Below are 55,981 nucleotides of genomic sequence, written 5' to 3' on the forward strand. Positions count from 1 at the left end.
AATATTTACCCAGACCCGATCTCCCGGAGAGAGGAGTTGCAAGGTCTTGCTGTACCACGCACCTCCGCCACCAGAAATGAAACCGAACTCCACGGCATCAGCCCATGAGCGCGAGACGGAATCGCCGAACGAACAATAAAACTCTCCGTTCCAGGGCTCGCCGTGCCCTTCACTCGTCGATACGGCGTTCACCTGAGTCTGAACAGGATCGAGTAACCAGGACCGACTCAGCAATTGCTGATCACCCACCTGGAAAACTTGGAAGCAAAGCACGTTGATCGCAATATCCCGCTTGCTGAGGTATTCAACGATTCGCTCGCTGCTGGCGTCCAACTCCGTGGCGACGATGATCAGTTGATGGCTTTTATTCAGATCATCATCATCGAGCACACGACCAAAGCGCGCGAGAAAATCTGCATACAAGCTGCTCCCAGGTCGGAACCGTTGGTAAATCGCCGCGATTTCGTTCTCATGCAGGCTTTCAACCCAAACGGCATAGTCGAGGGCCTGAGCAACGACTTCACGGGGTGTGCGATCTCTTTTGAGCTCAATCAGCACCAGACTTCCATCAGGGGCAATGGCCAGAAGGTCAATGCGACCGCCCATTCCGGTGGATTCTTGCCTGCCTATCAGCATCCATTCCTCAGAGAGGATGCTGGGAGAGCTGATGATCATTTCTTCAAGGAGCTGCTCGCTGGCCAATCGGCTTTGGCGAAGCTTGTTCGGTACAAGACCGACGGTCCAGACGTCCGTTTTGATAGGCAAGTTTTGAGTCCTTTGGGATTTGCGTAACCGAGCGATGAATGGTGATTGCTACCTTGATGACCAGTCAAGACAAGGGAGCGAGCTGCACACCCCAAATTAATGGCAGAACAGCATCACTAATAATGCTTTACTAATTTCTACAGAGTAACGTGCCATTTGCTAGATCTAACAACAATGAGGGGCTTAAGCCTGCTCAGATCCTGAGATTAGATACATGGGTCAAGGAGACCAGCATGTCAGAAGTCAGAAATATCAAGGATCAAAAGCTTCTGTACCACCTTACCTCGGCTGAAAACCTCGACGGGATACTTAGGGAAGGCCTGAAACCTCGGGCTGATCTCACCACATTTACTGACCTAGCCGACAGCGAGATTCTGAAAAAACGCCAAGCCCTTGAGCTTGATCGCTATGTGCCCTTTCACTGGTTTGCTGCAAATCCATTTGACGGAAGCGTGCAGTTCAACAGACCGAAATCAACATTTGTACTGATCTCGGTTTACCGATCACATGCCAAAAAAATGGTTGGAAAATCATTCCTCGCCACCCACTGGCGAATGATGAATTCAGCTACTTGACTACGACCAAGGCTTCGAAGCCATCAACTGGGAGGTCATGGGCACCCGAGATTACCAAGACCACCACTGCAAAAGTATCTGCATGGCAGAGTGCCTCTCGCCCGGCATCGTTCCGCCGAATGATTTTTCAATACTTTTTGTTCCGAATTCTGATGTCGAGGCGCTTTGCACGGAAAAAATGCGGGAGGCCGGTGTTAATGTACGCCTCACCGTGAATCCCGGAATGTTTCGCAAATGATCTACAGCAGACTGAATCCAGAGAAAGCTCTGATTTGGCGTATTGTCCATCGGGAGAACCTGCCTTGGATTCTGGACAACGGTCTGCACTGTGCGAATTCGGGCGTTCAGTCACCGCAGTACGTAAACATCGGCAACGTTGACTTGATCGACAAACGCCGAGCTCGGCACGTTCCCATAGCTCCGGGAGGGGTATTGGCTGACTACGTGCCCTTTTATTTCACGCCCTTCTCTGTGATGATGAAAAACATCCACTCGGGGCGGAGTGTTCAGCAGCGCAGCAATGATGAGATCGTGATCCTGGTCTCCAGCCTGTACCGCATTGAGCAGATGGACCTTCCGTTCGTCTACACGACAGCCCATGCCTACCCTGATTGGACAGACTACTACAGCGACCTGGAGAATCTCGGCCAGATCGATTGGTCTATCATTCAACGACGCGACTTCAAGCGCGATCCTGACGACCCTCGTAAGATGGAGCGGTATCAGGCCGAAGCGCTGATCCATAACCATCTCCCCATTACAGGACTCCTTGGCATCATGTGCTACACCGATGCAATGAAAAACCGCATAGAGCAGGACGTGGCCGTAAGGGGCTTGGCGTTACCTGTTCATGCGCGTCCGGGATGGTTTTTCCAATGATCCGTTTTACCCAAGGCAACCTTTTGGAAGCCAAAACCGAAGCTCTGGTCAACACGGTGAATACCGTGGGCGTGATGGGTAAAGGTATCGCGCTGATGTTCAAAGAGCGCTTCACGGAGAATTACCGCCTGTACTCGGCGGCCTGCAAGGCTGGCGAAGTGGAGACGGGCAAGGTTCACGTGACGGCGGTCAACGAACTGGAAGGGCCACGCTGGATCGTGAACTTCCCGACCAAACGGCACTGGCGATCACCTTCGCAGATGGTGTGGATCACTGAAGGCCTGCACGACCTGCGTCGCTTCCTGATCGAAAACGATGTGAAGTCCGTGGCCGTTCCACCGCTAGGGGCCGGCAACGGTGGTTTGAAGTGGCCCGAGGTTCGCGAGCAGATTGTTGAAGTCTTGAGTGATCTGGATGTCGATGTGCTGGTGTTCGAGCCGTCCAACCAGTATTTGAACGTTGCTAAGCGTAGCGGTGTGGAGAAGCTCACGCCTGCGCGTGCATTGATTGCCGAACTGGTTCGTCGCTACTGGGTTCTGGGTATGGAATGCAGCCTGCTTGAGATTCAGAAGCTTGCCTGGTTTCTTGAGCGCGCTATCGAAAAGCTGCCGAACACCGAGAACCCTCTGAATCTTCAGTTTGTTGCTCATAAATACGGGCCGTACGCCAACCGGCTGGAGCATCTGCTTAATAACCTGGATGGAAGCTATCTGCATTGCGACAAACGTATCAGTGATGCGGGTATCAGCGACGTGATCTGGTTCGATGAAGGGCGCAAAGCGTTCCTACAGACTTATCTCCAGACAGAAGCCAAGGAATACGCCCAGGCTTTGGAACGCACCGCCGAGTTGATCGATGGTTTTGAGTCGCCTTTCGGCATGGAGTTATTGGCGACAGTTGATTGGTTGCTGAGCCAGGAGGGGGTCACCCCGACTGTACCTGCGATTCGCGAGGCGATGAAGCGCTGGAACGGCGGAGCGGGTGCTGCGGCTCGCAAAAGCAGGTTGTTTGATGATCACGCGCTTGGGATCGCGTTAAAGCGGTTGACCACCAGCAGTTTCAGGCCGGAGATGGCGACCTGTTAGGGCCGCGTATATCTCATCTGGACAATCTGAGCGCTCGTCGTTTAGGGGCAATCGGGAGACGCAAAGGTCTTGCCAAGCAAGACCTTTTTTATGCCTGGCGGGCAGCCAACGCCCCGCCCTACCTCATCTCAACAACATCCAAAGCCCGGTTCGCCAACAACTCACTCAGCTCAATCAACTGCAAGATCCCCAACGCGACATGTCGTCGCGAGCCTTCCAGATCGAACGCGAGATCGCTGATCATCGCATTGGCCGAAGCCAGGCTTTCGCTCAGGTTCGCGAGCAGGCACTCCATATCCACATCAGGTGCGACGGTAAATAAGGCGTCGGGCTTGTCGGACGTTTCATCATCGATTTTCTTGTTGCGAGCAGACTGAGCGCGAGACTCATGTCCCTCTGTAGCTGGGGAGTTCGGTGTAATTTTTGCCATGACTTAGGTTCCTGTAAGTGACGCTGCAACCACCTCGCGACTAAACGAGAGGGCGGCAGCTGTACGCAGGTTAGTCGACCGGTGAACCTAAGAATCCCGGCGCGCCCGGGGGCGCCCTGCGCACAGCCACCATCATTACAGGAACAGCAAAGCCTGTCCGACGGGGACTTGGTACGCCTTAGGTTGAGACGGGCGACTAAACCCGATCACTGATGAGCAGTGACAGGACCCAAGCTACCGACCAACCCCAAGCCGCACAAGCCGGCCGATTCTGGCGTAGTCGTAGGCAAAGGCGCAAGGCTGCGTCGGCTGCATCTTGGAATTGTGCCGGGCTGGTGATTCGTCTGTAGCCTGCTGATCCATTTGGCTGGATAACCCGCTATCGCGAACAGGCTCGCTCCCACGGCGGAACTTGTATGAATATGTCGCTGCTGGCGACATGACGACAGAACGTGTCGCTGAAATCCAGAAATGGCGACACGTCATCCATATCTGCCGGTATAGCGGAGCGACGCTGCGATTGCGGCAAATTGTGCAAGGGGTACTTGCACAATTTACTGTTGGCGCTCCTGGCAAGCCCCCCGAATCTAGGATCTTGTACGCCTTAGGCTGAGACGAGCAACTAAATCCGATCACTGTTGGCAGCGACAGGACCCAAGCTACTGCCCCTCCCAAAAAACGCACAAGGCGACGCAGTTGTAAGCAATGGCGCAAGACAGCGTCAGCCCCTTCCAGATCCCACGAGCCTGATAAACCCCCTCGGCTGAGTCGCCTCCATTCAGCATTCGGCCTGCCCCCGACAACGCAGTGCCAATTAAAGAAACGCCCTACACGCGCTGCTTCTTTTCCTGACTTATTTCCTTTGCCACCCCCGGCAAAGTCTCGCGTCTACCCTGCGCCGCGAGATGCCTGCATGCCCTTCTACGAGAAAATCCTTGCCCAGGGCAACGTCATTGGCTCGCTGGTAATGGCGGCCATGGACTCGGACCAACCCGATGTCGAACGGGTGCTGAAGGATTTCCGCCAGTGCCTGAGCGACTACGACACCTGGGCGGAAGATTTCTGGGCCGGCCGGACGCTGGGCATCAAGCAGGCGTTCAAGGTGGGCGACGAGGTCGCGCTGGCGCCTGCAAGAACCGGCGGCAAGCAGGTCAGTTCTCTGGTGGCGCGGTGTCCGGCGCAGGGCCCGTTGACGCTGGTGCATATGTTCCAGGCCTCGCGTTTCGTGCCGATCGGCGACACGCCGGTGATGCTGGAGCCAATCCTTGGCGGCGAGCCGGGGAAGGAAACGTTTGGCGAGGCGGTGCGTCACGACATCGGCCCCAGCGGCATCTTGGAAATACCTGAATGCGACCGCGGCCGGCGGTACCGCATTACCTTTTTTCCTGATCTGACGACCGTTCACGTCAAGGCGCTGTACGCGTCCTACCAGCAGGTGATTGTCGAGCTCGAAGGCTGGCTGAAAGCCGAGTGGAACGAGTTTCAACCACTGTGGAAGGAATTTTCCGAAAGCAGTTTCCTCAAGCGCGTCGACGTATTGCAGCAGGCTCAGTTGCGCGGTTTTGAAAACGCTCTGCATGGGCTATGGGACGACATCAAGCAGGTCTTCGATCTGTTGGCGGACCTGCAGGCCAATAGCGAAAAGTTGCTGGAGTACCTCACCGAGCTCGAGCTTGAGCAGCTGCTGAAAGCCCCGGCAGAGGCGATAGCCAAAGCCTTGATGATCTTGAGCGACGAGCCGTTGCTCTTGGTCTACACGGCGGCCTTCACCAGTTGGCTGCGGATGTTGCCGCCGCAGTACATGGCTGAAGTCATGGGCGAAATACGCGCCGCCATTCTGATCAACTTTCTGTTGGCGCGTTTTACTGGCGGCCTGGGTCTGGGTCTGCGCCTGACCGGCAAAGTGTTGCGCCATGTCCGCTCGGAACGCGCCCGCGAGTGGTTGCAGGCATCCAGCCAGCGATTGGGCCAACTCGGCGGCGGCAGCCTCGACAAACATGCCGATGTACTGAAACCGCTGGTGATCGGTGGCCGAGGGCCGTCGGTGGGGCCGGCGCCCGTCACGCCGTTGCAGATCACCACGGGGTCGGTGCCGCTGTCGGTCAGACGTCCGGTCCCGATCGTGCGGGAAAAATCCCAGCCTGCTTCACGACTGAGCAAGTACGAACCCCACGACGACGCCCCGACCCCCTCGAAAAACCCCAACGGCGACCCCGCCGACAGCGCCGCCCAGACCCGCACCGACGGCTGCCCGGTGTCGATGGTCACTGGCGAGGAACTGCTGACCCTGGAGGACGGCACCCTCGACGGGCGCTTGCCGTTCGTCTTCACCCGTCTCTATCGCACCAGCGCCGCCGAGCTGGACATCGGCCTCGGCCGTGGCTGGAGCCATGGCCTGGCCCATCGCTTGGTGATCGAGGGCGAGCAGGTGACCTGGATCGACCAGGAAAACCGCCGCACCACCTTTCCTCGCCCCAGCCTGCGGCGCCCGGCGATCCACAACAGCCTGGCCCGCGCGGCGATCTACCTGAGCCGCGAGCCGGACGAACTGATCATCGCCCAGCCCGGCGAAGACGCCCCTTTCCTGCACTTTCGCGACGGTCATCTGACGGCGCTGAGCGATCGGTACGACAACCGCCTGACCGTCCAGCGCAACATCTACGGCGACATCAGCCGCCTGGACAACGGCGCCCGGCGCGGCCTGCGGTTGCGCTATGAGCATCGCCACCTGGTCGCCATCGACTATCAGAGCTTTGACCCGCAACAGCATCCGGACGAAGCCTGGCGCACCGAACAGACGCTGGTGACCTACCGCTACGACGGCCGTTTCCGACTGATCGAGGCGACCAATGCCGCCGGCGAAAGCGAGCGCTACGACTACGACGACCAGCACGTCATCCTCCAGCGGCAACTGGCCGGCGGCGCGAGTTTCTACTGGGAATGGCAAGGCCTCGGCCCGGCGGCGCGCTGCGTGCGGCACTGGGCGTCGTTCGCGCAGATGGACAGCCACTACAGCTGGGGCGAGGACGGCAGCGTCACGGTCCGGCATCTGGACGGCAGCCAGGAAGTGTACGTCCACGACGATCGCGCACGGTTGGTGCGCCAGGTCGATCCCGTTGGCGGCGAACAGCTCAAGGCTTATGACGAGCAGGGTCGGCTGACCGCCGAGCAGGATCCGCTGGGCGCGGTCACCGAATACCGCTACGACGAAGCCGGACGGCTGGTGGCGCTGATTCCGCCTGAAGGCGAGCCGACGTCCTACGAATACCGCAACGGTTTCCTGCACGCCCGACAGCGCGGCAAAGCCGTGTGGACCTACCGGCGCAATGCCCAAGGCGATGTGATCGAGGCCTTCGACCCGGATCGTCACAGCACCCGGTACGCCTATGACGCCCAGGGGCAACTGCTCTCGATCCGCTATCCGGACGGCGGCACCCATCATTTTGTCCGCAATAGCCAGGGCCAGCTGACTGAAGAAACCCTGCCCGACGACAGCCAGCGGAGTTTTTCCTACGATACGTTGGGGCGTCTGCTGACCCGCAAGGACGAACATGGTGCGATCACCCATTACCAGTGGGATGCCGTCGGCCGCTTGCTGCAAACCACCCTGCCCACCGGCGCCACTCGCGCCTGGAGCTACAACGCCTACGGCAAGGTCACCGCCGAACGCGACGAACTGGGGCGCATCACCCGCTACGAATACGCCGACGACCTGCACCTGATCAGCCGGCGGCTCAATCCCGATGGCAGCGAACTGAAGTATCGCTACGACTCGGCGCGGCTGCTGCTCACCGAAATCGAGAACGAATCCGGCGAAAAATATCAGCTGGCCTACACGCCCAACGGATTGATCCGACAGGAAACCGGCTTCGACGGCCAGCGCACCGGCTACGCCTACGACCTCAACGGCCACCTGCTGGAAAAGACCGAGTTCGGTGCCGATGGCAGCCAGCGGCTCACCGCTTATCAGCGCGACAGCGCTGGCCGCCTGTTGCGCAAGACCTTGCCCGACGGCAAACCGGTCGAGTACCGCTACGACGCCCTCGGCCGGCTGGTCAGCGTCGACGACGGCCACTGGCCGCTGGCCTACGAATACGACAACCAGGACCGCCTCGTCGCCGAACACCAGGGCTGGGCCACCCTGCACTATCGCTACGACGAGGCCGGCCGGCTGACCTACTGCCGCCTGCCCGACCGCAGCACCCTCAATTACCGCCACCTCTATGGCGGCGCGCTGCTGGCCATCGACCTCAACGGCCAGTGCCTGACCGAACACCGCTTCACCGGCACCCGCGAGCGCCAGCGCCAGCAAGGCCTGCTGCTCAGCGACTACAGCTACGACGAACAGGGCCGCCTCAAAGCCCAGACCGTGTGGCAGACCCAGCAGAAACAACTGTTCTGGCGCGACTATTCCTACAGCGCCAACGGCAACCTCGCCACGCTGTCCGACACCCGAAACCGACGCGCCTACCACTACGACCCGCAAGATCGCCTGCTGCGTATCGACTACGCCCACAGCCAGCCCCCCGAGCACTTTTCCCACGATCCGGCCGGCAACCTGCTGCTGCACGACCGCCCCGGCCCGACCACGCTCAAGGGCAACCGCCTGCTGATGGAGGGCGACCGCCACTACGACTACGACGCCTACGGCAACCTGGTCCGCGAACGCCGCGGCAAAGCCCAGTGCCTGGTCACCGAATACCGCTACGACAGCCAGCACCGCCTCATCGGCCTCACCACCTCGGAAGGCAACGATACGTCCTACCGCTACGACGCCTTCGGCCGACGCATTGAAAAGACTGTGGACGGCCAGACCACCGAATTCATCTGGCAAGGCGACCAGCTCATCGCCGAAAGCAGCGACCACCATTATCAAAGCTACGTCTACGAGCCTGGCACCTTCCGCCCCCTCGCCCTGCTCGAAGGCCAAGGCCCAAAAAACGCCACGCCGTTCTACTACCACAACGACCACCTCGGCACACCGCAGGAACTGACCAGCCACCAAGGCGAAATCGTCTGGGCGGCGCGCTACACCGGCTATGGCAAACTCACCAAACTGGCCCACGGCCCCGGCAAACAACTGACCCAACCGCTGCGTTTCCAAGGCCAATACCACGATTTGGAAAGCGGCCTGCACTACAACCGGCACCGGTACTACAATCCGGACACGGGGCGGTATCTCACGCCTGACCCGAGCAAGTTGGCGGGAGGGCTCAATGGGTACCGGTACACCCTGAACCCGACGGGGTGGGTGGATCCGTTGGGGTTGGAAGGTTGCCCGGGGGATGGGTGTAAAAAGCCGGCGGTTGGCGAGCAGGATCCGGCGGCTAAGGTTGGAGTGGATGAGGGTGAGCCATCACCTCCGGCACCACCAAAACCAGACAAATGGAGTCGTGACCCAAAAAGTATTCAAGATGAAATGACACTAGAGCACGCAAAAAAAGGCGGAGGAGATCGGATCATGACAGGTCTAAAGGACCCGAACTTCAAAGGAATGGAAAAGTGGGAGCTGAAAACAAAGTCCTATAACGGAAACGACTCCGTAGTTCATTACGTCCGGGATCCTAGCACAGGCAAACTAATGGATTTCAAGTTCACTAACCATAGTCACGACAATATAAAACCTTGGGGGAACGACCCATCGGTACCACCCGGAGACATTAAAAAATGAAAGCCAAGTGTAAAATAGACAACTTATACAATAGCCTGCTTTCATTGGAGACGCTAGCACGCCTAAAACAATATATCTCTCGCCCTGATGGCGAGCTGAATTTGGAAAAAGACAAAGAATACGTCGTCTACGGCATAGAATTCTGGGACAACTGCCCTTGGCTATATATATGCCGCGACAACTACGAGAAATACCCAGTCCCCGTTGCCGCGGATTTTTTTGAGATCACTGACAAACGTCTCTCAAGCCACTGGCAGCTTAACTTCAAAGAAGCTAGCAATAGCGAAAATCAGACTCAACTGGTTTTTCCTGAATGGGCTATTGATGAATTTTTCTACGAAAACCTTATCTCAGGCGATGATCACGCTGAGGCCGTTTTCAAAAGATATAGAAAAATTTTGGACGCAGAATAGCTAGGACCGCGTGTTGGTGAGTATTTTAGGCAGGCAGCCCCATAACATAAAAATACAACTTGAAAGGAACGGCAATTAACGTTGACAACACGTAGTCCGAGTTCCTCTAGGAAAGATAACAAATGAAAGTAAAAATAAATTCGGTAAGGAAAACCGTCAGCCATTTGCATGTTACCTTTTCGACAGCTATTGGTACTGGAGCGGCTACCTGGAAAGACGGGATACCCGCAGCAGGAGAGGAATGGGAAGTCGAACTAGAGATTAAAGATGAGTTCGTGTATGGCGAAAATGCCAAAGACGCTAATGAATCTTATTCTTTATCAATGAAAAAGGAAGTGATCAACCTTAATGCTCAGCTGATTTCAATTGCCGAGGATGGAACAGCCATAATTGATATAAACGGAACAAAAGTTATGATTGATTTGATTGGCTGCCCTTCAAACCCACCCCGATTCATACATTTCAGTTTCAGAGGCTTGAACCTATATCCCGCCCACTTATGAAAATTTTGCCTAGCCCTCACTGCGAACCACTCGTAGGCTTGGAGCAACTTTAGTTACTGCCCTAACTATAGTTGCAAAGCCGACTTGGCAAGATATAAATACCGCTTAACTGTAAAAGTGCGCTTACCGGCACCAGCGCCAGATCAGTTAAATTGATTCCAGCTCACACACCGCCATCGCGAGCAAGCTCGCTCCCACAAGGGAGCACCTAAATCCAGATGCCTACTCCAAGCCGATCATCGCGTTCGACTGTGCAAAAACGGAACCCAATCCCAACGCGCCCCTCAATCCCAGAGAGACCACGTATCACTCGGAGCGCCCAGCCATGAACCACCCCACCCTGACCTTCGCCCAACTCCACCTCGGCGATCGCTTCACCCAACCCGCCGATCACCGCCTGTTCACCAAACTCACCGAAAACACCGCCCGTGAGCACAGCGTGCATTCGATCAATCTGAAAGAGGAAGGCTTCGGCTACACCGAAGACCCCATCGAAACGTTGTCCGGGGATGCCCCGGTCGAGTACGTCCCGGTCGGCGGGCCGCTGCGTGCTGGGGGCTAGCGCTTATAAAAAATCATAAACACCGTGCCATGAGCCATTGCTCTTTGCCCCAAGCCTCGAAGCGCTCCAGCACTTCCCAGCCCTGCCTGGCGTAATAGTCCCGTTGGCTGTGGGTGTGTAGGAACAAGGTGGTATAGCCTGCCTCTTTCGCATGGCTACAGATGCCGTCGATCAACTGCGCCGCAAGCCCTCTGCGGCGGGCATTCGGGCTGGTGAATACGCAAGCAAGCCAAGGGCCGAGATCGGGGCGCTCAGGTAGATCGTCTCCCGCCAGCGAGGCGCCGCCCAACAACTGGTCGTGTTCCAAGGCGATCAGGCATTTCCAGCGGCCATCGCGTTGCCCCGCTGCAAACTCTTCCTGCCAACTGGCGAGCGACTGCTGCGCAAATTCGTAGTTGAACTCTCGATAAAGCCACTCGGCCATCAGGTTGCATTTATCCATGTGGTTGATGAGCCAATCCACTCGCAGCATTTCAGCAGTCCTTTTGTAGTCGGTTTTCCAGCGCAAACACCCGCGCAGATGCCTACCCGCGCGCATTCCCAGTAAATACCCACCTGCAACGCCTCAACCTATCGTAATCTCGCATCTGCACAAGCCCTGCCCCGAATCCGGCCGAGATCCCATTTCAAATGCCTTCCATTTATCAACTCAAACCCGCCTTCCAGAATTTGCTTCGCCCCACCGTCCAACGTCTTTACAACAAGGGTGTCACCGCCAACCAGGTCACGCTCCTGGCGGGTGCTGTGTCGGTGTTGGTGGGGGCGGTGATTGCGTGGTTCGCCAGTCATCCGTGGGTTTTTATCCTCGTGCCGGTCTGGATGTTCTTGCGCATGGCCTTGAACGCGGTGGATGGCATGCTGGCGCGGGAGTTTGGCCAGCAATCGAATCTGGGCGCGTACCTCAATGAGCTATGCGATATCATCGCCGACGCTGCCTTGATCCTGCCTTTTGCCTTGTTTGCCGATACCAGCCTGCTGCTCGTGTTGTTGGTCACGCTGTTGGCGTTGTTCAGCGAATACGCCGGCGTGCTGGGGGCGATGGTCGGGGCTTCGCGGCGTTATGACGGGCCGATGGGCAAGAGTGATCGCGCCTTTGTGTTCGGCGTGCTCGCGACCGGTATTGCCTTGGGTTGGCTCGGGGCGCTGTGGGTTGGTGGTGTGATGGCGGTGGTTGCCGCCCTGCTGGTTTATACCTTGGTCAATCGGGTCCGTCATGGCCTGAGTCAGGTGTCGGAAAACGCTCCCTCAGCATAAGGAAGTTGCAATGCGCGAAGCCCAGGAACTGACGTTCACCACCCACGATGGCGTGGAGTTGTTCTACCGGCACTGGCCGGCTGTCGAGGCCGCGACGGGTGAACCCCGTCAGGCTGTGTTGTTGTTTCACCGCGGCCATGAACACTCCGGGCGCATCGCGCATCTGGTGGATGAGCTGGATCTGCCCGGGTTCGAGTTTTTCGCCTGGGACGCACGCGGCCACGGCCAGTCGCCTGGCGAACGCGGCGACAGCCCGAGTTTTGCCACCAGCGCGCGGGATGTGCAGACCTTTTGTGACCACATCGGCGCAACGCACCAGATCGACGAACAGAACATCGCCGTGGTGGCGCAAAGCGTCGGTGCGGTGATCGCATCCACCTGGGTCCACGATTACGCACCGCGCATTCGCTCGCTGGTGTTGGCGTCGCCGGCCTTCAAGGTCAAGCTCTACGTGCCGTTTGCCCGTCCGGGCCTGGCATTGATGCGCAAGTTCCGTGGCAACTTTTTCGTCAACAGCTACGTCAAGGCGAAGTTCCTCAGTCATGACCCGGAGCGGGTGGCGTCCTACGACAGCGATCCGCTGATCACCAAGGCCATTTCGGTGAATGTGCTACTGGGCCTGTACGAAGCCGCCGATCGGGTTGTCGCCGACGCGCAGGCAATCCAGGTGCCGACGCAGCTGTTGATCTCCGGTTCCGACTTTGTGGTGCATCGCAAACCCCAGGAGCAGTTCTTCGAGCGGCTGGGCAGCCTGCAAAAGGAAAAACACATCCTGCCGGGTTTCTTCCACGACACCCTCGGCGAGAAAAATCGCGCACCGGCGATTGCCAGTGCCCGACGCTTCATCCTGCAAAATTTTGCCCGACCGCTGGAGCGCCCTTCCCTGCTGGACGCCGATCGCCTGGGCGTGACCTGCGCCGAAGCCGAAACCCTGGCCACGCCGTTGCCCCACAACTCGTTGCGCGATCTTTACTGGCGCATGACCCGCGCCAGCATGCGTTTTGGCAGCAAGTTGTCCGCCGGGGTAAAGCTGGGCTTCGACACCGGATTCGACTCCGGCAGTACCCTGGATTACGTCTATCGCAACCGGCCCACCGGCACGTCTGCGCTGGGCAAGATGATCGACCAGAACTACCTGAACTCCATCGGCTGGCGTGGCATTCGCCAACGCAAGTTGCACGTCGAAGAATTGCTGCGCCTGGCGATGGGCAAATTGCGCAAGCAGGACCGCGAAGTGCGCATCGTCGACATCGCCGCCGGACACGGCCGTTACATTCTCGAGGCGCTGCAAGGCGTCAGCCCGTTGCCGGAGTCGATCCTGCTGCGCGACTACAGCGACATCAACGTGCGCGACGGCAGTGCGCTGATCGTTGAAAAAGGTTTGGGCGATATCGCTCGATTCGTCAAAGGCGATGCCTTCGACCGTCAGGATCTCGCAGCCCTGGAACCCAAGCCGACCCTCGCCGTGGTGTCGGGCCTGTATGAGTTGTTCGCCGATAACCAGATGGTCGCGAGCTCTCTGGCCGGCCTGGCCGAAGCGGTCGAGCCCGGTGGTTTCCTGGTCTACACCGGCCAGCCGTGGCACCCGCAGCTGGAATTGATCGCCCGCGCCCTGACCAGCCACCGCGCTGGCCAGGCCTGGGTGATGCGTCGGCGCACTCAAGCGGAAATGGACCAACTGGTTGAGGCGGCGGGTTTCCGCAAGATCACCCTGCGGGTCGATGAGTGGGGCATCTTCAGCGTTTCGCTGGCTCAGCGAGTCCAGTAATGAGCGCGGTCATTGCTCCGGTTCGCGAACCCGCGCTGCTGAAAGCGGCGGTGCTCTGGCTGCTGTTGCTGGCACCGCTGTTCTTCAGCACCTACGGCTTCGCCACCTGGGTCACGTCCCAGCGTGACGATGTCGGCACGCTGGTGTTCGCTTGGGAAAGCCACATGCCGTTCCTGGCCTGGACGATCGTGCCGTACTGGTCGATCGACTTGTTGTACGGCCTGTCCCTGCTGCTGCCCAACAGCCGCGACGAACTGAAGCGCCACGCCCTGCGCCTGCTCACGGCTCAGGTGATTGCCGTCAGTTGCTTCCTGCTCTGGCCGCTGACGTTCACCTTTCCCCGGCCGGAAATGGACGGGGTGTTCGGCTGGATGTTCGACGTGCTGGCCGGCTTCGACAAGCCGTTCAACCAGGCGCCGTCCCTGCACATCGCGCTGCTGGTGGTGCTCTGGGTCTGCTATCAACGTCATCTGCAAGGCTTCTGGCGCTGGTTGATGCACAGCTGGTTCGCCTTGATTGGCGTGTCGGTGCTGACCACTTACCAACACCATTTTGTCGACGTGCCCACCGGTGCGTTGGCCGGTTGGTTGTGCGTCTGGCTGTGGCCGCTGGACCGACCGAGTCCACTGCGAAGTGCACGCCTGACGCGCGACCCGGCGCGCCTGCGACTGGCCTTGCGTTATGGCGTGGGCGCCGCAGTGTTCTTCACGTTGGCGTTCGCCTTCGGCGGCGCGTGCCTCTGGCTGATCTGGCCGGCGGTCGCGGTGCTCATGGTGGCGTTGAATTACCTGGCGTTTGGCGCCAGTGGCTTCCAGAAGCGTGAAGATGGCCGGCTGAGCCCGGCGGTGCGCTGGTTGCTGGCGCCCTATCTGGCGGCGGCGTGGATCAACTCCCGCGTGTGGACGCGCAAACATCCGCAGCCGGATCAGGTGGAGGATGACGTCTGGCTCGGTCGGATTCCTACGTCGGCAGAACTGCGGGACCACTCGTTCAACGCCGTGCTCGACCTTTGCGCGGAACTGTCCATGGACAGCTCAGGCATCGCCTATCGCACCTTGCCGGTGCTCGACCTCAGCGCACCGACCGCCGAACAATGCCTGAGCGCCGCGCAAACCCTCGAACACCTGCGCCAGCACGGGCCGGTACTGGTCTGCTGCGCCTTGGGTTATTCACGTAGCGCCACCGTCGTGGCGGCGTGGTTGCTGCACAGCGGTCGGGCCGACAGTGTCGAGGCGGCCATCGCCCGGATCCGCCGCGCCCGCCCGGGTGTCGTATTGCACCCGGCGCATCGCCAGGCGCTGGAACAGATGTCCACAGGTTCAGGGAGTCGTCATGAGCAGTGACATGGAACTGCATACCGTGGCGAGCCTGCTGCGCCGCGGTCATTCGCTGGACCAGCTCTCCACCGGACTGACCTTGCTCGCGGCGCTGATCGGCCTGGGCCAATGGCTGGCGGGCAGCATCGATCCATGGCTGCTGTTGCTGAGCTTCGGCGTGTTCGTCCTCGGCCTGCAGGAAAAATATCTGGCGTTTCGCGTGGCCTTTGATGCCGATCTGTTTCAGATCGTCGCGGATGCTGGCAAGCCGCTTACCGAACGCACCCAGGCGCTGGACGCCGCCCTCGCCAACCTCGGCCTGCAACCGGTCGAGCGTGGCGGGCGGTCATGGCCCGAGCGCAGCCACGGTTCCATGCGCCTGCTTCGCCGCCAAGCCTGGCTGGTGGCGACGCAAGCGCTGTTGACGGTGAGCTTCGTATTGGCGAGCCCCTGGCTGGTTTACTCGGGTCTGGGTGTTTAAAAACAGCAGGTGAATGGCTTTTGTGGCGATGGTTTGTCAGCTATAGAAGTCGCATAAAACCAAAGCTTTCAGGACAAGGAATCCTCATGTTCGAACCCGTGGTCGCCAACCTCATCACCTCCGCCGCGCGGATGGTCACCGGTGCTCGCAGCCTGTGGCTCGGCTGCGCGCCCACGCCGGTGCAGCGGATCTATTTCGCCAACCACAGCAGCCACGGCGACTTCGTGCTGCTCTGGGCCTCGCTACCGCCGGCGCTGCGCAAACTGACTCGGCCCGTCGCTGGCGCCGACTATTGGCAAACCAGCCCGATGCGCCGCTACATCATCAACCGGGTGTTCAACGGCGTGCTGGTGGATCGCGAGCGCAAGGACCCTTCCTACAGCCCATTGCAGCCAATGCTCGATGCGCTGGAGAACGGCGACTCGCTGATCATCTTCCCCGAGGGCACGCGTAACCCGGATGAAGGCCTGCTGCCGTTCAAGAGCGGGATCTACCACCTGATGAAAAGCCACCCCGAGGTCGAGGTGATCCCGGTGTGGATCGCCAACCTCAACCGCGTCATGCCCAAGGGCCGCGTATTGCCCTTGCCGCTGCTGTGCACCACCAGTTTCGGCGCGCCGCTGTGCATCGAAGAAGGCGAAAGCAAAGAGCAATTCCTTGAACGCAGCCGCGCCGCACTGCTGGCGCTGGCCCCGGAGCACGTCTGACATGGATCGATATACCCTGATGTTGTTTGGCGGGATCGGCGCGATTCTGCTGCTGGCTTCGCTGGTCGGTTTTATTCTCAAGCTGCGGACCAAAGGCGCACCGAACTCGGTCATCGAGAACCTCAATGCGCGGATAAATGCCTGGTGGATCATGGTGCTGGTGATCGGCATCGCGTTCTGGCTGGGCAACGCGGCGGTGATCCTGTTGTTCTACGCCGTGTCGTTCTACGCGCTGCGGGAATTTCTCACACTGACGCCCACCCGGCGCAGCGATTACCCAGCCTTGGTGGCGGCGTTCTACCTGGCGCTGCCGCTGCAATACTTGCTGATCTATTACGACTGGTACGGGCTGTTTTCGATCTTCATTCCGGTGTACGTGTTCCTGCTGCTGCCGATCCTCGCGTCCCTTGGCGGCGACAGCACGCACTTCCTGGAACGCGCCTCCAAAGTCCAGTGGGGCTTGATGATCGCGGTGTTCTGCATCTCCTTTGTACCGGCGTTGCTGACCTTGGACATTGCCGGTTTCGAAGGGCGCAACCTGCTCTTGATCGCCTATCTGGTAATCGTGGTGCAATTGTCGGATGTGTTGCAGTACGTGTGCGGCAAGTTGTTCGGCAAGCACAAGATCGCACCGAACCTGTCACCGTCGAAAACCGTCGAGGGCTTTGTCGGTGGCATTTTCCTGGCCTCGCTGATTGGCGGCGCGTTGTGGTGGATCACCCCGTTCAACCCATGGCAGTCGTTCCTCATTGCCTTGCTGATCAACCTGCTGGGGTTTGCCGGCGGCATCGTCATGTCGGCGATCAAGCGCGACCGAGGCGTCAAGGATTGGGGGCACATGATCGAAGGCCACGGCGGCATGCTCGACCGCTTGGATTCGGTGTGCTTCGCCGCACCAATCTTCTTTCATCTGGTTCGGTACTGGTGGACTTGAGATAACTGACATACCGCACACCCCTGTGGGAGCTCGCTCCCATAGGGGGGCAACGCTTGGCCCAAAGCTAGGTAATCAGTCGAGGATCAGATGCGGCAGGAACCGGCTGGAATCCTTGGTGATCAGGCTGTTGTCTTCGCGCACGCCGATGCCGGCCGCCTGGTCGCCGATGACCCAGGAGCCGATTAGGGTGTAGCTGTCGCCAAAGCGTGGCAATGGCGCGAATTCCTGGAGGATGAACGGTGCGTCGGTATAAGGGCCATCTTCCTTGACGATCAAACCGTCAGCAGTCTGCAGCTCGATGTTGGCGCCTTCTCGGGAAAAGAACGGCTTGCGCACCCAGCCCTTGGGCACGGCTTTGCTCGTGTCGGTATCCAGGTGGGCCGCGAGCAGGTTCGGGTGGCCTTTGTTGAATTCCCACAGCAGCGGCAGAATGCCCTTGTTGGAGATGATCGACTTCCAGGCCGGCTCGAAAAACTGCGTATCGCATTGGGCGATCGCAGCGCCAAACGGCTCGTTGAAGATGAACTCCCAGGCGTGCAGCTTGAACAGGTGTGGAATCCAGCGCTCCTCCAGGTCGACGAAACGCCCGTCACTGTTGAGGCCGATGTCTTCGATATCGATGTGCCGCGATTCGATGCCGACTTTTTCCGCAATCAGGCGCAAGTAGTCCGTGGTGCCCTTGTCTTCCACCGAACCTTTCATCGAGGCGAAATAAAACGGTTCCTTGAGCTGCAACTGGGCAAAGGCCTGGTGCAGCTTGGTATCGATGCTGTTGAACTGGTCGGCATGGGCCGGCAGCACGCCGCGCTCGATGCATTGCTCCAGCCAGCCCCACTGGAACGCCGCCGCCTCGTAGAGGCTGGTCGGCGTGTCGTAATTGAGCTCCAACAGCTTGGCGGGGCCGCTGCCGTTGTAGGAGAAATCCATACGCCCGTACAGGTGCGGGTGGCCTTCAAGCCATGAAGTGCGAACCAGTTCGAAGAACGGCGCGGGAATGCTCAGGCGCTCCAGCAATTCTTCGCTCTGGACCACGCGGGCCACGAGGTCCATGCACATCTCATGGATCTCGGTCGTCGGGTCTTCCAGGTCATCCTCGATCTGCTTGAGGCTGAACTGGTAGTACGCGCTTTCGTCCCAATAGGGCTCGTCGTCGATGGTGTGGAACAGAAAGCCGAGCTGCTCGGCCGTCTGTTTCCAGTCAGGACGTTCTGCGCACTGGATCTTCTTCATGGTGCTGGTTCCTCAACCGCCGGAGCTGCTCGATCCGCCCCAACCGCTGCGGGCGCTGGAACTGCTGCCGAAACCACCGCGAGACGTGGAGGAAGCAACGGACATCGGCTTGCTGCTCTTGATGGTGTCGGTGTAGCTGCCGTACCGCGCCTGGTTGGACTTGGTAAAAGTCGAGCCCCTGGAGACACGCTGGCTGAGGGTCGAGGACCCGAAGCTGCCGCGATCATCGCGGTAACGGTAGACCGGCTCGGAGTAATAGCTGTTGCGGTTGCTGCTCAACATGTTGCCGATCAGCATGCCCGTCAGCAGGTTGCCGAAGCCTGAACCACCGACGTTCGCTTCCGAAGCGGGCAATTGGGCCCTGGCGGCGTCCACCTGGGATTGGGTGACTTCGCCATCGGCGCTCAGCTCGAAACCGCCCAGTTTGGGAATGAACTGGCCGGACGAGTCCTGCTGGCACCAATCGGGGACGAAGTCGGCATCGCAATCGGCCTGGCTGGCGTACGTCGGCGCGATGCGACGATGCTCGGCCATGGCGGTCATGTAGGCGTCGGCGCAAATGTCCACCGGCAGCTTTTCATCGACACATTGCTGGACGGACTGGAAGTTGTACTTCTTTTGCAACTTGTAGGTTTTTTCCGTTGGCCCGCAACCGGATATCGCCAGGGCGACCGACGCAGCCAGCGAAAGCTGGACGTACTTGCTTCGTTTCATCGGGATCTCCGTGGCGCAATCAGTTCGTGGAAGGCGTCATGCACGCGGCGTTCAGCATGCCGACGCTGATGGCCACGGCGGCGATGTAAATACCGGCGGCGATCTCACCATTCTTGATACGCGCGGAAGCGCCCTTGAGCACCAGGCTGGTCACCAGGAAGGCCAGCAACTGGACGGCTGCGGCGATCACCGCCCAGACGACGAAATCCAGCAGGCTGATCGAGTAGGCGATCACGTTGCTCGCCGGAATGGCGAAACCAACCAGGGCACCGCTCAGGGCGATCGCCGCGGCCACGTTGCCCGAGCGGATCAGCTCGAACTCTTTGTGCGGCGTGACATGGATGTAGATGAACTGAAACAGCGCGAACAGCACGGCCGCGCCGAGGATGTACAGGACGAAGCCGAACACGGCAGCCTTGTTCAGGGAAATGGAGAGCGCTTCAAGCATGGAATTCTTCCTTATTCAAAGAGTGTTCAGGTCAGTGGTGTACAGCGAAATACCCAGCGAAGTGCTCAGGCTGACGGTGCCTTCGGCGTCCTCTTCGACAGAGAACAGCAGGAATTCCCGGCGATCGGTCAGGCCGGTGTCGCGGGCGTACAGCATCGAGCGGTGCTCGACGCTGTAGGACTCTTGCGGATTGCTCACGCGCTCGCTCAACGCCACCAGTTCTGTCTGGCCAGCCTCGGAGCCCCATTCACGGGTGTATTCGACACCGTCGTGGGTGTAGGTCGGCAGGCCGATCAGGCTTTCCGGGCCAGCCAGCCGACGCAATTCCGCTTCGCTGTTGATCGTGACGTAGCTGAGGTAATTGAACAGGATCACCGACTCGACCTGCCCGGCGACGTCGCCGCTGGTGTGAACTTGCAGCCAGTAGTCTTCGTCGTTCATGTAGCAGCGCGACAGCCAGTTCGACTGCCCGAGGTCGACGATGCCCAGGCTCCAGATCTGTTGGGAGCCGGGGATGACCACGGTGCTGTTGCCGTCGAGCAACAACTTGAGCGTGGCATCGAACATGACCTGCTTGCCGGAGGCCAGGCCCAGCGGACCGCTGACGGGCGAGTCATGGCTGGCTGTCTTGTTCGCGTTCGGGGCCTCCAGCCCCATCAACTGTTTAAACCACCCCATGGGCAATTTCCTTGAGCCGCGCGGACGCGATGTAGAAGAGTTCGCCACCCGCGATGCGCGTGGTGCCGGGCGGATTGATCGATGGGTGTCGGGCACCCTTGGCGCGGTAGCCGATCAGCGTAGCGTTGTGCTGCTCTTTCATTCGGCCGTAGAGGTCGCCGAACGTCGCTTCAAACGCATCGGGCAGTTTCATCAGGTATTGGGTGGCGCCTTCGCCGACACAGAGCAACTCGTTGATGACCACTGACGAGCCCGGATCCTGGGAGGCACGCACGAGCATTTCGATGGCCATGCTGGAGGTGCATTCCAGGCTCGGCGCATAGGCGCTGGCGAGGGCGGCAATTTCGCTGTCATTGAAGTGGGCGACCACATGCCCGACGGGCCCCAGCCGATTGACCGCCAGCACCGTGGCCAGGGTCAGGTCGTCGGAATGGGTTCGCACCAGCACGCGCTCGGCGCCGGGTACGCCGGCGCGCTGCAACAGGGCGACCGAGGACAGGCTGTCGCCCTTGATGAACGAGGCCTTGCCGGGCATGGGGTTTTCTTCGAGATCGCAATCGCAGATGACGATCAGGTTGTCATTGGACGTTTCGTCCTGCAGCAATAATTCAATGACCCGCTCGCTGGAGGCGCCCTCCCACCCGATGAGAACCGTATGGCCGACCTGGCCAGTGAAATCGCCTTTGCCTTTCATGCCTTTTCTCCATACATCGATGACGCTGCTGGTGGTTTTGCCGATGGCTGCCGTCAGCAGCGCAATGCCCCCGAGCATCACCCAGGTAGCCACGAACACCCGTCCCGCCGCAGTCTGCGGCGCGAGATCGCCATAGCCGACGGTGAGCGTGGTGGTGAGATAGAAGTAGGTGAACGTGGCGGCGGCGACAAGGTGCTGCTCGCCCAGCAACACCAGGCCGATCCAGGCCGTGGACAGGTGCACGCCCAGCGCAATGGCCAGGCCGGCCCAGCCGAATCGATGGAAGAACGACGAAGCGTACGCGCGCAACAGAAGGAAAATCGACATTTCGTCCCTGACTCCGTGGGGCTTCGTTCCTGGCGGGATAATCGCTCGGGCAGTTGGGTGCTCGAGCGTAGTGGCCGGACAGCATTAAACCTGTTGTGCGGCCTGGATAGAAGTACCTTGGCGACAATAAATCCGATGAGCAGGCAGGCCGAGCACAGTCCTTGTGGCGAGGGAGCTTGCTCCCGCTGGGGCGCGAAGCGGCCCCCAAAGAATGGGACTGCTGCGCAGTCCAGCGGGAGCAAGCTCCCTCGCCACGGGTTCACTCAGGACAACGTGTACCGATCACTCAGCCGATTTTTTCTTCAGGCGTTCCAGGATCGCGTTGGCGCTGCCTTCGTTCGGCGTGATGCCGGCGTCACGTAGCTTGCGCTCCAGGTCGGAGCCGGTCGAAGCCTCGGTCAATTCGTCCTGGGCTTGCAGTTCAGCGGCCCGCTGCTGTTGCTTGGCTTGCAGGCGATTGAGTGTACCGACCGCTGTTTCCAGCTTGCCATTGGCGCCGCCGCTGGCAATCGAAGCACTGACCTGGGCCTTCTGCACGCTTTCCCGGGCCTTGGCCATGTCCACTTGCTGACGCAGGCTCTTGATGCGGCTTTCGGCCTTGGTGATGTCCTTGCGCATGTTTTCCGCGTAACCGCCGAATTCGGTTGCGTGCTTTTGCTCGGCGTCCAGTTCGTTGGTCAGGGTCGAAATGGCTTCGGCCACCTCCAATGCCAGATCCTCGCGGTTGGCCTGGATCGCGGCCAGGGCCTTGGCTTCCAGGTCCTTGATCTTGGCGTTGTATTCGCCGACGCGATCGGTCGCCAGCTTGTGCTTGGCCATGATCGTGACCAGCTCGCGCTTGGCGTTGGCCAGCGCGGTGTCGGCGTCGCGAATTTCCTGGTCGAGGATGCGCAGGGCCTGTTGATCGACGATCGATTCGCCGACTTCATTGGCACCGCCACGCAGCGCGGTGAACAACTTGCTCCAGATGGACTGAGTCATTGGATAGTTCCTGTTGGCGAATTAATTGAAGAAGCGGTCGAAGGCTTCGCTGGCGCGCTGCACATTGTCAACGAGGGTTTTGACCTCGGTGACGATGTTGGTCAGGCTGGAGTCGGAACTCAGCGCACCGAACATGTTGTAGACGACCTGGCCGTTGGGCATGGTCTCGATGCCGATGGACGACAGCGGAAACATTTCCCGGCTGCGCAACACGGCGTCGTTGAAGGCCGCTACGTCGTTGATCGACTCGACATCCACCAGGACGGTGTCGACGATGATCTGGTCGCCGACCACGGCGATGTAGATAGGCAAGCCGCCGAAGTCATTCATTTCCAGCTTGATGCTGGATTCGGAGCCTTGGACGAGGCTCAGGGTGATGTCGTTCGCGACCACTTCGTCCAGGGCCTGAAGGGCGCTGTAGAGACGGTCGATGTTCCAGTTATTACCTGCGCTCATGTAATTCTCCGACATGAATGAGCCAGCCAGAATCGGTTGGCGTAGCTGTTTCTCCATTTGCTTGAGCAGGCCTCGATTTTCGGGAAGCACCCAAGTCTCGTGTTTTACATAGCCTGCGGCACTCAGGCCCGCGCGCATCTGCTTCATGTAGAAGCTCGACGGTTTTTTCGCCGAGGGCTTGGCGCGATCTTCCGTGCGGCTCACTGACTCGGTCACAGAGCCGTCAGGTGGATCTGCTGGAGAGCTGGTTGGCATGGCATTGACCCCACTGTGAAAAACTCACGCGTGAGAAACACTACAGGTACTTTGCAAACCCCACAATAGCTCACGCGTGAGATTTTTATTTGTCACAAATACCTGATGCCACCTGTGGGAGCGAGCCTGCCCGCGAATCGGTGGGTCAGCTTGCATTGATGTTGAATGTGCCGCCGTCTTCGCGAGCAGGCTCGCTCCCACAGGATTTCCGAGCGTCCACAAATCAGGCGTCAACCCCAGGATCCCTTGTGGCGAGGGAGCTTGCTCCCGCTGGGCTGCGCAGCAGCCCCCCTCTTTGTCTCCTCACGGATAGCTGAAGCTCTTGATCAATGTCAGCTCCCCGACCGCCCGCATCGGCACCACGAACGTTTCCATCTTCTCGCTCGGAGTGCCCTCTTCAGTAATCACCGTCACCTGCGCCGTGGTCAGGGCCTGTTGCGCCTGCTCCACCTGCTCGCCGTCGCCCTCCTCATACTCGTCACTGCGGTAGCCGCCGCCGTAATAATTCACGTACACCAGGTACTGGCCTTTGATCGGCGCGGGCATGGCGAAGATTTCCGGGCCGTAGCCGGTGGTGACGTCGACGTCGAGCGCGGCGCCGTTGGCGACGGCGCGGTCGCCGTACCAGATGTGGGCGCCATCGGGCGTCACCAGGTGCAGGTCGAGGTCGGTGCCGTCGCTATCCCAAGTCAGCAGGACCCGCAGCTTGGCCGGGGTGGCGCCGCCGGTGGTGTTGAGGAACTGCGTGCGGTGGCGCTGCTGGCCATCGGCGCTACGCACTTCAACGCTGTTGCTGCCATTGGGGAATGAGAATGGTCGGTCGAAACGGCCTTCTTCATCTGTTTTCAGCGGCAGGCTTACGCCGTTGACGATCAATTGTCCTGGTGCGTTGCTGTCCTTGGGCGCGCCTTTGATCTGGCCGCTGATGCGTGCGGTGTCGGCCTGGCCCGGGGGCGTATTGACCGACGAGGCCGGGTAGTTGACGGTCTGGCTGAAGCTTTCGCCCTCGCCCCCCGGCGCACCGCTGCGCCAGCCGCCGACGGGTGTGTCGAGCTTGATGGGGTCGGCAGCCATGGCCGGTGGCAACGCGGTCAAGGCACAGAGCAACAACAAGACCTGTGGATAACGGAGTGTCATGGTCTATTCCAGCAAGAGGTGACGGGCGAGCCCTTCGATATAGGTTTCGTCCTGGCCGTTGGGGTGAGCCTCAAAGGCCAGGTGCAGGTATTCGTGTGTGAGGTCGAGGCGGTCTTGCAGCGACAGCACGCCACGTACGTAGATGCGCTGGCGCTCGCGGTCGACATACGGCCGGCCGAAGGCGACGCGGCAGACCGCGAAAGCGCTGATTTCGTTGTAGCCCACTTCGCTTTCCAGGCGCTGACGCCAGCCACGGCGCTGCTTCAGCAACCAGTCCTGGGCCGCGGGCAACGCTTCGCAGGACGCTACCGGGTTGTCCCAGCGGCTGAGGCTGGCACGCGGATACGCATGCAGCAGGATGGCGTCGTAGCGTTGGCCGCCGTTGGCTTGTTCAACGGCTTGGGCCCAGGACAATTTGTCCGGGCCCGGTTGATCGGAGTGGTAAGTGACGTCAGTGCCGGCCAGGACCAGATCAGTGGTCCACGCGGCGATCGCGCGGGTTTCAGGCGCCGCCGGACGCGGGGCGACGCGCTGGCGGTGACTGCTGTCATCGATGCTCAGGCAATCACCATTGCGCCCGGCGTTTTGCAGCAGGTAGGTGCGAATCGCCACGGCCAATGCCTTGGCTGCTTCGACCGGTTCGGCCTTGGCTTCGCGTTGCAGGACCCGGGCGACGTATTCTTCCCGATCCAGTCGCGCGACCAGCTTGCCAGGCAGCAGGAACAGCTCGCCGTCGCTGTGGATATCCAATTGGTTGCCATTGGTGAACTCGACACGGTAATCGCCGCGCAGCTGACCCGGCATGGCAGGACGGTCGCCAGCCATGACCCGCTGCAACGGATAACGGGCAAACAGGCCTACTTCCACGCAACGCCCGGTTTCCGCCGGCCAGCGCGACGGCAGTGCCGTGGCCAAGCCATCGCCATACTTCTTCAGCACCTGCTGGCTGGTACCGCGCCCACCGGCCCAGACGGGCGTGCCATCGGCCAGCCAACCGGCGAAACCGCCCTGGCGCGACGCTGGGCCCCGGTCACCCAGCCAGCTCCAGGTCTTGACCCGCAGGCGACCGCCCAATTGACCGACCAATCGCCCATCCGCAGCGCCGAGCACCACGTCGAGTAATACCCGCCGGGCCTGATCCTGGGCCGGCAACGTGGCCAGCGCCTTGAGCAGTTCTGCAACGGGTACCTGGGTTTGCGGCTGCAAGGTCGGCAAGTCCAGCAACCAGTTCGGCGCCCGGCGCGCTTGCCAGTAATCTCGCCAGTCCGGCGCCGAAAGCCCGAGCCGTTGCGGTTCGAAGTACAAGCCGCAGGACTTCACCAGCGCCTGATCACGGCCGATGCTCTGCCTGGCATTGCAGCAATAGACTTCTTCTTTCGATTCGCCGCGACACTCGTAGACCGGCTCGCGAGCATCGGTGTCCACCAGCCAGGCGTAGACGAAGAGCTTCCACAGGCTGCCCAACGGTGCCGTCAACGCGTCCGGCAACGGCTGGCGGTCCAGCACCTGGGTCTGGCTCACTCGCAACAGCTGACCGTCGAAAGCCAGGCGCAAGGGCTCCTCCTGCGCTGTCGCCAGCGCAGGAATCAAGCACAACAGCCACCAGCCCCAAGGCTTGCGCATGTCAGTTGACCGTCACCTGACCGAGCGCCGGTTTCTGTTCGCGAGCCTGGTTTTGCGGCGCATACACCTGGGTGAAACGCACCGGCGGCAGGGTGAACTGGCCCTTCTGGGAGAAACGCACCAGGTGCCGCAGGCGCAGTTCGCCACTAAGGGCATCCACCGGGACCGCGTAAGCCATCTGGCCCGGTTCGAAACGGGCCTTTTCCAGGGACGTCGGTTCGCTGTCGGCCTTGCCCAGCAACTGGATGCCCCACGTGGTGCGCTCCACATCAGCGCCCGGCGGCAGCGGCACTTCGAGCATGCCGTAGCGCAGCGGCGTTGAGGCCTTGCTGTTGATGATCACTTCATCCAGATAGAGGCTGTCGCTGGACAACGGCTTGTTGCCGACAGCTTCGAGCTTGAAAGTGAACGCTTCGTCGCCCGGCACGAGGCGCGACAGGCGGCGGGTGATGGACACGGCCATCGGCGCAATTGGCGCTTGCTGGCTCTGGAAACTCAATGACGCCTGCACCGGACGCGCCTGGGCACTGGTCAGGGTCAGCATCGTTGGTAGCTGCGCGCCCTGCCACTGCCAGTAGGTTTCACCGGTCGCGCCCTGCTTGGCTGCCCAGCCTTCGGCCGGTTCCAGGGTTGTGGCCGCCGGTGCCTGTTCGATACTGCGCTGCAACCAGGTCAGGGCCAGGGCACGTTCCAGCGTGGATTGCTGTGGCAACACGCGCTGCAGCAACGCGGCGGCGCGCGCCTGATCGAAGCTCTGCAACGACAACAGCAGGGCCTCGACGAACGGCTGGGAGCTGAGTTCCAACTGCTGTTGCGCGGCGTCTGCCTGGCGACTGAAGGCCGCCGGCATTGGCACTTTTACCTGCTTGGCCAGCGATGCCGTCAGGACGCGGGCGCTGGCCAGGCCGAGGGCTGAATCCGGCGCGTACATGACGAGGCTGTCCTCGCCACTGTCCAGCACGCTCTCGGTGCTGTCTTCGCTGGCCTTCGCCAGGTCGTCCATCAGACCGCTGACCAAGGTGTTCACCGGCAGCTGCATCTGTTTGGCGAACGACAGGATCAGGGCACGTTGCAGCAATGGCGTATCACCGGCCTGCTTGGCATAGACCTCCAGCACTCGCTGCCAGTGTTCCGGCGGCAGGTTCAGGTCCAGCGCCTTGCTGGCGTGCCAGTCGGCGTAATAGGCGTAGGCGGTGAGGAATGCATCCGGCTCGCCGTCCTGGCCCCACCAGGTGAAGCTCGCCGACGGGCCGGCCATCTGCACCAGGCGCAAGCGACTGTTCTGCATGATCAAGCGCAAGCGGTCACGGATCTGCGGGTTCGACGCCAGGGACGGGTAGGCAATACTCAACGGCAACAAGCGGCTGGCGGTCTGTTCGACGCCGCCGTACGGGTAGCTCAACAGGTCGTCCAGGGCCGAACGGAACAGCGCTTGCGGGCTGTCATCCAGGCGCAGGCGAATATCGCTGGCGTCGGCCGGCAGGTTCAGTGGCGTGGCGTCACTCATGACGTCGAGGCGCTGGCTCTGGGTGACTTGCCAACCGTTGCCGCTGGCATTGAGGTGCATGGCCAGGGCGTCCTGGGTTTCGCCATTGAGTTGCAACTGCACGGTCAAGTCGCCGTTGCTCAGCTCCATGGTCGGCAGCGCGACGTAGTTGATGCCATTTTTCAGGTCCGCGACCACACGCTGTTCGGCGCCGGCGTAGCGGATCAACAGTTCGGCCTTGAGCGGTTTTTCCGACTGGCTGAAGACGAACAGGCCCAGTTGCGGCTTGTCGCCCACGCGGAAGCGGGTCGGGCCGCTCCACTTCAGGTACAGCGGTTTTTCCGAGGCGATGAACTGCTTTTTCTGCCCCACCTGGCCGTCGTCAGCGATTGCCTTGGCGGTGATGCGCCAGCGGGTCAGGGAGTCCGGCATCTTGAAGGTAAAGCGGGCCTTGCCGTTGGCGTCGGTGACCAGCTCCGGTTGCCATGCGGCGGTGTCGACATCTTCGCGACGCGGCCGTTCCAGCACCTTGACGCCACGCTCGCTGCGGTTGGCCTTGCCCGGCGCGCCAGGGCTGCCCGGCAGCGCCACGTCGTAGCTGATGAACGACAGGCTGGCGCTGGTGCGCACGTTGTTGCGGCGTGGGTGATAGAAGAACTGGTCGATGGTGGGCGCCACTTCCGGTTGCAGGGCATAGACCATTTCATCGACGACGCTGACGGTCAGGTGCGCCGGGATCGCCTTGCCGGCGAACTGGGTGCCCAAGTCCACGGTTACGGTGTCGCCCGGGCGATACGTGGCTTTATCGGTGGTGATGGCCACGTCGATCTGCGGCGCAACCACCTTGATGCCGGCGTTCTGGAAGCTGTACTGGCCGCCCTTGGTGTACAGCACCGAGAAGGTCAGGTTCGGCGCAAAGTTGTCTTTCACGGCAATGCGCGCGCGGTATTGGGTGTCGCTGAGCTTTTCCATCTTCAGCCAGTCGGCGCCCTTGGTCAGCAGCGCGGTAGCCTCGACCTTGTCCCGCTCCAGGGACAGCAGCGCGTCGCTGACCGGTTCCGGGAAAGTGATCAAGGCCAGGGCTTCGTCACCGGTCTTGTATTCAGGCTTGTCGAAGACGATCTCGACCGTGCCCGGCACGGCCTTGATACCTTCACCGGTTACCGCATGCGCGACGGCGCCAATGACCCGGCCGTGGTCGTCCTTGAGCGTCAGGTTGTAGGTGCCAGGACGCTCGAAGGACAGGCTGAAACCCTTGTCCTTGGCCGCCAGCTTGCCTTCGCCGGTGCTCTGGTCTTCCAGGCGTACCCAGGCGTAGCTGCCCGGTGTCACGGCCTTGGCCTGCTCGTTGCCGCCTTCGTTGGCGTAGCTGAACGACACTTTCTGGCCGACGGCGCTGAACCGCTGGGGAGCGCTCAGGCGGAAATTCGCCGCGCCACGATCGATGAGGATTTCCTTGCTGGTCTTGACCCGATAGGCCGCGCCATCGCTGGCGAATACGGTAAGTGTGTAGCGGCTTGGCTTGTCGGCGGCCGGCAGGTCGAGGGCGGCGTTGCCCTTGGCGTCGGTGGTCACTTCGCTGCTGGTCAGCTCCACCGGGAATTGCCCCAGGTATTGCAGCTCGTTATCCACCATCGACAGTTGCTGGGCGCGCAGGCTCAGGCTGACCTTGGCGTCCGCCACGGGCTTGCCGTCCGGGTACAGCAACACCAGATTGCCCTTGACCGGCTCGCCGGTGCGGTAATCCTGCTTGGCGAGGTTCAGGGCGATTTCGAAATGCGGCTTGACGTATTCAGCCACGCGAAAGGCGCTGCTGTAGAGCTGATCCTTGTAGCTGAAGCGCAACTCATAACCACCGGCCACGGCATTTTCCGGCAATTGGAAACGGCCCTGGGTGCCGGCCTTGGAGTCGAGCTTCAGGGCCAGGGTTTGCAGCGCGGTGCCGGTCGCGTCCAGCACCGTGACGTTGACGTCGGCGGCGGTCGGTTGCACCGAGTCGCGGGCGTTCTTGAACTCCCGGCCAACGATCTTCAGTGACACCCAATCCCCCGGCCGGTACAGCGGCCGGTCAGTGAACGCGTAAAGCTTGGTGTCGTAGATTTCGCTGTCGTAGTAGAAGTTTTCCGAGACAAACACCCCGCCCTCTTCGTCCTCGCCAATGACGAACGAACGCTCCGGGCTGACGTGCTTGAGGCGCAGCAGGCCGTCCTCATCGGTGGCACCGCTGCTCATCACGCCCAGGCCGTCGGTCCACAGCACGTTGACCTTGGGCACCGAACGGCCCTCATGCTTGCGCGCGGCCCAGACCAGCAATTCGTCGCCGGCAATCTTGCTCACGGCCACGGTGTTGGAGACAAAGACCATCGTCGTCGCCCGGTACTTGCCGATCAGCGCTTCCACCAGGTACAGGCCCGGCTTCAACTGGCCCAGCGGGACGTAGACATTGCCCGGCGCGACGCTGACAAAGTCGCTGGACGAACCGGCCAGGTCGACGCCGGCCGGTGGCTGGATCGGTTTGGCCTGCCACAGCGGATAGCGGAACTGGCTGACCACCGGCAAGCCGGGGATCAAGGCGAATTGCGCTGGAGCGTCGTACGGGGTCGGCGCGATCAGGGCATTGCCGACCTTCAGCTCCGGCACTTCTTCAGTGACTTGCTGGCGGGACTCGTAGGAGAACGCCCGCTGCATCACCCGGCGGGACTTGCGATACCAGTTGTCCCACAGGTACGCGAGGGTATTGGACAAGCCTTCGCCCTTGAACTGGCCGTCGCTGACCACGCGATGCAGGTTCTTCTGGCGCTTGAGGAACTCCAGTGGCTTTTCGATGCGATAGACGCGGATATCGGCGCCGCCGTAGGGCTCCATGCGGAACCGGCGGTAGTCGCGACCCGGCGCTTCGAGACGGACCATCGCCTGCTCGTCGCTGGCGAAACTGCTGTCGGCCAGCAGGAAGAAGCTTTCACCGGACACCGGCGTGTAGCCGCTGGGCTCCACGGTGTCTTCGGCATTCACGAGAGGTGCCAGCAACAGGGCAAACAGCAGGGGCAGTTTCGAACACAAGCGCAGCATGCGGGCACCGGTCATTGGGTGAGAAAGTTGAGTCGATAGACGCCGATGAAGTTGGGGTTGGCTGCGTCGGGTATCCATCGGGTGTCCTTCCAGTTCATGAGTTGTTGCAGGCTTGCGGAACGCATGCCGTTGTCAGTAGGGGTGGTAGTGCCGGTGTGATAGGCGATGTAGCGGCCCATCCAGATCATCAGGTGCTGGTCGTCGCCCTGGTCGAAAAACATCAGGTCGCCGGGCCGGGCCTGGGTGACATCGCGGCCCACCAGACGGCTGTTGAACTGGATCAGCTTGATCGCGTTGACATAGGGCCCGACCTTGCCGCCGCCCTGTTGCCACTGCTGGGCCAGGCGCCGTTGCGCATCGCTCAGCGGCAGCTCCGGCGGCAGGTAGCGGTTGGACAGGCCATTGCTGCGCAACCATTTCTGGTCATGGACTTTCAGCGCTTCGTTGGCAGCGAAGCGCACCAGCCCGGCACAATCCTGCTGGTACCAACGCGGGCTCGGGCCTTTGCTCAGTTGCTCCTGGGCGATGCGCACGAACCAGGCCCGAAAGACCTGGGATTGTTGCGCATCCAGCGGCGGCGCCTCGTCGGCGAACGCCCGCGCGCCGAGCAGCAATACCAGCAGCAGCGCCAATCCGGGATTGCGGATCAGTCCTGTCACAGCGCTTTCCATTCCAGCGGCAACCATTGCCAATGGCCGTCCGGCTCGCTGCCTGCAGGCAAGGTCAGCGCGTATTTGCCGTAGCCGCCGAGGGTGCGCAGTTTCGGAATCAGGTAGGTTTGCGCGGCGTTATAGAACACCGGTTCCATGTCCTGGGGCAGGCTGTCGAGGGTTTCGCGCTGCATCAGTTGCGCCATGGAGTCGGGGCCAAAGTAGACCGGCATCAACTGGTCCTTGGGCACTACATCGGCCATGGGCGGGAAGCGTTTGTCGAGGGTGCCGAGGGCCTTGTCCACCAGTTTGTCGTCAAGGGAGAACAGCAGGGTCGAACCGTGGCGTGCCAGGCTGATACGCATGAACGCCTTGCCGGTGATCGATTCGGGCTGCTCAGCGTCCTTGGCCAGGTAGGGGCCGAAGTTGGAGCTGACCTGGCGTTGCCATTGGTGCATCGCGCCTTGCTGCTTCTCTACAACCGGGAACGCATGTTCGGCGACATTGTTTTCATAGGCGCCCACCATCGAACCGAACAGCTTGCCCAGGCCGGCGTCGAGCTTGCCGTCGTCTTCGTTCAGGCTTGCCACCAGCAGCGGGGTGTACAGGCGCGACTCGGCGTACCAGCACAGGCCCGCCGCACCAGCCACGTGATCAACCATGGCCTGGGCGGCTTTTTCGTCGGCGCCGAGTTTCACCAGCAGGGGCTTCTGCTGCTCGGCGGCCAGGGGCAAGGCTACGCAGGCGCTGGCGCCCATCGGCATGGCTTGCCAGATGGGCTTGAAATCGAAGTCCGGCTGGTTCTCCAATTCGTCCATGGCCAGGAAGCTGTGCCAGCCCTTGTCGTCCATGTCGAAACGCAAGCCGGCGAAGTTCGGAATGAAACGCTGGTAACCCATGGCGAGCACGCTGGCGTTGACCGAGATGCGCTGCTTGATCTGCGGCGCCTTGGGCGGCAGGCCGAAGGCTTCCGGGAAGAGTTTCTCACCGGCCAGCAACGCTTCGAGGGCCTGGGTCGAGATCATGCCCGGTTCGTCGGTAGGGCCACTGCCCTGGTCGTAGAGCTTGGTCGGGTTGGACAGCACCACCAGCTTGTCGCCATGGGACGCGAAAACCAGGGATTTGCTGGCGTTATAACTCAGTTGATAGAGCGCGACTTCATCGCTGCCCACCTTCAGGTCGCCGAGCTTGCTCAACTGGGTGTCGTCCAGGGCGACTTTCGCCAACGGCTCCAGCACCTTCGCCAATCCGCCACGGTCCATCACCAGCAGGAAATCCTTGAGTCGGCCGTCCGCACCGCGCCACAGCGCGACGTCGGCTGGCTGGTCGAAAAGCTGCTCGATCAGGCTGTCCTGAAGCTTGAGATCATGCTCGTAAATGATCCGGCGCAGGCTGCCAATCAGGCCGAGGCGGTCGGCGTGAGCTTCGTAATAGAAGACGAAATCCTCGGTGAGCGTGGCCTTGAGGAACGGCACGGCCAGCAGGTCCTTGGGCAATTGGCTCAAGGAGTGCGCCTCGAGCAGACCGTCGGGACGGCTCACGCCGAGCTTTTCCAACGCCAGCTCCGTGGGCGGCGCCTTGGGCTTGGTCATGAACCAGCCCAACCCGGCGGCCACGCCGGTCACCAGGCATAGCCCGATCAGTATCGCCGGCCAGCGGCGCACTGGTTTGGCGACAGGGGTCGGCGTGGTCGGGGAAGCAGTGTTGTCGCTCATATTCACAAGGGCCTGTTCATCCGTGGAGCGGATACTTAGTAGTTGAAAGTCTTGACCAGCAACAGATCGCCAATGGCGCGCAGGGGCACGACAAAGGTCTCGCGTTTTTCATCGACGGTGTTTTCGTTGAGCACCAGGTTGATCTGCGAGGTGATCACCTCGTTCTGGTTGCTCGTTTCATCGAAGTTGTAGCCGCCGCTGCCGTAGTTGCCCCAATAGTTCACGTAGACCAGGTAGGTACCGTGCATCGGCGCGGTCATGGTGAACATCTCGGGGCCGGGGCCATCGACGCCGTCCGGGTCAAGGCCGCCGCCATTGCTCAACGCCGGCTGGCCGAAGAATGCATGCTGGCCATCGGGTGTGACGATATGCAGGTCGAGTTCGGCCTTGGGGTCGTCCCAGCCCAGCACCACGCGAATTTGCGCCGGGGTGCGCAGGTTGTTGGCTTCATAAAATTGCACGCGCTTGAGGGACTGGCCTTCGGAGCTGCGCACCTCGACGCTGTTGGAGCCGGCGCCAAAGGCATACGGCCGGACAAAACGCCCCTCGTCGTCGGTATAGAGATTCAACGGGTTGCCGTTGACTGCCAGGCTGTGGGGCTGGCGCGCCGCGCCCATGTCCTTGATCCGACCTTCGATCATCGTGCGATTGCGCTGGATGCCTCGGTCAATGGGCGGTGTCGGATAGGCGACCTGAGGGTTTTCCGTGCGATCGAGCAAGCCGCTATAACGCCAGCCACCGACCGGCTCCGACAACTCGGCCGAAGGCCCGGCCCACGCCAAAGGCGCACCGAGCAGCACGATCGATAAAAAAAGAAAACGCACGAATGCCTCCTGCCATGCACAACGCAACCCGGCGCCCTTCCCCGGGCGCTGTTTGTCATTATTCGGATTACGTCTGAAGGCCCCGTTACAAGGGGCCGTAGATGGCGCGAAGAGTAGCCATTTGACGGATTTTTCACAATCGGGGAACGCGCGATTCTGTGTGCGAAATCACGGACTGAGAATAGCGTGAGCCGAATAGGGACTTTATTCGGCTCACCAAATGAGCCGAATAGCGCTATTATTCGGCTCACTCACTTTCGGACAGACTCATGGCAGCTCATTGGATCTGGCAGCAGGCCGAATGGCCCGACTTTCACTGGCAAGCTGAAGCATTGGCGCCGGCGCTAAGGGAATGCGTACAGGCGCAAGGTCGGTTGCTGGGCATGACGGGCGCGGTCACGGCGTCAATCAGCGTGCAGAACGAACTTGATGCCTTGTTGCAAAACATCGTGTCCTCTTCAGCTATCGAAGGAGAACAGTTGAATGTCGGCTCGGTGCGCTCGTCCCTGGCCCGCCGCCTGGGCCTGGAACACGCCGATGACACTTCGGTCACTCAGCGCAGCGAAGGCTTGGCGAAGCTGCTGTTGGATGCGACTCGGCATTTCAACCAGCCCTTGACTGTCGAACGCTTGCTGGAATGGCATGAGTGGTTATTTCCTGATCAAACCAGCGACCTTGCCCATCGACGGATCCGCGTAGGTGCACTGCGCGGTGACGAACCGATGCAAGTGCTTTCGGGAAGGCTGGAGCGGCCTACCGTGCATTTCGAAGCGCCGCCTCGAAAAGGACTTGAGCAACAATTGCAACAGTTCATCGACTGGTTCGAAGCCAGCCGTCATCAGTCCAGCATCGATCCGCTGCTACGTGCCGGCATCGCTCATTTCTGGTTTGTCACCCTGCACCCATTCGACGATGGCAATGGCCGCCTGACCCGCACCCTGACCGATCTTGCACTGGCCCAGGGCGAGGCCCAGGCGATCCGTTTCCACGCGATGTCGGTGAGCATTCTGGATGATCGCGTCGGTTATTACCGAATTCTGGAAAACAGCCAGAGGGCCACGCTGGATATCACCGACTGGTTGACCTGGTTCCTGCAAACGCTTTTGCGCAGCCTGCAGAAGGCAATGACCAATATCGAAAGTGTTCTGGGCAAGACGCGTTTCTGGCAAGTCCATCGCGACTCGGCGCTCTCACCGGAACAGATCAAATTGCTGAACCGATTGCTCGACGGTGATGAAAAGGGGTTCGAGCAGGGCATCAGCGCAGCTCAGTACCAAGCCGTGGCCAAGGTCTCCAAGGCAACGGCCACGCGACACCTGACGGAGCTGTTGGAGAAGGGCTGCCTGGAGCGGATGCCCGGCGGGGGACGCAGCACCCGTTATCGCATCAATTATCCAGCTGACTGAATACCCCGTGGCGAGGGAGCTTGCTCCCGCTCGACTGCGCAGCAGTCGCAATCTGGGTAAGCCTGCGCAGCGTTGGGCCTGCTTCGCAGCCCAGCGGGAGCAAGCTCCCTCGCCACAAAAGCGGTCCGTCTCAGCTCACCCGCTGCGCTGCGATAAACCCCACCCTGATTTGCCCCAACCCCCCATGTCTGCTAGTGTCGCGCCGGTTTAACAGTCAACCGGAATAGCCGCCATGGCCCGCAAGAAAGCTGCACTGGATTTCGAACAATCTCTGGCCGACCTGCAAGCGCTGGTCGAACGCCTGGAGAACGGCGAACTGTCGCTGGAAGACTCGCTGACCGCTTTCGAGCAGGGTATCGGCTTGACTCGCGACTGCCAGGCGGCGCTGGCCCAGGCCGAGCAGAAAGTGCAACTGCTGCTGGAACGCGACGGCGAGCTGACCGAAGAACCGTTCGACGCGGAACAGCCTGAATGATCGGCGCGTATCAGGCCAGCAGTCAGGCCCGGGTCAATGCCGCGCTGGACAGCTTGTTCGCCGCCCCGAGCCCTGAACTGGCGCGACTGTACGAAGCCATGCGCTACAGCGTGATGAACGGCGGCAAGCGCGTGCGTCCGTTGCTCGCCTATGCCGCGTGCGAAGCCCTTGGCGGCGCTGCCGAGCAGGCCAACGGCGCGGCCTGCGCGGTGGAGCTGATCCACGCCTATTCGCTGGTGCACGACGACTTGCCGGCCATGGACGATGACGACCTGCGTCGCGGCCAGCCGACCACGCACAAGAAATTCGACGAAGCCTGCGCGATCCTCGCAGGCGACGGTTTGCAAAGCCTGGCTTTCAGCGCCCTGCTGGACCCGGCCCTGAGCAATTGCCCGGCAGAGGTTCGCCTGGACATGATCAGCGCCCTGGCACAAGCGGCAGGCCCGGCTGGCATGGTCGGCGGCCAGGCCATCGACCTCGGTTCGGTGGGTTTGAAACTCGACCAGGACGCCCTGGAATACATGCATCGGCACAAGACCGGCGCGCTGATCGAAGCCAGCGTCCGGCTCGGCGCCCTGGCCAGCGGCCGGGCTACGCCTGAACAGCTGCAAGCCCTGCAAACCTACGCCCGGGCCATCGGCCTGGCCTTCCAGGTGCAGGACGATATCCTCGACGTCGAAAGCGATACCCAGACTCTCGGCAAACGCCAGGGCGCCGACATCGCCCGTGACAAGCCGACCTACCCGGCCCTGCTCGGACTCGAGGCCGCCAAGGCCTACGCGCTCGAGCTGCGCGACCAGGCCCTGGACGCGCTGCGACCCTTTGACGCGGCCGCCGAACCGTTGCGCGAGCTGGCGCGTTATATCGTCGAACGACGCAGCTGATACACGGTCAACCCAATTACAAGTGCGTATCGGCCAAGTTCCGGCCAACGCGTGGGCAGCTTGCGATGCATAAGGTAAACTGCCGCCTCTTTTATACCTATAACGATTCGCCTGATGCCCACGACGTTCCAAGAGATTCCCCGCACACGCCCGTCCACGCCCTTGCTGGACCGCGCCAACACGCCGGACGGCTTGCGTCGGCTGGGTGAAGCCGAGCTGGAAACCCTGGCCGATGAGTTGCGCCTGGAATTGCTCTACACGGTCGGCCAGACCGGTGGGCATTTCGGCGCTGGCCTGGGCGTCATCGAGCTGACCATCGCCTTGCATTACGTCTTCGACACTCCGGACGATCGCCTGGTGTGGGACGTTGGCCATCAGGCCTACCCGCATAAAATCCTCACCGGCCGCCGCGACCGCATGGGCACGCTGCGCCAGAAGAACGGCATCGCGGCTTTTCCGCGCCGTTCCGAGAGCGCGTACGACACCTTTGGCGTCGGTCATTCCAGCACCTCCATCAGCGCTGCCCTTGGCATGGCCATTGCCGCCCGCCTGCAGAACAGCGAACGCAAGGCGATCGCCGTGATCGGCGATGGTGCGTTGACGGCGGGCATGGCCTTCGAGGCGCTGAACCACGCCCCTGAAGTCGACGCCAACATGCTGGTGATCCTCAACGACAACGACATGTCGATCTCGCGCAATGTCGGCGGCTTGTCCAACTACCTGGCGAAGATCCTCTCCAGCCGCACCTATGCGAGCATGCGCGAAGGCAGCAAGAAGGTCTTGTCGCGCCTGCCCGGCGCCTGGGAAATCGCCCGCCGTACCGAAGAATATGCCAAGGGCATGCTGGTCCCCGGCACGCTGTTCGAAGAGCTGGGCTGGAACTACATCGGCCCCATCGACGGCCACGATCTGCCGACGCTGATCGCCACCCTGCGCAACATGCGCGATCTCAAGGGCCCGCAGTTCCTGCACGTGGTCACCAAGAAAGGCAAAGGCTTCGCTCCGGCGGAAGTCGACCCGATCGGCTATCACGCGATCACCAAGCTCGAACCCCTGGATGCCCCCGCCGCCGCGCCGAAAAAGGCCGGCGGACCGAAGTATTCCGGCGTGTTCGGCCAATGGCTGTGCGACATGGCCGACGCCGACCCGCGCCTGGTGGGCATTACCCCGGCGATGAAGGAAGGTTCGGACCTGGTGGCGTTCAGCGAACGTTACCCGCAGCGTTATTTCGACGTGGCAATTGCCGAACAGCATGCCGTTACGCTCGCCGCCGGCATGGCCTGCGAAGGCGCCAAACCGGTGGTGGCGATCTATTCGACGTTCCTGCAACGCGGCTATGACCAACTGGTGCATGACGTCGCCGTGCAGAACCTCGACGTGCTCTTCGCCATTGACCGGGCGGGCCTGGTGGGTGAAGACGGTCCGACCCATGCCGGCAGCTTCGACCTGTCCTACCTGCGCTGCATCCCCGGCATGCTGGTGATGACGCCGAGCGACGAGAACGAATTGCGCAAGATGCTCACCACCGGCCACCTGTTCAACGGTCCGGCGGCGGTGCGCTACCCGCGTGGCACCGGCCCGAATGCAACGATCGAAAGCGACCTGGAGCCGATCGAGATCGGCAAGGGCGTGATCCGCCGCCACGGCAAGCAAACCGCCCTGCTGGTGTTTGGTGTACAGCTGGCGGAAGCCTTGAAGGTCGCCGAAAAACTCGACGCCACCGTGGTGGACATGCGTTTCGTCAAACCGCTGGACGAAGCCCTGGTGCGCGAGATGGCCGGCAGCCACGAACTGCTGGTGACCATCGAGGAAAACGCCATCATGGGCGGCGCCGGCGCGGCGGTCAGCGAGTTCCTGGCCCGGGAAAACATCCTCAAGTCGGTGCTGCACCTGGGGTTGCCGGACATCTACGTCGAGCACGCCAAGCCGGCGCAGATGCTCGCCGAATGCGGGCTGGACGAGGTGGGGATCGAAGCGGCGGTGCGGCTGCGGTTGCAGTTGCTGGGCCTGTAACTCTCCAGACTTCATTGAGCCTTTGTGGGAGCGAGCCTGCTCGCGAAAGCGTTGGATCAGTCGACCGCTGTATTGACTGACCTGACGCTTTCGCGAGCAGGCTCGCTCCCACATTGGTTTTTGTGTGGACCCAAAAATCACGGAACATCAATGAAACGCCGCCTCACCCTAGCCCTCGCCCTGCTCCCGACCTTCAACCTGCTCGCCGAGACCTTCGAACGCGACCAGGCCCTCAAGCTGCCTGACATCCTGATCAGCGCCAATCGCCAGGTCGAGGCGCGCAATGACAGCAGCGCCGCCAACACAATCTTCACCCGCGACGACATCGAACGCCTGCAACCGGCCAGTGTCACCGACCTGCTCAGCCGCGTGCCCGGCGTACAGGTGGCGCCGTTGGGCGGGCGCGGCAGCTTGCCGGGGATCTACATTCGCGGCACCAAGTCGGCCCAGAGCCTGGTGCTGGTGGACGGCCAGCGCATCGGCAACGCGACCTCCGGCGACAGCAATCTGCAACGCTTGAATATCAACCAGATCGAACGGGTGGAAGTGCTGCGCGGTTCGCGCTCGGTGATCTACGGCGCCGATGCGGTGGGCGGGGTCATTCAGATTTTCACCCGTCGAGGCGCCCAACAAGGCCTGCAGCCACGCCTGCATATGGGCGTCGGCAATCATCAGACCTGGGAGCGCAGCCTCGGTCTGTCCGGTGGCGACGAGCAGACCCGTTTCAACCTGGGCGCCAGCCTCGACGAAAGCGAGGGGAGCAATCGGACCCATGAGTCCTACGCCAGCGACCGCGACGCCGATGCCAACCGCAACCAGTCCTTCAGTCTCAGCCTGAGCCATGCAGCCAGCGACGACCTGGAAGTTGGCCTGAACCTGCTGGATAACCGTGGCAAAAGCGAATACGACAACCCGTTCGGCCGCTTCGACCCCAACACCTTCGAATCGCTGCCCCAGCAGCCCTACAGTGAATTTGCGGTCAGCAGTTTCAGCGGTTATGTCGATGGGCGGATCAACGACGCGTGGAAATCCCGCCTCGAGCTGGGCCACAGCGAGAACCGGGAAAAAACGTTCGACAAGCTCAGCGATGTCCGGGAGGTGTTCAACACTTATCGCGACTCGCTGACCTGGCAGAACGACGTGACCCTGGACGAACGCAACAGCCTGATCCTCGGCGGCGACTGTTACCAGGACCGCGTCAACAGCACCACGCCGTTCGACGAAGACAGCCGCTGGAATCGTGCGGCATTCATCCAGCACCGATTCCAGGCCGAAACGTTCTCGACCGAGCTGGGCTTGCGCCGCGACCAGAACCAGCAGTTCGGCGGCCAGAACAGCTGGAGCGGCACCCTTACCCTGCCGGTCAACCCGACCAACGACGTGTTGCTGACCTACAGCGAAAGCTTCCGCGCGCCGACCTTCAACGATCTTTACTACCCGGACTTCAGCAACCCGGACCTGAAACCCGAGACGGCCAGAAGCTACGAATTGCAATGGCGCAGCCAACTGAGCGACAGCGCTCGCCTGGAAGCGTCCCTGTACCGCACGAACCTGGAAGACGCGATCATCTTCGGCAGCAATTCACGGCCGCAAAACGTCGCTTCGGCGCGGATCAACGGTTTCGAAATGGCCTACCGGCAGGAACTGTTCGGCTGGCAGGGCAACCTCGGCCTGGCGATCATCGACCCGCGCGACCGCGACAGCGGCCACACCCTGGCACGCCGCGCCCGCCGCACGTTGAGCCTGGACCTGGACCGGCAATTCGATCGCCTCGGCCTCGGCGCGAGCTGGCAAGCGGTGAGCAGCAGTTACGACGACGAAAACAACCGCAACGCCCTGGGCGGCTATGCGCTGCTCGGAGTGCGCGGCAGTTGGGCGTTGAGCCGGGAAGTGAAGCTTGAGATGAAGGTCGATAATCTGCTGGACCAGAGTTACAGCCGGGCGCTGTATAGCCATGACGGGGGACAGTATGGGTATCGGGAGGAAGGGCGGGCGTGGTTGTTTGGGGTGACCTGGACGCCTTCCCTCTGATCCGGAATCTTTAGGGATTAAATCGGCCTCTTCGCGAGCAGGCTCGCTCCCACAGTGGATTGCGGCGAATACGCCACGCCCCTGTGGGAGCGAGCCTGCTCGCGAAAGACGCACCGCGGTCTAACGGTCTGGCGCAATCAACTCACACAACCGCGCCGTCGCCTCGATCATCTGCCCGCTGGCCCGCTCCAGGCCTTTATCCTTGACCAGCAACAACCGCCCCTGCGCCACCGGCCAGGCTTTCCAGGCGTCAAGCTGCGCCTGCTCCGTAGCCAGGATCACCTGCGGTTGGCGCTGCAAAACCGACTCCACGCTCACCTGCGGCGCCGGCAGGTCCAGGTCTGCAAAGACGTTGCGCGCGCCGCACACTGACAGCGCATCACTGATGATCTGTCGGCCGCCCACGGTGTACAGCGGCCGATCCCAGACCTGATAGAACACCGGCAACGGCGTATCCCTTCGATAGCGCTGGCGTAATGCCTCAAGACGCTCACGCAATTGCGCCGCTCGTTGCACGCCCCGCTCCGGGCGGCCGAGCTGGGCGGCGACGTCTTCAATCTGGCGCAGGAGCTGGTCGAGGCTATGGGGCTCGGCGATATGGATCGGGATGCCCAGGCCCTTGAGCTGTTCGCGCTGGGCCGGGCCAACACTGCCAGGCCAAAGCAGGAGCAGGTCAGGCTTGAGGCTGAGCAAGCGCTCCATGTCCAGCTGGCCGTAACGCCCCACCGACGGCAGGTCCTTCAGGATCGGTGGGCGATCGCCACCGTCCAGCACACCCACCAGCAGGTCGGCGGAGTCTAGTTCAATGACAATTTCGGAGAGCGACGGCGCCAGGCTGACGACACGATTGGCCGCCGCCGTCGAAGCGCTGGCGGCCAGCAACAGAACCGCCAGCCAGAGACGCATCAGCCGAGCTGGCGTGGGATGCGATACAGATAGAACAGCACCGCCGTGGATAACGCCAGGAGCATCAGCGGTACCGCTTCCAACCCGACAAACACCGCCAGCGCGCCAATCCACGCCGGTAGGCCTGCCGCCAGAAACGCTGCGCGACGCCGAGCCGCGAGAGTGATCCAGGCTTGGGGTTCTTCCGGTGTATCGAGGGATTTCTGCGTGGCGACCAGGGCGTTTTTATAACCGCCGAAAAATCGCAAGCTGACAAACATCGACGCCACGCCGGCGATAAACAACGGCATCGCCAATACCGGCAGAATCGCTTCGCCCTGGCCGAACACCGCGTTGATCACGAACAGCGGCAGCAACGCCAGCGCCAGGTATTGCCACCAACTGACGGCCAGCCGCCGCCGAACCTGACCACGCGTCACGCCCGGTCGACCTCGCCCTGGTGCTCGTTGCCCATCATGTGGTCGAGCTTGCTGGCCTTGGTTGCCAGGTAAAGCTTGTTGTGCGGGTTGTGCCCGGTATGCAGCGGCACGCGCTCCGCCACCACTACGCCCATGTCGGTCAATGCCTTGACCTTGCGCGGGTTGTTGGTCATCAGTCGCAAGGATTTGATGCCCAGGTGTTCGAGCATCGGTTGGCAAATGCTGTAGTCACGCAAGTCGGCGGCAAACCCGAGGCGCTCGTTGGCTTCGACAGTATCGGCGCCGCCGTCTTGCAGCTCGTAGGCACGGATCTTGTTCAACAGGCCGATGCCGCGGCCTTCCTGGCGCAGGTACAGCAGTACGCCACGGCCCTCGCGAGCAATGGCCTGCAGGGCCGCTTCGAGTTGCGAGCCGCAGTCGCAGCGCTGGCTGAACAAGGCATCGCCCGTCAGGCATTCGGAGTGCAGGCGACCGAGTACCGGAGCGCCGTCGGCGAAATCACCCAGGCTGAGCACGACGTGCTCGCGGCCGGTGGCTTCATCGAGAAAACCATGCATGGTGAATTGCGCAAAGGGTGTTGGCAGCTTGGAAGCGGCAACAAAAACGACAGGCACCGGTGTGCTCCTGATCTAGTACTGGAGATTCGCAGAGGCGGGCATTGTAACAGCACGATCCGACAGACGCTTAGGCTGAATTATCAACCATTACCATCGAAAAGTTTGATCACGGCTTTGGTGGCTTGCCACTCTCGTCGAAGGGATAGGGCTGCTTCCAACGTTCGAAAATCGGCTTCAATTGGCCGTTTTTCACCAGCACGTCCATGCGCCGGTCGAACAGTGCACGCAAGGCACGTCCGTTTTCGGTGTCGGCAAAGCCCAGGTACAGCGGCAGGTTGATCAGCGCAGAGAGCTTGAACTGCTGGGGGTCGTCGGCCTTGGCGAGTACATCCTGGATTTCCATCAACGCATCGATATAAAAATCGGCACGGTCGTGGACCAGCATCGGCAGGATCCCCACGGAGCGGTGGATTTCATTGAAGCGCCGGATGTTCGGCAGGTAATTGTTGTATTCGTACCCGCGCATCCACACCAGCCGGTAATTACCCACCGTGGCCAACGTGGGAGAGGGCTTTGACGCCAGGCCCAACGCATAGATGTGATCGACGTCGTAGTGCCAATTGGGGTAGAGCACCCCCTCGGATTCGTCGCGATAGGCACCGACCTGCACGTCGACTTCGCCACGCTGCACCAGGCCGATCGAACGGGTGTAAGGCACGCTGCGGGTTTCCAGCTTGACGCCTTCGGGTTCGAACACCTCGCGCAGGATATCCCAGGCCATGCCCTGGCCATCCGCCTGGGTGTAGTCGGCCCACTCCTCGCTGGCCGCGCGGATCTTGCCGGGCAACGGCGCCGACTCGGCCACACGAACACCGAGCAACGCCCCGAGACATAACAACAGTAACAGTGTGCGGCTTACGCCCATGCCTGGTTCCCTCAGGTAAAACACCACACCAGCCCTTGCATTGCCAGCCAGGCGAACACGCCGGCCAATACGTCGTCGAGCATGATGCCTACCCCGCCGTGTACATGCCGATCGATCCAGCGGATCGGCCACGGCTTGAGGATATCGAAGAAGCGGAACACCAGGAAACCCGTCAACAACCAATACCAGCCTTCCGGTACCAGCCACAGGGTAATCCACATGCCGACCATCTCGTCCCAGACGATGCCTTCATGGTCGTGCACCCGCAAATCATCCGCCACTTTGCCGCACAGCCAGAAGCCGAACAGCATGGTGATGCCGAGCATCAGCCAGTAGCCCCAATCCGGCAACATCTGCCACAACGGTATGAAGGGTAGCGCAACCAGCGAGCCCCATGTGCCTGGCGCTTTGGGCAACGTGCCCGAACCGAAGCCAAACGCCATGAAATGCCAGGGATTGCGCCAGACCGAGGGCGGAACGAATTCTGCCGGAACCTGGTTGGGATGATCTGTCACGGTGTCTCCCGAAAATGTTGATAGCCCCGGATTGGCGGGGTGATGTCCTGTCCAAGACTGTCGACCAGCATGACGCCCTGCCCCGCCGTGACACTGCCGACCACATGAATCGGCCAGCCTTCGGCGAGAAGTGCCGACAATCGGACCGGCGGCAGGGTGAACAGCAACACATAGTCGTCGCCGCCACTCAGGGCGGCATGTTGTGCCTGCGGCAGGCCAAACGCCAACAGAGCGTTGGACAACGGCAACCGGTCCCGTTCAACCCGTAACGCCACGCCGGATGCCAGCGCGATATGCCCGCAGTCCGCCAACAACCCATCGGAAATGTCCATTGCCGCGCTGGCCTTGCCCCGTAGAGCCAGGCCAAGGCCGATCTGCGGTTGTGGCGACCAGTAGTGAGCCAGCAGCGGCTCGGCGATAGCAGGCTCGGCACTGCGCTCGCCGAGAACCAGCGGCAACGCGCCAGCCGCATTGCCCAGGTCACCACCGACGCAAAGCAGATCGCCGGGTTGCGCGCCGCTGCGGGTCAGCGCCTGGCCGCACGGCACGCGGCCGAACACGGTCATGGTCAGGCTCAACGGCCCGCGGGTGGTATCGCCCCCCACCAGTGCTACACCACAAGCCTGGGCCATCTGGTTCAGGCCACGGGCATACGCCTGCAGCCAATCGGCGGCCACCGTCGGCAAGGTCAGGGCGAGGGTAAAGGCGAGAGGACTGGCGCCCATGGCGGCCAGGTCGCTGACCGCCACGGCCAGCGAGCGCTGGCCGAGCAGGAACGGGTCGCAAGGGTCTGGAAAATGCACACCGGCCACGAGCGTGTCGGTGGATACCGCCAGCTGTTCCCCGGGAGGAACGGCCAGCAGGGCGCAATCGTCGCCGATTCCGAGCGCAACGCCCTCGCCGCCCTGCGCACACGCAGCGGCAGCGAAGTACTTACGGATCAGCTCGAACTCACCCATGGGATTTCAAGCGCCAATCAGCGCTTGAACGCCTTCACTTCGGCTTCACGCAGACGCGGGGCGAGCTTGTCGAGTACGCCGTTGACGAACTTGTGACCATCGGTGGAACCGAAGACTTTCGCCAGCTCGATCCCTTCGTTGATCACCACGCGGTACGGTACGTCGACGCGCTGCATCAGTTCCCAGGTGGACAGGCGCAACACGGCCAGCTCAACCGGGTCCAGTTCATCGATCGTCAGGTCCAGGCAAGGAGCCAGGGCCGTATCGATTTCGGTCTTGTGGGCCGGGACGCCATGCAGGATCTCGCGGAAATACGCGCCATCGACATCGCTGAAATCGTTATCGACGCGAAACTGCGCTTCGATCTCGTTCAGCGACTGCTTGGCCATGTGCCATTGGTACAGGGCCTGGGTCGCGAGCTGACGGGCTTCGCGGCGCTTGACGCTCTTCGAAGGCTTGCCGGCGTCGGCCGGTTTCGGCTCGCGCGGATTGAAACGATCGCTTTCGTCGCTAATCACTTGGCCTCCAACTGCGCCAGCAGGCTGACCATTTCCAGGGCGGACAGGGCAGCTTCGGCACCTTTGTTACCGGCCTTGGTGCCGGAACGTTCGATGGCTTGTTCGATGGAATCAACGGTCAGCACGCCGAAGGCAACCGGTACGCCGAATTCCATGGACACCTGGGCCAGGCCCTTGGTGCATTCGCCGGCCACGTATTCGAAGTGTGGAGTACCGCCACGAATGACCGCGCCGAGGGCGATGATCGCCGCAAATTCGCCCTTTTGAGCGACTTTCTGCGCAACCAGCGGAATTTCGAAGGCGCCAGGGGCACGGATGATGGTGATGTCGCCTTCGCTCACGCCATGGCGAACCAGGGCATCCACCGCACCGTCCACCAGGCTCTCAACCACAAAGCTGTTGAAACGGCCGACTACCAGCGCGTAGCGGCCCTTGGGGGCGATGAAGGTACCTTCGATGGTCTTCAGGGTCATTCGTCAGTTCTCTTAAAGAGCCGGAGCACGTTCTGTACGTGCTCCTCAGTGATATTAGTCTCGAATACAGCGCCGCAGATCCATCATCTCGTTCACTTGCACGTCTTCTGTGGCGAGGGAGCTTGCTCCCGCTTGGGTGCGCAGCGCCCATAACGGGGCCGCTGCGCAGCACCCCCAAGAAGGGCCGCTACGCAGCCCAGCGGGAGCAAGCTCCCTCGCCACAGATGAATCTAACAAGCCTTGAGTGAACAATAATGCCGGAATCCGCAGGCCATTATTCGGAGGGCACGTATTCTACAACTTCCAGATCGAAACCGGATATCGCATTAAATTTCATCGGTGCGCTCATCAGGCGCATTTTGCGTACGCCCAGGTCGCGCAGGATCTGCGAACCGGCCCCGACGATGCTGTAGGTGGTCGGTTTTTTCACCGGTTGATGTTCGGTGGTTTCGCGAATGTGCGCCAGCAGCACATCGCCATCGAGCGGGTGCCCGAGCAACAGCACCACGCCGCTGCCGGCCTCGGCTACCGCGGCCATGGCCGCGCGCAGGCTCCAGCGGCCCGGCTGCTTGACCATCAGCAGGTCACGCAGTGGGTCCATGTTGTGCACGCGAACCAGAGTCGGTTCTTCGGCGCACACGGTTCCCAGGGTCAGCGCCATGTGCACGTCGCCTTCCACCGAATCGCGGTAGGTCACCAGGTTGAACTGGCCCAGTTCGCTGTCCAGCGGCTGCTCGGCAATCCGCTGAACGGTACGCTCGTGGATCATCCGGTAGTGGATCAGATCGGCAATGGTGCCGATCTTGATGTCGTGCTCGGCAGCGAAAGCCTCAAGCTCGGCGCGACGGGACATGGTGCCGTCGTCGTTCATCACCTCGCAGATGACGCCGGCGGGCTCGAAACCGGCCATACGCGCGAGGTCGCACGCCGCTTCGGTGTGGCCGGCGCGGGCCAGGGTGCCGCCGGCCTGGGCCATCAGCGGGAAGATGTGACCGGGGCTGACGATGTCTTCGGCCCTGGCGTCGGCGGCCGCAGCGGCCTGCACGGTACGCGCCCGGTCCGCGGCGGAGATACCGGTGGTCACGCCCTCGGCGGCCTCGATGGACACGGTGAACTTGGTGCCGAACCCGGAACCGTTGCGTGGCGCCATCAACGGCAGCTTCAGCAGCTCGCAGCGCTCGCGGGTCATCGGCATGCAGATCAGGCCACGGGCGTGCTTGGCCATGAAGTTGATGTGTTCGGCCTTGCAGCATTCGGCGGCCATGATCAGGTCGCCTTCGTTCTCGCGGTCTTCGTCATCCATGAGGATGACCATCTTGCCTTGGCGGATGTCTTCAACCAGTTCTTCGATGCTATTGAGCGCCACGCGGCACCCCCTTGGGTCAGGATTTGAGGTAGCCGTTGGCGGCCAGAAAGCTTTCAGTGATGTTACCGGCCGCAGGTTCGGCAGCCTTGTCGCCCAGCAGCAGGCGCTCCAGGTAACGGGCCAGCAGGTCGACCTCCAGGTTGACCCGGCGACCAGGCCGGTACGAGGCCATGATGGTTTCGCTCAGCGTGTGCGGGATGATCGTCAGCAGAAATTCGGCGCCATCCACCGCGTTGACGGTCAGGCTGGTGCCGTCGACCGTGATCGAGCCCTTGTGGGCGATGTACTTGGCGAGTTCTTTCGGAGCGCGGATACGAAACTCCACGGCCCGGGCGTTATCGGTACGCGACACCACTTCACCGACGCCATCGACATGACCGCTGACCAGGTGCCCACCCAGGCGGGTAGTCGGGGTCAGGGCTTTTTCCAGGTTGACCGGGCTGCCGCTCTTGAGGTCGTTCATCGCGGTGCAGTCGAGGGTTTCCCGGCTGACGTCCGCCAGGAAACCATTGCCCGGCAGTTCCACGGCGGTCAGGCAGACGCCATTCACGGCGATGCTGTCGCCCAGCTTGACGTCGCTCAGGTCGAGCTTGCCGGTTTCGACGTGGACCCGTACATCGCCGCCCTTGGGAGTGAGTGCACGGATGCTGCCGATGGATTCGATGATGCCGGTAAACATGGAGTCCTCCTCGAGAACGGACCGTCGCTTGCGCGAAAGCCGGGAATTATACGCTGGCCTGCGGAGCGGGGACGGCGATGACTCGCCAGTCATCGCCCACGGCGCGAATGTCGGTGATTTGAAGCTGCGGCGCGTCTTGCATCTGCGCCAGCGGCCAATCGAGCAATGGCCGCGCCGTGGATCCGAGGAACTTGCCGGCGATGAAAATCTGGAATTCGTCGACCAACCCCTGCCGGGCGAAAGCACCCGCCAGGCGCGGGCCGGCTTCCACCAGCACTTCATTGACGCCACGGGCCGCCAGCTCCAGCAGCAGGCGATGCAGATCGACCTGGCCATCTTCCCCGGCGACGATCATGCATTCAGGGCCGTTGGCGTACTGTTCCTCAACCGCCATGCAGGTAGCGACAAGCGCCGGGCCAGCTCTGAAGAACGGCGCATCCAGCGGCACCCGCAGACGACCGTCCACCAGCACCCGCAGCGCCGGACGGCTCATGGCCAACGCGGTCTGCTCGGCGTCCAGCCCAAGCTCATCGGCACGCACGGTCAGCCGGGCGTTGTCCGCCAGCACCGTATCGGCGCCGGTCAGCACCACGCTGGCCTGGGCGCGCAGGCGTTGCACCGCCGAGCGAGCGGCGGGGCCGGTGATCCATTGGCTCTCGCCGCTTTCCATGGCGGTACGGCCATCCAGGCTCATGGCAAGCTTGACCCGCACGAACGGCAGGCCGTGCTCCATGCGCTTGAGAAAACCTTCGTTGAGCTTGCGCGCTTCGCCTTCGAGCACGCCGCTTTGTGTGGCGATGCCGGCCTGGGCGAGACGCTGCAGGCCGCGCCCGGCGACTTCCGGATTGGGGTCCTGCATTGCCGCGACCACCCGCGCCACGCCGGCATTGACCAGCGCATCGGCGCAGGGTGGCGTGCGCCCATGATGGCTGCAAGGTTCGAGGGTCACGTAGGCCGTCGCGCCCCGGGCTTTGTCAGCGGCGGCGCGCAGGGCATGGACTTCGGCATGCGGTTCACCGGCGCGGATGTGCCAGCCTTCGCCGACCACCAGCCCGTCGCGCACGATCACGCAACCGACCCGGGGGTTGGGGTGGGTGCTGTAGTGACCGCGCCGCGCCAGTTCCAGGGCGCGGGCCATGTAGTGGGCGTCGAGGACGGCCTGCTGCGCCGCGCCGCTCATTCTTTCACCGGTTCGCGGGCCAGGCGGTCGATTTCCTCGCGGAACTCGTTGAGGTCCTGGAAACGCCGGTACACCGAGGCGAAGCGGATATAGGCCACTTCGTCGAGTTTTTGCAGCTCGGCCATGACCAGTTCGCCGACAACGAGGGACTTGACCTCACGCTCGCCGGTCGCGCGCAGCTTATGCTTGATGTGCACCAGCGCCGCTTCCAGACGCTCGACGCTCACCGGGCGTTTTTCCAGGGCGCGCTGCATGCCGGCGCGCAGTTTTTCTTCGTCGAACGGCTGGCGGCTGCCGTCGGTCTTGATCAGGCGCGGCAACACCAGTTCAGCGGTCTCGAACGTCGTGAAACGCTCGCCGCAGGCCAGGCATTCGCGGCGGCGGCGGACCTGTTCGCCCTCGGCGACCAGTCGCGAGTCGATGACTTTGGTGTCGTTGGCACCGCAGAAGGGACAGTGCATGGTGGCAGGCAACAAAAAAAGGGAGGGCCATGGTAGCGCATCCCACTGGCAAGACAAGCCATAGGGTTTACGGTATACAGACGGGCCTATTGTAAGACCCACGGAATTCACCTTGCTGGAGCCACCCATGCCGCTACGATCGCTCGTTTTGCTCAGTCTCTTCAGCCTGCTGATGGCGTGCAGCAGCGACGCCCCCAAGCCCGCTGCCCCCACCCCGGCCCCGGCCCCAGCGCCGAAACAGGCCCAGGAAAAGGCCCGGCAGGCCACCGAGCTTGGCCCGCTGCCGGCCCATCAGCGCGAATTGAGCGGCACCCTGCAAGGCGTACCGGCCGGCGCCGAAGTCGAACTGGCGCTACTGGTGATCGATGACAAGGACCGCCCGCAACAACTGCTCGCCAGCTCCAGCCTGATCGGCACCAACCAGGCGCTGCCCTTTCGCCTGCGCTTCAATCCGGAAGCGTTCCCGGTCGGCGCCCGTGTCGAGTTGCGCGGCCGCGCCAGCCAGTCCGGCCAACTGATCCTGCATCTGCCGGAACAACGCATCACGCAACCGACCACCCAGGCGCTGGGCGTCCTGCAATTCGTCAAAGCTCCATGAAGGCACCGCAGCACCTGCAAAATGCCTTGGTCGAGCTGCTGGGCGATGCGCGCCTGGTGTCCTGTGCGCTACCCGGCACCGACCTGGCGTTGTGGCTGATCGACGGCGAGAACATGGACCGCGCCTTCAGCCCGGAGGAAACCCGCCGCATCCTCCACGAACCGCCTTACTGGAGTTTCTGCTGGGCCAGCGGCCTGGCGCTGGCCCGCTACCTGGCCGAACACCCGCAGTGGGTCGAGGGCAAGCGGGTACTGGATTTCGGCGCCGGCTCCGGCGTGGCGGGTATCGCGGCGATCAAGGCCGGGGCGCGCGAAGTGGTGGCCTGCGACCTGGATCCATTGGCGCTTGCCGCGTCACGGGCCAACGCCGCGCTTAACGGCGTAGAACTGAATTATTCAGCGGACTTTTTCGCCGAAGCCGATTGCTTCGACCTGATCCTGGTCGCCGATGTGCTTTATGACCGGGCCAACCTGCCGTTGCTCGACCAGTTCCTCAGCCGTGGCCGCGAGGCGCTGGTGGCGGACTCCCGGGTGCGCGATTTCCAGCATCCGCTGTATCGCCATATTGAAATGCTCGAAGCCATGACTCTGCCGGACCTGGCCGAGCCGGAGGAGTTTCGGCATGTGAGCCTGTACCACGCGCGGCGCGACTGAAAGCTTCGCGAGCAGGCTCGCTCCCACAAGGGATTTTGTTCAGTTAACAGAAGTTGCCGGCACCACAAAACACTGTGGGAGCGAGCCTGCTCGCGAAAGCGGTGCATCAGGCGCCGCAAGTCCCGACTTTCAGCCATCCCCCACCAAGCCGTATAGTTGCCCCATTCAAGCGTTCTACGAGACTTCCCATGACCCAGGACACGCCGTACATCTTCGACGCCACCACTGCCGATTTCGACCAGTCGGTAATCGCCAACTCCTTCCACAAACCGGTGCTGGTGGATTTCTGGGCCGAGTGGTGTGCGCCGTGCAAGGCGCTGATGCCGATGCTGCAAGGCATCGCCGAGAGCTACCAGGGTGAACTGCTGCTGGCCAAGGTCAACTGCGACATCGAGCAGGACATCGTCGCCCGCTTCGGCATTCGCAGCCTGCCCACCGTTGTGTTGTTCAAGGACGGCCAGCCGGTCGACGGCTTTGCCGGTGCCCAGCCGGAATCGGCGGTGCGGGCAATGCTCGAACCCCATGTGCAGATGCCGCCGCCAGCCACCGCCGATCCGCTGGAACAAGCCCAGGCGCTGTTCGACGACGGTCGTTTCGCCGACGCCGAAGCCCTGCTCAAGGCACTGCTGGTGGAAGACAACAGCAACGCCAAGGCGCTGATCCTCTATGCCCGCTGCCTGACCGAGCGCGGCGAGCTGGACGAAGCGCAGACAGTTCTGGATGCCGTGAAAAGTGACGAGCACAAGGCCGCACTGGCCGCTGCCAAGGCGCAGATCCAGTTCCTCGGCCTGGCCAAGGACCTGCCGGACGCCGCCGACCTGAAGGCGCGCCTGGCGAAAGACCCACAGGATGATGAAGCGGTGTATCAACTGGCGATCCAGCAACTGGCGCGCCAGCAGTACGAACCCGCCCTCGATGCGCTGCTCAAGCTGTTCATCCGCAATCGCAGCTACAGCGAAGGCCTGCCGCACAAGACCTTGCTCCAAGTGTTCGAGCTGCTGGGCAATGATCACCCGCTGGTGACGACCTATCGCCGCAAGCTGTTCGCCGCGCTTTACTGACCGACCCAGCTGTAGAGCGGCGTATCCCCGCCGCTCAGCACCTTGACCTCGGCGCTGTGGCGCAGGCGCACCAACAGCCGCTTGCCGGACGAAGCGCTGCCGGTCAGGCCTTCCAGCTGCTCCAGCAAGTCCGGGCCGGTCAATTGCCCGGCCTTGCGCAGCAGCTCCTTGGCGATCTGCCATTGGGCATCGTCCTGACTCGCCGGCCTGGCCGACGGTGTCGTCGCAACCTCGGACTTGGCCACCTGCAACTGTGCGCCGAGCTGCGCCCAGTCGCCTTCATCCATCTCTATCGTCAAGTCCACCGGCCACTCGCCGACGGTTCCGCGTATCCGCAACATCACCGTGCTCCTGAAGATTTCATCTACGCATGCTCCCATGGGCCTTGCGCGACGCCAAGCAGACGGTCAAACTCTGCGCACTTTCGTTATAAGATTACATAACCTTTCCGGAGACTCGTCATGCGTCGTCTGCTTCTCGCTTTGCCGTTCGCCCTGCTGCCGTTGGCTGTCGCTCACGCGGCCGTCGAGCATGATCACGACCATGACCATGAGCACGGCAGCCTCGGCGCCCATGAACACGGCGTCGCTCGGCTGAACGCCGCGCTGGACCGCCAGACCCTGGAACTGGAGCTGGAGAGCCCGGCGATGAACCTGGTCGGCTTCGAACACGCCGCCACCAGCGATGCCGACAAGGCCAAGGTCGCCGCCGTGCGGGCGCAGCTGGAAAAACCCCTGGCGCTGTTCAACCTGCCAGCCGCGGCCAATTGCACCGTGGCCCAGCAGGAGCTGGAGAGCCCGCTTTTCGGCGATGAGCCGGACCATGAAGACCACGATGAAGACGGCGACGAGCATCACGACGAGCACAGCGAGATCCATGCCCACTACCAGTTCACCTGCGAGGTTCCGGGCACCTTGAAGAACCTGGACCTGGCGACCCTGTTCAAAACCTTCCCGGCCACCCAGAAAATTCAGGTACAACTGATCAGCCCGAGCGGTCAGCAAGGTGTTGAAGTAACGGCAAAGGCGCCGGCACTGAAATTCTAAGCACACCGAAAACCTATTGTGGGAGCGAGCTTGCTCGCGATGAGGCCAGCACATCCAACAAAGATGTTGCCTGACATATCGCTATCGCGAGCAAGCTCGCTCCCACAGGTGCCTCCATAACCCTTGAAATCGGCGACATGACCCAAGCACTCATCGAACTGTCCGACCTGGGCTTCAGCTGGCCCGGGCATCCGCTCTTGCTGGATATCCCGGCGTTTCGCCTGGAGGCCGGTGAAACCCTGTTCCTCAAGGGCCCCAGCGGCAGCGGCAAGACCACGTTGCTGGGGCTGCTGGGCGGTGTGCAGACACCGGATCGCGGCAGCATACGCCTGCTCGGCCAGGAACTCAGCGAACTGGGCGCCGGCCGCCGCGACCGCTTTCGCGTGGACCATACCGGCTACATTTTCCAGCAGTTCAACCTGCTGCCATTTCTCTCGGTGCGCGAAAACGTCGAGCTGCCCTGCCATTTCTCGACATTGCGCGCGCAACGGGCGAAGCAACGCCATGGCAGCGTCGATCAAGCCGCCGCCACGCTGCTGGCTCATCTCGGGCTGAGCGATTCGAGCCTGCTGGATCGCCGCGCCGACTCATTGTCCATCGGCCAGCAACAACGGGTCGCCGCCGCCCGCGCGCTGATCGGCCAACCGGAACTGGTGATTGCCGACGAGCCGACCTCGGCGCTGGATTACGACGCCCGGGAAAACTTCCTGCGGCTGCTCTTCGCCGAATGCCGCGAAGCCGGTTCGAGCCTGCTGTTTGTCAGCCACGACCAGAGCCTGGCGCCGTTGTTCGATCGCCACCTCTCGCTGGCCGATCTCAATCGCGCCGCCACGCCACTCGAGGTCTGAGATGTATTTGTTCCGTCTAGCCATGGCCAGCCTGGCGAACCGCCGCTTCACGGCGATCCTCACCGCTTTTGCCATTGCCCTCTCCGTCTGCCTGCTGCTGGCCGTGGAGCGCGTGCGTACCGAGGCGCGGGCCAGTTTCGCCAGCACCATCAGCGGCACCGACCTGATTGTCGGCGCTCGCTCCGGTTCGGTGAACCTGCTGCTGTACTCGGTGTTTCGCATCGGCAACGCCACCAATAACATTCGCTGGGACAGCTTCGAGCAGTTCGCCAACAACCCGAAAGTGAAATGGGCGATCCCCATGTCCCTTGGCGATTCCCATCGCGGTTATCGAGTGATGGGCACCACCGACGCCTACTTCGAGCATTACCAGTACGGTCGCCGGCAGCATCTGGAACTGGCGGACGGCCGGGCATTCGCCAGCGATCCGTTCGAAGTGGTGCTCGGAGCTGAAGTGGCCGAGGCGCTGCATTACAAACTCGGCGAAAAACTGGTGCTGGCCCACGGCGTGGCGGCCATCAGCCTGGTCAAGCATGATGACAAACCATTCACCGTGGTCGGGATTCTCAAGCGCACCGGCACCCCGGTGGACCGTACGCTGCACATTAGCCTCGGCGGCATGGAGGCGATCCATGTCGACTGGAAAAATGGCGTACCGGCCCAGGGCAACGGCCGTATCAGCGCCGACCAGGCCCGCAACATGGACCTTACGCCCAAGGCCATTACCGCGTTCATGCTTGGCCTCAACAGCAAGATTTCCACGTTTGCGCTGCAACGGGAAATCAACGAATTCCGTGGCGAGCCGCTGCTGGCGATCCTGCCCGGTGTGGCGCTGCAAGAGTTGTGGAGCCTGATGGGCACGGCGGAAAAAGCCTTGTTCGTGATTTCACTGTTCGTGGTGCTGACCGGCTTGATCGGCATGCTCACGGCAATCCTCACCAGCCTCAACGAGCGCCGCCGGGAAATGGCAATCCTGCGCTCGGTGGGCGCGCGGCCGTGGCACATCGCAACGCTGCTGGTGCTCGAAGCCTTTGCGCTGGCCTTGGCCGGAGTCACCGCCGGGCTGGCCTTGCTGTACATCGGCATCGCCGTCGCCCAGGGTTACGTGCAGTCGGCCTACGGCCTGTATCTGCCCCTGGGCTGGCCGAGCGAGTATGAATGGACGCTGCTGGCTGGCATTCTGGTCGCCGCCCTGCTGATGGGCAGCGTGCCGGCCTGGCGCGCCTATCGCCAATCGCTGGCCGATGGCCTGTCGATCCGTTTATGAGGACGTTGAAAATGCCCCGCGCCCTGCTTGCGCTGTTGATGCTGGTCAGCCTGCCATTGTGGGCGGCCGAGCCGAGAGACCTGGCCTGGTCGGAAATGATCCCGCCGGACGCGCCGCCGGAAGTGCCGAACATGACGCCCCTGCATGACCTGTCGAAAATGAGCGACGCCCTGGCCGCCGAGTCCGCGCCGGCGGCCCGGCAGGACATGCCCAACGCCCCGGTGGTCAAGGCCCTGGACGGCCAGCAGATTCGCTTGCCGGGTTATATCGTGCCGCTGGAAGTCAGCGAGGAAGGCCGCACGACCGACTTCCTGCTGGTGCCGTATTTCGGCGCCTGCATCCACGTGCCGCCTCCGCCGTCGAACCAGATCGTGCACGTGAAAAGCGAAGTCGGGGTCAAGCTCGACGAGCTTTATCAACCGTACTGGGTGGAAGGACCGATGCAGGTCAAGCCATCCACCAGTGAACTGGCCGATGCCGGGTATCAGATGGAGGCGCAGAAGATTTATGTGTATGAGCTGCCGGAGTGAATCTGGTAGCCGATGGTTGCCAGTGAAATAGCATTCGCGAGCAGGCTCGCTCCCACAGGGTTCAGCGTCGGACACAAGATTTGTGTTCACAGCCGATCCACTGTGGGAGCGAGCCTGCTCGCGAAGCCTCAAGACCCACTCATCACACATTCATTGAGCTGAGTCAAAAGACCGCTCCAGACGGCTTCGTAACATGGGACATCCTTTTTGAATGTTCTCCGGAGCCCCCATGCAAAAGTCTCTGCTCAGCGCTTCCCTCGTCGCCCTCGCGCTCGGGGCACCACTCGCCCAGGCCCATACCGCCGGCGATATCATCGTTCGCGCCGGCGCCATCACCGTCAATCCGGATGCCGACAGTTCCAGCGTCAAGGTCGACCGTGGCCCGCTGGCCGGTGCCGACCTGGGCGGCAAGGCGACCATGAGCAGCGACACTCAGTTGGGCCTGAACTTCGCCTACATGCTCACCGACAATTGGGGGATCGAGCTGCTGGCGGCCTCGCCATTCGAGCACGACGTGAAAATCAAAGGCACCGCCCTGGGCGCGGCCAACGGCAAGCTCGGCACACTCAAGCACTTGC

At 61.7% G+C, this 55,981-nt stretch carries 54 protein-coding genes and 1 pseudogene (2 of these 55 only partly in view); 26 read left to right on the top strand and 29 right to left on the bottom strand.

Features of this window, described 5'->3' with window-relative positions:
* On the bottom strand, window positions 1–765 hold the 5' portion of the coding sequence (locus M1E16_RS24150; RefSeq protein ID WP_458128561.1) for an endonuclease NucS domain-containing protein. It extends 351 nt beyond the left edge of the window; only the first 765 of its 1,116 coding nucleotides appear in the window; the start codon lies at window positions 763–765; the stop codon falls past the left edge of the window.
* Window positions 766–998: 233 nt separating this feature from the next.
* Between M1E16_RS24150 and M1E16_RS24155 the strand changes: the two are divergent.
* From M1E16_RS24155 to darG, 3 genes and pseudogenes are all read left to right on the top strand, one after another.
* Window positions 999–1,578 (top strand): annotated as a pseudogene (locus M1E16_RS24155) (DarT ssDNA thymidine ADP-ribosyltransferase family protein).
* Complete coding sequence (gene darT, locus M1E16_RS24160; RefSeq protein ID WP_458128562.1) at window positions 1,575–2,219, top strand: type II toxin-antitoxin system toxin DNA ADP-ribosyl transferase DarT; 645 nt, start codon at window positions 1,575–1,577, stop codon at window positions 2,217–2,219. The pseudogene M1E16_RS24155 and the gene darT overlap by 4 nt, the downstream one beginning before the upstream one ends.
* Window positions 2,216–3,304 (top strand): type II toxin-antitoxin system antitoxin DNA ADP-ribosyl glycohydrolase DarG, encoded by a 1,089-nt coding sequence (gene darG / locus M1E16_RS24165; RefSeq protein ID WP_458128563.1) that lies wholly within the window; start codon window positions 2,216–2,218, stop codon window positions 3,302–3,304. The genes darT and darG overlap by 4 nt, the downstream gene beginning before the upstream one ends.
* A gap of 118 nt (window positions 3,305–3,422) precedes the next feature.
* Here darG and M1E16_RS24170 read toward each other — a convergent pair whose 3' ends face one another.
* Window positions 3,423–3,734 (bottom strand): DUF6124 family protein, encoded by a 312-nt coding sequence (locus M1E16_RS24170; RefSeq protein ID WP_458128564.1) that lies wholly within the window; start codon window positions 3,732–3,734, stop codon window positions 3,423–3,425.
* A 913-nt stretch (window positions 3,735–4,647) separates the two neighbouring features.
* Here M1E16_RS24170 and M1E16_RS24175 point away from each other — a divergent pair.
* From M1E16_RS24175 to M1E16_RS24190, 4 genes are all read left to right on the top strand, one after another.
* Window positions 4,648–9,405: an RHS repeat-associated core domain-containing protein gene (locus M1E16_RS24175; protein ID WP_458128565.1), complete on the top strand. Its 4,758-nt coding sequence runs from the start codon at window positions 4,648–4,650 to the stop codon at window positions 9,403–9,405.
* Window positions 9,402–9,818 (top strand): hypothetical protein, encoded by a 417-nt coding sequence (locus M1E16_RS24180; protein WP_458128566.1) that lies wholly within the window; start codon window positions 9,402–9,404, stop codon window positions 9,816–9,818. Before M1E16_RS24175 ends, M1E16_RS24180 begins: the two co-directional genes overlap by 4 nt.
* Before the next feature lie 122 nt (window positions 9,819–9,940).
* The gene (locus tag M1E16_RS24185; protein WP_458128567.1) at window positions 9,941–10,321 is read left to right on the top strand and encodes a hypothetical protein; all 381 of its coding nucleotides are present in this window, start codon (window positions 9,941–9,943) and stop codon (window positions 10,319–10,321) included.
* Window positions 10,322–10,646: 325 nt separating this feature from the next.
* Complete coding sequence (locus M1E16_RS24190) at window positions 10,647–10,883, top strand: hypothetical protein (RefSeq protein WP_458128568.1); 237 nt, start codon at window positions 10,647–10,649, stop codon at window positions 10,881–10,883.
* A 13-nt stretch (window positions 10,884–10,896) separates the two neighbouring features.
* On the opposite strand, the gene M1E16_RS24195 is transcribed toward M1E16_RS24190, so the two are convergent.
* Window positions 10,897–11,355: a GNAT family N-acetyltransferase gene (locus M1E16_RS24195; RefSeq protein WP_458128569.1), complete on the bottom strand. Its 459-nt coding sequence runs from the start codon at window positions 11,353–11,355 to the stop codon at window positions 10,897–10,899.
* Window positions 11,356–11,513: 158 nt separating this feature from the next.
* On the opposite strand from M1E16_RS24195, the gene M1E16_RS24200 reads away from it, so the two are divergent.
* The 6 genes from M1E16_RS24200 (at window position 11,514) to M1E16_RS24225 (ending at window position 17,343) form a co-directional block, all read left to right on the top strand.
* On the top strand, window positions 11,514–12,137 hold the full coding sequence (locus M1E16_RS24200) for a CDP-alcohol phosphatidyltransferase family protein (protein ID WP_458128570.1): 624 nt from the start codon (window positions 11,514–11,516) through the stop codon (window positions 12,135–12,137).
* A 10-nt stretch (window positions 12,138–12,147) separates the two neighbouring features.
* Complete coding sequence (locus tag M1E16_RS24205; RefSeq protein ID WP_458128571.1) at window positions 12,148–13,905, top strand: bifunctional alpha/beta hydrolase/class I SAM-dependent methyltransferase; 1,758 nt, start codon at window positions 12,148–12,150, stop codon at window positions 13,903–13,905.
* On the top strand, window positions 13,905–15,248 hold the full coding sequence (locus M1E16_RS24210; protein WP_458128572.1) for a phosphatase PAP2/dual specificity phosphatase family protein: 1,344 nt from the start codon (window positions 13,905–13,907) through the stop codon (window positions 15,246–15,248). Before M1E16_RS24205 ends, M1E16_RS24210 begins: the two co-directional genes overlap by 1 nt.
* Window positions 15,238–15,702, top strand: coding sequence for a hypothetical protein (locus tag M1E16_RS24215; RefSeq protein WP_458128573.1), 465 nt, complete (start codon window positions 15,238–15,240; stop codon window positions 15,700–15,702). The genes M1E16_RS24210 and M1E16_RS24215 overlap by 11 nt, the downstream gene beginning before the upstream one ends.
* 86 nt (window positions 15,703–15,788) lie before the next feature.
* Window positions 15,789–16,409, top strand: a complete 621-nt coding sequence (locus M1E16_RS24220) for a lysophospholipid acyltransferase family protein (protein ID WP_434571559.1) — start codon at window positions 15,789–15,791, stop codon at window positions 16,407–16,409.
* A 1-nt stretch (window position 16,410) separates the two neighbouring features.
* Window positions 16,411–17,343, top strand: a complete 933-nt coding sequence (locus M1E16_RS24225) for a phosphatidate cytidylyltransferase (protein WP_135847378.1) — start codon at window positions 16,411–16,413, stop codon at window positions 17,341–17,343.
* 75 nt (window positions 17,344–17,418) lie between these two features.
* On the opposite strand, the gene M1E16_RS24230 is transcribed toward M1E16_RS24225, so the two are convergent.
* From M1E16_RS24230 to M1E16_RS24290, 13 genes are all read right to left on the bottom strand, one after another.
* The gene (locus M1E16_RS24230) at window positions 17,419–18,576 is read right to left on the bottom strand and encodes a glutathionylspermidine synthase family protein (RefSeq protein WP_458128574.1); all 1,158 of its coding nucleotides are present in this window, start codon (window positions 18,574–18,576) and stop codon (window positions 17,419–17,421) included.
* A 12-nt stretch (window positions 18,577–18,588) separates the two neighbouring features.
* Complete coding sequence (locus M1E16_RS24235; protein WP_458128575.1) at window positions 18,589–19,290, bottom strand: DUF1190 domain-containing protein; 702 nt, start codon at window positions 19,288–19,290, stop codon at window positions 18,589–18,591.
* 19 nt (window positions 19,291–19,309) lie between these two features.
* The gene (locus M1E16_RS24240; protein ID WP_434571556.1) at window positions 19,310–19,738 is read right to left on the bottom strand and encodes a DUF350 domain-containing protein; all 429 of its coding nucleotides are present in this window, start codon (window positions 19,736–19,738) and stop codon (window positions 19,310–19,312) included.
* Between the two features lie 15 nt (window positions 19,739–19,753).
* Window positions 19,754–20,416 carry a DUF2491 family protein gene (locus tag M1E16_RS24245; RefSeq protein WP_434696690.1) on the bottom strand — a complete coding sequence of 221 codons (663 nt, stop codon included), beginning with the start codon at window positions 20,414–20,416 and terminating at the stop codon, window positions 19,754–19,756.
* Window positions 20,403–21,437 (bottom strand): ion channel, encoded by a 1,035-nt coding sequence (locus M1E16_RS24250; protein WP_458128576.1) that lies wholly within the window; start codon window positions 21,435–21,437, stop codon window positions 20,403–20,405. The genes M1E16_RS24245 and M1E16_RS24250 overlap by 14 nt, the downstream gene beginning before the upstream one ends.
* 282 nt (window positions 21,438–21,719) lie before the next feature.
* The gene (locus tag M1E16_RS24255) at window positions 21,720–22,418 is read right to left on the bottom strand and encodes a PspA/IM30 family protein (protein WP_458128577.1); all 699 of its coding nucleotides are present in this window, start codon (window positions 22,416–22,418) and stop codon (window positions 21,720–21,722) included.
* A gap of 21 nt (window positions 22,419–22,439) precedes the next feature.
* Complete coding sequence (locus M1E16_RS24260) at window positions 22,440–23,021, bottom strand: YjfI family protein (RefSeq protein WP_458128578.1); 582 nt, start codon at window positions 23,019–23,021, stop codon at window positions 22,440–22,442.
* A 411-nt stretch (window positions 23,022–23,432) separates the two neighbouring features.
* Entirely contained in the window at window positions 23,433–24,266 is an 834-nt protein-coding gene (locus M1E16_RS24265) for a YfaP family protein (RefSeq protein WP_458128579.1), read from the bottom strand.
* A gap of 3 nt (window positions 24,267–24,269) precedes the next feature.
* Window positions 24,270–25,889 (bottom strand): DUF2300 domain-containing protein, encoded by a 1,620-nt coding sequence (locus M1E16_RS24270; RefSeq protein ID WP_458128580.1) that lies wholly within the window; start codon window positions 25,887–25,889, stop codon window positions 24,270–24,272.
* A 1-nt stretch (window position 25,890) separates the two neighbouring features.
* Window positions 25,891–30,459 carry an alpha-2-macroglobulin family protein gene (locus M1E16_RS24275; RefSeq protein ID WP_458130364.1) on the bottom strand — a complete coding sequence of 1,523 codons (4,569 nt, stop codon included), beginning with the start codon at window positions 30,457–30,459 and terminating at the stop codon, window positions 25,891–25,893.
* Window positions 30,456–31,115: a DUF1175 domain-containing protein gene (locus tag M1E16_RS24280; RefSeq protein ID WP_458128581.1), complete on the bottom strand. Its 660-nt coding sequence runs from the start codon at window positions 31,113–31,115 to the stop codon at window positions 30,456–30,458. The genes M1E16_RS24275 and M1E16_RS24280 overlap by 4 nt, the downstream gene beginning before the upstream one ends.
* Window positions 31,100–32,809 (bottom strand): DUF2138 domain-containing protein, encoded by a 1,710-nt coding sequence (locus M1E16_RS24285; protein WP_458128582.1) that lies wholly within the window; start codon window positions 32,807–32,809, stop codon window positions 31,100–31,102. Before M1E16_RS24285 ends, M1E16_RS24280 begins: the two co-directional genes overlap by 16 nt.
* Window positions 32,810–32,844: 35 nt before the next feature.
* The gene (locus tag M1E16_RS24290; RefSeq protein WP_458128583.1) at window positions 32,845–33,633 is read right to left on the bottom strand and encodes a YfaP family protein; all 789 of its coding nucleotides are present in this window, start codon (window positions 33,631–33,633) and stop codon (window positions 32,845–32,847) included.
* A gap of 269 nt (window positions 33,634–33,902) precedes the next feature.
* On the opposite strand from M1E16_RS24290, the gene M1E16_RS24295 reads away from it, so the two are divergent.
* The 5 genes from M1E16_RS24295 to M1E16_RS24315 all read left to right on the top strand — a co-directional run bounded on the left by M1E16_RS24295 (window position 33,903) and on the right by M1E16_RS24315 (window position 40,442).
* Window positions 33,903–35,039, top strand: a complete 1,137-nt coding sequence (locus M1E16_RS24295) for a Fic family protein (protein ID WP_458128584.1) — start codon at window positions 33,903–33,905, stop codon at window positions 35,037–35,039.
* Window positions 35,040–35,271: 232 nt separating this feature from the next.
* Complete coding sequence (locus M1E16_RS24300) at window positions 35,272–35,514, top strand: exodeoxyribonuclease VII small subunit (RefSeq protein ID WP_305498501.1); 243 nt, start codon at window positions 35,272–35,274, stop codon at window positions 35,512–35,514.
* The gene (ispA, locus tag M1E16_RS24305; protein ID WP_458128585.1) at window positions 35,511–36,398 is read left to right on the top strand and encodes a (2E,6E)-farnesyl diphosphate synthase; all 888 of its coding nucleotides are present in this window, start codon (window positions 35,511–35,513) and stop codon (window positions 36,396–36,398) included. Before M1E16_RS24300 ends, ispA begins: the two co-directional genes overlap by 4 nt.
* Window positions 36,399–36,512: 114 nt before the next feature.
* A complete protein-coding gene (dxs, locus tag M1E16_RS24310; RefSeq protein ID WP_458128586.1) occupies window positions 36,513–38,411 on the top strand; it encodes a 1-deoxy-D-xylulose-5-phosphate synthase in 1,899 nt (632 codons plus the stop codon).
* 150 nt (window positions 38,412–38,561) lie between these two features.
* The gene (locus M1E16_RS24315) at window positions 38,562–40,442 is read left to right on the top strand and encodes a TonB-dependent receptor domain-containing protein (protein WP_458128587.1); all 1,881 of its coding nucleotides are present in this window, start codon (window positions 38,562–38,564) and stop codon (window positions 40,440–40,442) included.
* 120 nt (window positions 40,443–40,562) lie between these two features.
* Here the strand turns inward: M1E16_RS24315 and M1E16_RS24320 are convergent, their stop codons facing one another.
* The 12 genes from M1E16_RS24320 to nrdR form a co-directional block, all read right to left on the bottom strand.
* Window positions 40,563–41,348 carry a cobalamin-binding protein gene (locus M1E16_RS24320; RefSeq protein WP_458128588.1) on the bottom strand — a complete coding sequence of 262 codons (786 nt, stop codon included), beginning with the start codon at window positions 41,346–41,348 and terminating at the stop codon, window positions 40,563–40,565.
* Window positions 41,348–41,767 carry an MFS transporter gene (locus M1E16_RS24325; protein ID WP_434627853.1) on the bottom strand — a complete coding sequence of 140 codons (420 nt, stop codon included), beginning with the start codon at window positions 41,765–41,767 and terminating at the stop codon, window positions 41,348–41,350. The genes M1E16_RS24320 and M1E16_RS24325 overlap by 1 nt, the downstream gene beginning before the upstream one ends.
* Complete coding sequence (gene ribA, locus M1E16_RS24330; RefSeq protein WP_305498489.1) at window positions 41,764–42,381, bottom strand: GTP cyclohydrolase II; 618 nt, start codon at window positions 42,379–42,381, stop codon at window positions 41,764–41,766. Before ribA ends, M1E16_RS24325 begins: the two co-directional genes overlap by 4 nt.
* Window positions 42,382–42,490: 109 nt before the next feature.
* Window positions 42,491–43,249, bottom strand: a complete 759-nt coding sequence (locus M1E16_RS24335) for a substrate-binding periplasmic protein (protein ID WP_434696676.1) — start codon at window positions 43,247–43,249, stop codon at window positions 42,491–42,493.
* Between the two features lie 11 nt (window positions 43,250–43,260).
* Window positions 43,261–43,764 carry a phosphatidylglycerophosphatase A family protein gene (locus M1E16_RS24340; RefSeq protein WP_030140455.1) on the bottom strand — a complete coding sequence of 168 codons (504 nt, stop codon included), beginning with the start codon at window positions 43,762–43,764 and terminating at the stop codon, window positions 43,261–43,263.
* Window positions 43,761–44,723, bottom strand: a complete 963-nt coding sequence (gene thiL, locus M1E16_RS24345) for a thiamine-phosphate kinase (protein WP_458128589.1) — start codon at window positions 44,721–44,723, stop codon at window positions 43,761–43,763. Before thiL ends, M1E16_RS24340 begins: the two co-directional genes overlap by 4 nt.
* Before the next feature lie 17 nt (window positions 44,724–44,740).
* Window positions 44,741–45,241 (bottom strand): transcription antitermination factor NusB, encoded by a 501-nt coding sequence (gene nusB / locus M1E16_RS24350; protein WP_305498485.1) that lies wholly within the window; start codon window positions 45,239–45,241, stop codon window positions 44,741–44,743.
* On the bottom strand, window positions 45,238–45,714 hold the full coding sequence (gene ribH / locus M1E16_RS24355; RefSeq protein ID WP_039594266.1) for a 6,7-dimethyl-8-ribityllumazine synthase: 477 nt from the start codon (window positions 45,712–45,714) through the stop codon (window positions 45,238–45,240). Before ribH ends, nusB begins: the two co-directional genes overlap by 4 nt.
* Before the next feature lie 274 nt (window positions 45,715–45,988).
* Window positions 45,989–47,080, bottom strand: a complete 1,092-nt coding sequence (gene ribBA / locus M1E16_RS24360) for a bifunctional 3,4-dihydroxy-2-butanone-4-phosphate synthase/GTP cyclohydrolase II (RefSeq protein ID WP_305498480.1) — start codon at window positions 47,078–47,080, stop codon at window positions 45,989–45,991.
* A gap of 16 nt (window positions 47,081–47,096) precedes the next feature.
* Window positions 47,097–47,759, bottom strand: a complete 663-nt coding sequence (locus M1E16_RS24365; protein ID WP_092204487.1) for a riboflavin synthase — start codon at window positions 47,757–47,759, stop codon at window positions 47,097–47,099.
* A gap of 46 nt (window positions 47,760–47,805) precedes the next feature.
* Complete coding sequence (ribD, locus tag M1E16_RS24370) at window positions 47,806–48,939, bottom strand: bifunctional diaminohydroxyphosphoribosylaminopyrimidine deaminase/5-amino-6-(5-phosphoribosylamino)uracil reductase RibD (RefSeq protein ID WP_458128590.1); 1,134 nt, start codon at window positions 48,937–48,939, stop codon at window positions 47,806–47,808.
* Complete coding sequence (gene nrdR / locus M1E16_RS24375) at window positions 48,936–49,400, bottom strand: transcriptional regulator NrdR (protein WP_013694316.1); 465 nt, start codon at window positions 49,398–49,400, stop codon at window positions 48,936–48,938. The genes ribD and nrdR overlap by 4 nt, the downstream gene beginning before the upstream one ends.
* A gap of 127 nt (window positions 49,401–49,527) precedes the next feature.
* Here nrdR and M1E16_RS24380 point away from each other — a divergent pair, with 127 nt between their 5' ends.
* The 3 genes from M1E16_RS24380 to trxA all read left to right on the top strand — a co-directional run bounded on the left by M1E16_RS24380 (window position 49,528) and on the right by trxA (window position 51,712).
* Window positions 49,528–49,998 (top strand): YbaY family lipoprotein, encoded by a 471-nt coding sequence (locus M1E16_RS24380; RefSeq protein ID WP_458128591.1) that lies wholly within the window; start codon window positions 49,528–49,530, stop codon window positions 49,996–49,998.
* Window positions 49,995–50,651: a class I SAM-dependent methyltransferase gene (locus tag M1E16_RS24385; RefSeq protein WP_458128592.1), complete on the top strand. Its 657-nt coding sequence runs from the start codon at window positions 49,995–49,997 to the stop codon at window positions 50,649–50,651. Before M1E16_RS24380 ends, M1E16_RS24385 begins: the two co-directional genes overlap by 4 nt.
* 188 nt (window positions 50,652–50,839) lie before the next feature.
* Window positions 50,840–51,712 (top strand): thioredoxin, encoded by an 873-nt coding sequence (gene trxA / locus M1E16_RS24390; protein ID WP_458128593.1) that lies wholly within the window; start codon window positions 50,840–50,842, stop codon window positions 51,710–51,712.
* Here the strand turns inward: trxA and M1E16_RS24395 are convergent.
* Window positions 51,706–52,053 carry a hypothetical protein gene (locus M1E16_RS24395; RefSeq protein WP_434627832.1) on the bottom strand — a complete coding sequence of 116 codons (348 nt, stop codon included), beginning with the start codon at window positions 52,051–52,053 and terminating at the stop codon, window positions 51,706–51,708. The genes trxA and M1E16_RS24395 overlap by 7 nt on opposite strands.
* Window positions 52,054–52,173: 120 nt before the next feature.
* Here M1E16_RS24395 and M1E16_RS24400 point away from each other — a divergent pair, with 120 nt between their 5' ends.
* The 5 genes from M1E16_RS24400 to M1E16_RS24420 form a co-directional block, all read left to right on the top strand.
* Window positions 52,174–52,758: a DUF2796 domain-containing protein gene (locus tag M1E16_RS24400; protein WP_458128594.1), complete on the top strand. Its 585-nt coding sequence runs from the start codon at window positions 52,174–52,176 to the stop codon at window positions 52,756–52,758.
* 137 nt (window positions 52,759–52,895) lie between these two features.
* Window positions 52,896–53,606 carry an ABC transporter ATP-binding protein gene (locus M1E16_RS24405; protein WP_434571519.1) on the top strand — a complete coding sequence of 237 codons (711 nt, stop codon included), beginning with the start codon at window positions 52,896–52,898 and terminating at the stop codon, window positions 53,604–53,606.
* Window position 53,607: 1 nt separating this feature from the next.
* Entirely contained in the window at window positions 53,608–54,873 is a 1,266-nt protein-coding gene (locus M1E16_RS24410; RefSeq protein WP_458128595.1) for an ABC transporter permease, read from the top strand.
* Between the two features lie 11 nt (window positions 54,874–54,884).
* The gene (locus M1E16_RS24415; RefSeq protein ID WP_434571515.1) at window positions 54,885–55,403 is read left to right on the top strand and encodes a DUF3299 domain-containing protein; all 519 of its coding nucleotides are present in this window, start codon (window positions 54,885–54,887) and stop codon (window positions 55,401–55,403) included.
* A 229-nt stretch (window positions 55,404–55,632) separates the two neighbouring features.
* Window positions 55,633–55,981, top strand: the beginning of a protein-coding gene (locus tag M1E16_RS24420) for an OmpW/AlkL family protein (RefSeq protein WP_458128596.1). The gene runs 350 nt beyond the window's last position; only the first 349 of its 699 coding nucleotides appear in the window; its start codon is at window positions 55,633–55,635; its stop codon lies off the right edge, out of view.

Source organism: Pseudomonas sp. Z2-11, from assembly GCF_054161305.1.

What these genes read in the sequence shown, in the direction of transcription:
- M1E16_RS24415 (WP_434571515.1), top strand. Translation starts at nt 54,885, where the DNA reads ATGCCCCGCGCCCTGCTTGCGCTGTTGATGCTGGTCAGCCTGCCATTG.
- M1E16_RS24410 (WP_458128595.1), top strand. Translation starts at nt 53,608, where the DNA reads ATGTATTTGTTCCGTCTAGCCATGGCCAGCCTGGCGAACCGCCGCTTC.
- ribD (WP_458128590.1), bottom strand. Translation starts at nt 48,939, where the DNA reads ATGAGCGGCGCGGCGCAGCAGGCCGTCCTCGACGCCCACTACATGGCC.
- M1E16_RS24285 (WP_458128582.1), bottom strand. Translation starts at nt 32,809, where the DNA reads ATGAGCGACAACACTGCTTCCCCGACCACGCCGACCCCTGTCGCCAAA.
- M1E16_RS24385 (WP_458128592.1), top strand. Translation starts at nt 49,995, where the DNA reads ATGAAGGCACCGCAGCACCTGCAAAATGCCTTGGTCGAGCTGCTGGGC.
- M1E16_RS24240 (WP_434571556.1), bottom strand. Translation starts at nt 19,738, where the DNA reads ATGCTTGAAGCGCTCTCCATTTCCCTGAACAAGGCTGCCGTGTTCGGC.
- M1E16_RS24260 (WP_458128578.1), bottom strand. Translation starts at nt 23,021, where the DNA reads ATGAAGCAGATGCGCGCGGGCCTGAGTGCCGCAGGCTATGTAAAACAC.
- M1E16_RS24245 (WP_434696690.1), bottom strand. Translation starts at nt 20,416, where the DNA reads ATGGGGTGGTTTAAACAGTTGATGGGGCTGGAGGCCCCGAACGCGAAC.
- M1E16_RS24250 (WP_458128576.1), bottom strand. Translation starts at nt 21,437, where the DNA reads ATGTCGATTTTCCTTCTGTTGCGCGCGTACGCTTCGTCGTTCTTCCAT.
- M1E16_RS24215 (WP_458128573.1), top strand. Translation starts at nt 15,238, where the DNA reads ATGAGCAGTGACATGGAACTGCATACCGTGGCGAGCCTGCTGCGCCGC.
- M1E16_RS24280 (WP_458128581.1), bottom strand. Translation starts at nt 31,115, where the DNA reads ATGGAAAGCGCTGTGACAGGACTGATCCGCAATCCCGGATTGGCGCTG.
- M1E16_RS24275 (WP_458130364.1), bottom strand. Translation starts at nt 30,459, where the DNA reads ATGACCGGTGCCCGCATGCTGCGCTTGTGTTCGAAACTGCCCCTGCTG.
- ispA (WP_458128585.1), top strand. Translation starts at nt 35,511, where the DNA reads ATGATCGGCGCGTATCAGGCCAGCAGTCAGGCCCGGGTCAATGCCGCG.
- M1E16_RS24200 (WP_458128570.1), top strand. Translation starts at nt 11,514, where the DNA reads ATGCCTTCCATTTATCAACTCAAACCCGCCTTCCAGAATTTGCTTCGC.
- M1E16_RS24180 (WP_458128566.1), top strand. Translation starts at nt 9,402, where the DNA reads ATGAAAGCCAAGTGTAAAATAGACAACTTATACAATAGCCTGCTTTCA.
- M1E16_RS24300 (WP_305498501.1), top strand. Translation starts at nt 35,272, where the DNA reads ATGGCCCGCAAGAAAGCTGCACTGGATTTCGAACAATCTCTGGCCGAC.
- M1E16_RS24210 (WP_458128572.1), top strand. Translation starts at nt 13,905, where the DNA reads ATGAGCGCGGTCATTGCTCCGGTTCGCGAACCCGCGCTGCTGAAAGCG.
- M1E16_RS24225 (WP_135847378.1), top strand. Translation starts at nt 16,411, where the DNA reads ATGGATCGATATACCCTGATGTTGTTTGGCGGGATCGGCGCGATTCTG.
- M1E16_RS24335 (WP_434696676.1), bottom strand. Translation starts at nt 43,249, where the DNA reads ATGGGCGTAAGCCGCACACTGTTACTGTTGTTATGTCTCGGGGCGTTG.
- M1E16_RS24405 (WP_434571519.1), top strand. Translation starts at nt 52,896, where the DNA reads ATGACCCAAGCACTCATCGAACTGTCCGACCTGGGCTTCAGCTGGCCC.
- M1E16_RS24220 (WP_434571559.1), top strand. Translation starts at nt 15,789, where the DNA reads ATGTTCGAACCCGTGGTCGCCAACCTCATCACCTCCGCCGCGCGGATG.
- M1E16_RS24295 (WP_458128584.1), top strand. Translation starts at nt 33,903, where the DNA reads ATGGCAGCTCATTGGATCTGGCAGCAGGCCGAATGGCCCGACTTTCAC.
- darT (WP_458128562.1), top strand. Translation starts at nt 1,575, where the DNA reads ATGATCTACAGCAGACTGAATCCAGAGAAAGCTCTGATTTGGCGTATT.
- M1E16_RS24395 (WP_434627832.1), bottom strand. Translation starts at nt 52,053, where the DNA reads ATGTTGCGGATACGCGGAACCGTCGGCGAGTGGCCGGTGGACTTGACG.
- thiL (WP_458128589.1), bottom strand. Translation starts at nt 44,723, where the DNA reads ATGGGTGAGTTCGAGCTGATCCGTAAGTACTTCGCTGCCGCTGCGTGT.
- M1E16_RS24230 (WP_458128574.1), bottom strand. Translation starts at nt 18,576, where the DNA reads ATGAAGAAGATCCAGTGCGCAGAACGTCCTGACTGGAAACAGACGGCC.
- M1E16_RS24365 (WP_092204487.1), bottom strand. Translation starts at nt 47,759, where the DNA reads ATGTTTACCGGCATCATCGAATCCATCGGCAGCATCCGTGCACTCACT.
- M1E16_RS24320 (WP_458128588.1), bottom strand. Translation starts at nt 41,348, where the DNA reads ATGCGTCTCTGGCTGGCGGTTCTGTTGCTGGCCGCCAGCGCTTCGACG.
- M1E16_RS24175 (WP_458128565.1), top strand. Translation starts at nt 4,648, where the DNA reads ATGCCCTTCTACGAGAAAATCCTTGCCCAGGGCAACGTCATTGGCTCG.
- M1E16_RS24265 (WP_458128579.1), bottom strand. Translation starts at nt 24,266, where the DNA reads ATGACACTCCGTTATCCACAGGTCTTGTTGTTGCTCTGTGCCTTGACC.
- M1E16_RS24270 (WP_458128580.1), bottom strand. Translation starts at nt 25,889, where the DNA reads ATGCGCAAGCCTTGGGGCTGGTGGCTGTTGTGCTTGATTCCTGCGCTG.
- M1E16_RS24315 (WP_458128587.1), top strand. Translation starts at nt 38,562, where the DNA reads ATGAAACGCCGCCTCACCCTAGCCCTCGCCCTGCTCCCGACCTTCAAC.
- M1E16_RS24195 (WP_458128569.1), bottom strand. Translation starts at nt 11,355, where the DNA reads ATGCTGCGAGTGGATTGGCTCATCAACCACATGGATAAATGCAACCTG.
- nrdR (WP_013694316.1), bottom strand. Translation starts at nt 49,400, where the DNA reads ATGCACTGTCCCTTCTGCGGTGCCAACGACACCAAAGTCATCGACTCG.
- ribH (WP_039594266.1), bottom strand. Translation starts at nt 45,714, where the DNA reads ATGACCCTGAAGACCATCGAAGGTACCTTCATCGCCCCCAAGGGCCGC.
- darG (WP_458128563.1), top strand. Translation starts at nt 2,216, where the DNA reads ATGATCCGTTTTACCCAAGGCAACCTTTTGGAAGCCAAAACCGAAGCT.
- M1E16_RS24255 (WP_458128577.1), bottom strand. Translation starts at nt 22,418, where the DNA reads ATGACTCAGTCCATCTGGAGCAAGTTGTTCACCGCGCTGCGTGGCGGT.
- M1E16_RS24400 (WP_458128594.1), top strand. Translation starts at nt 52,174, where the DNA reads ATGCGTCGTCTGCTTCTCGCTTTGCCGTTCGCCCTGCTGCCGTTGGCT.
- M1E16_RS24380 (WP_458128591.1), top strand. Translation starts at nt 49,528, where the DNA reads ATGCCGCTACGATCGCTCGTTTTGCTCAGTCTCTTCAGCCTGCTGATG.
- M1E16_RS24190 (WP_458128568.1), top strand. Translation starts at nt 10,647, where the DNA reads ATGAACCACCCCACCCTGACCTTCGCCCAACTCCACCTCGGCGATCGC.
- M1E16_RS24205 (WP_458128571.1), top strand. Translation starts at nt 12,148, where the DNA reads ATGCGCGAAGCCCAGGAACTGACGTTCACCACCCACGATGGCGTGGAG.
- M1E16_RS24235 (WP_458128575.1), bottom strand. Translation starts at nt 19,290, where the DNA reads ATGAAACGAAGCAAGTACGTCCAGCTTTCGCTGGCTGCGTCGGTCGCC.
- dxs (WP_458128586.1), top strand. Translation starts at nt 36,513, where the DNA reads ATGCCCACGACGTTCCAAGAGATTCCCCGCACACGCCCGTCCACGCCC.
- trxA (WP_458128593.1), top strand. Translation starts at nt 50,840, where the DNA reads ATGACCCAGGACACGCCGTACATCTTCGACGCCACCACTGCCGATTTC.
- M1E16_RS24170 (WP_458128564.1), bottom strand. Translation starts at nt 3,734, where the DNA reads ATGGCAAAAATTACACCGAACTCCCCAGCTACAGAGGGACATGAGTCT.
- M1E16_RS24185 (WP_458128567.1), top strand. Translation starts at nt 9,941, where the DNA reads ATGAAAGTAAAAATAAATTCGGTAAGGAAAACCGTCAGCCATTTGCAT.